The 52962-nt window shown below is 67.0% G+C and carries 47 protein-coding genes and 4 pseudogenes; 31 read left to right on the top strand and 20 right to left on the bottom strand.

The features are described from left to right. Window positions 1-73: 73 nt before the first annotated feature. Entirely contained in the window at window positions 74-349 is a 276-nt protein-coding gene (locus tag ACX9GQ_RS23330; RefSeq protein ID WP_459632008.1) for a hypothetical protein, read from the bottom strand. Between the two features lie 117 nt (window positions 350-466). Between ACX9GQ_RS23330 and ACX9GQ_RS23325 the strand changes: the two genes are divergently transcribed. Continuing rightward, window positions 467-1972, top strand: a complete 1506-nt coding sequence (locus tag ACX9GQ_RS23325) for a winged helix-turn-helix domain-containing protein (protein WP_459632007.1) — start codon at window positions 467-469, stop codon at window positions 1970-1972. Between the two features lie 366 nt (window positions 1973-2338). Here ACX9GQ_RS23325 and ACX9GQ_RS23320 read toward each other — a convergent pair whose 3' ends face one another. Further along, window positions 2339-3007, bottom strand: coding sequence for a DJ-1/PfpI family protein (locus tag ACX9GQ_RS23320; RefSeq protein ID WP_459632006.1), 669 nt, complete (start codon window positions 3005-3007; stop codon window positions 2339-2341). A gap of 633 nt (window positions 3008-3640) precedes the next feature. Between ACX9GQ_RS23320 and ACX9GQ_RS23315 the strand changes: the two are divergent. Together ACX9GQ_RS23315 and ACX9GQ_RS23310 are read left to right on the top strand one after the other, a co-directional pair. Further along, window positions 3641-4070, top strand: a pseudogene (locus ACX9GQ_RS23315) (integrase core domain-containing protein); the annotation flags it as partial. A 66-nt stretch (window positions 4071-4136) separates the two neighbouring features. Next, on the top strand, window positions 4137-5219 hold the full coding sequence (locus ACX9GQ_RS23310) for a calcium:cation antiporter (RefSeq protein WP_459632005.1): 1083 nt from the start codon (window positions 4137-4139) through the stop codon (window positions 5217-5219). Between the two features lie 148 nt (window positions 5220-5367). Here ACX9GQ_RS23310 and ACX9GQ_RS23305 read toward each other — a convergent pair whose 3' ends face one another. Then, complete coding sequence (locus ACX9GQ_RS23305; protein ID WP_459632004.1) at window positions 5368-6561, bottom strand: metal-dependent hydrolase family protein; 1194 nt, start codon at window positions 6559-6561, stop codon at window positions 5368-5370. Window positions 6562-7118: 557 nt separating this feature from the next. Between ACX9GQ_RS23305 and ACX9GQ_RS23300 the strand changes: the two are divergent. Then, window positions 7119-7232: pseudogene (locus ACX9GQ_RS23300) on the top strand (IS3 family transposase); the annotation flags it as partial. A gap of 124 nt (window positions 7233-7356) precedes the next feature. Here the strand turns inward: ACX9GQ_RS23300 and ACX9GQ_RS23295 are convergent. After that, window positions 7357-7818 carry a GntR family transcriptional regulator gene (locus ACX9GQ_RS23295; protein ID WP_459632003.1) on the bottom strand — a complete coding sequence of 154 codons (462 nt, stop codon included), beginning with the start codon at window positions 7816-7818 and terminating at the stop codon, window positions 7357-7359. A gap of 409 nt (window positions 7819-8227) precedes the next feature. Here ACX9GQ_RS23295 and ACX9GQ_RS23290 point away from each other — a divergent pair. After that, a pseudogene (locus tag ACX9GQ_RS23290) lies at window positions 8228-8395 on the top strand (recombinase family protein); the annotation flags it as partial. 65 nt (window positions 8396-8460) lie between these two features. Here the strand turns inward: ACX9GQ_RS23290 and ACX9GQ_RS23285 are convergent. Further along, entirely contained in the window at window positions 8461-9309 is an 849-nt protein-coding gene (locus ACX9GQ_RS23285; protein ID WP_459632002.1) for a DUF3108 domain-containing protein, read from the bottom strand. A gap of 602 nt (window positions 9310-9911) precedes the next feature. Here ACX9GQ_RS23285 and ACX9GQ_RS23280 point away from each other — a divergent pair. After that, window positions 9912-10214 carry a DUF1330 domain-containing protein gene (locus tag ACX9GQ_RS23280; RefSeq protein ID WP_459632001.1) on the top strand — a complete coding sequence of 101 codons (303 nt, stop codon included), beginning with the start codon at window positions 9912-9914 and terminating at the stop codon, window positions 10212-10214. Window positions 10215-10305: 91 nt separating this feature from the next. Here the strand turns inward: ACX9GQ_RS23280 and ACX9GQ_RS23275 are convergent, their stop codons facing one another. Then, window positions 10306-11349 (bottom strand): GlxA family transcriptional regulator, encoded by a 1044-nt coding sequence (locus ACX9GQ_RS23275; protein ID WP_459632000.1) that lies wholly within the window; start codon window positions 11347-11349, stop codon window positions 10306-10308. Between the two features lie 151 nt (window positions 11350-11500). On the opposite strand from ACX9GQ_RS23275, the gene ACX9GQ_RS23270 reads away from it, so the two are divergent. After that, complete coding sequence (locus tag ACX9GQ_RS23270; protein WP_459631999.1) at window positions 11501-12082, top strand: OsmC family protein; 582 nt, start codon at window positions 11501-11503, stop codon at window positions 12080-12082. 33 nt (window positions 12083-12115) lie between these two features. Then, a pseudogene (locus ACX9GQ_RS23265) lies at window positions 12116-12313 on the top strand (DUF1127 domain-containing protein); the annotation flags it as partial. Between the two features lie 156 nt (window positions 12314-12469). On the opposite strand, the gene ACX9GQ_RS23260 reads toward ACX9GQ_RS23265, so the two are convergent. Further along, window positions 12470-13870, bottom strand: a complete 1401-nt coding sequence (locus tag ACX9GQ_RS23260; protein ID WP_459631998.1) for an FAD-binding oxidoreductase — start codon at window positions 13868-13870, stop codon at window positions 12470-12472. A gap of 84 nt (window positions 13871-13954) precedes the next feature. On the opposite strand from ACX9GQ_RS23260, the gene ACX9GQ_RS23255 reads away from it, so the two are divergent. The 5 genes from ACX9GQ_RS23255 to ACX9GQ_RS23235 all read left to right on the top strand — a co-directional run bounded on the left by ACX9GQ_RS23255 (window position 13955) and on the right by ACX9GQ_RS23235 (window position 19383). After that, complete coding sequence (locus ACX9GQ_RS23255) at window positions 13955-14521, top strand: TetR/AcrR family transcriptional regulator (protein ID WP_459631997.1); 567 nt, start codon at window positions 13955-13957, stop codon at window positions 14519-14521. A gap of 465 nt (window positions 14522-14986) precedes the next feature. After that, window positions 14987-15952, top strand: a complete 966-nt coding sequence (locus tag ACX9GQ_RS23250; protein WP_459631996.1) for an ABC transporter substrate-binding protein — start codon at window positions 14987-14989, stop codon at window positions 15950-15952. 256 nt (window positions 15953-16208) lie between these two features. Further along, the gene (locus tag ACX9GQ_RS23245) at window positions 16209-17114 is read left to right on the top strand and encodes a phytanoyl-CoA dioxygenase family protein (protein WP_459631995.1); all 906 of its coding nucleotides are present in this window, start codon (window positions 16209-16211) and stop codon (window positions 17112-17114) included. A 313-nt stretch (window positions 17115-17427) separates the two neighbouring features. After that, entirely contained in the window at window positions 17428-17889 is a 462-nt protein-coding gene (locus ACX9GQ_RS23240) for a Ros/MucR family transcriptional regulator (RefSeq protein ID WP_459631994.1), read from the top strand. A 210-nt stretch (window positions 17890-18099) separates the two neighbouring features. Next, window positions 18100-19383, top strand: a complete 1284-nt coding sequence (locus ACX9GQ_RS23235) for a cystathionine gamma-synthase family protein (RefSeq protein ID WP_459631993.1) — start codon at window positions 18100-18102, stop codon at window positions 19381-19383. Between the two features lie 261 nt (window positions 19384-19644). On the opposite strand, the gene ACX9GQ_RS23230 is transcribed toward ACX9GQ_RS23235, so the two are convergent. Together ACX9GQ_RS23230 and ACX9GQ_RS23225 are read right to left on the bottom strand one after the other, a co-directional pair. Then, window positions 19645-21282 carry an amidohydrolase gene (locus tag ACX9GQ_RS23230; protein ID WP_459631992.1) on the bottom strand — a complete coding sequence of 546 codons (1638 nt, stop codon included), beginning with the start codon at window positions 21280-21282 and terminating at the stop codon, window positions 19645-19647. A 240-nt stretch (window positions 21283-21522) separates the two neighbouring features. Further along, window positions 21523-22209: a phosphoribosyltransferase gene (locus tag ACX9GQ_RS23225; protein ID WP_459631991.1), complete on the bottom strand. Its 687-nt coding sequence runs from the start codon at window positions 22207-22209 to the stop codon at window positions 21523-21525. Window positions 22210-22383: 174 nt separating this feature from the next. Here ACX9GQ_RS23225 and ftsH point away from each other — a divergent pair, with 174 nt between their 5' ends. Beyond that, window positions 22384-24249, top strand: coding sequence for an ATP-dependent zinc metalloprotease FtsH (gene ftsH / locus ACX9GQ_RS23220; protein ID WP_459631990.1), 1866 nt, complete (start codon window positions 22384-22386; stop codon window positions 24247-24249). Between the two features lie 83 nt (window positions 24250-24332). Here the strand turns inward: ftsH and ACX9GQ_RS23215 are convergent, their stop codons facing one another. Both ACX9GQ_RS23215 and ACX9GQ_RS23210 read right to left on the bottom strand, forming a co-directional pair. After that, a complete protein-coding gene (locus tag ACX9GQ_RS23215) occupies window positions 24333-25280 on the bottom strand; it encodes a ribose-phosphate diphosphokinase (protein WP_459631989.1) in 948 nt (315 codons plus the stop codon). A gap of 76 nt (window positions 25281-25356) precedes the next feature. Continuing rightward, window positions 25357-26283, bottom strand: a complete 927-nt coding sequence (locus tag ACX9GQ_RS23210) for a hypothetical protein (protein ID WP_459631988.1) — start codon at window positions 26281-26283, stop codon at window positions 25357-25359. A gap of 630 nt (window positions 26284-26913) precedes the next feature. Between ACX9GQ_RS23210 and ACX9GQ_RS23205 the strand changes: the two genes are divergently transcribed. Then, a complete protein-coding gene (locus ACX9GQ_RS23205; protein WP_459631987.1) occupies window positions 26914-27444 on the top strand; it encodes a nitroreductase family protein in 531 nt (176 codons plus the stop codon). 8 nt (window positions 27445-27452) lie between these two features. Here the strand turns inward: ACX9GQ_RS23205 and ACX9GQ_RS23200 are convergent, their stop codons facing one another. After that, window positions 27453-27995: a flavin reductase family protein gene (locus ACX9GQ_RS23200; RefSeq protein WP_459631986.1), complete on the bottom strand. Its 543-nt coding sequence runs from the start codon at window positions 27993-27995 to the stop codon at window positions 27453-27455. A gap of 89 nt (window positions 27996-28084) precedes the next feature. Continuing rightward, window positions 28085-30946 (bottom strand): AMP-binding protein, encoded by a 2862-nt coding sequence (locus tag ACX9GQ_RS23195; protein ID WP_459631985.1) that lies wholly within the window; start codon window positions 30944-30946, stop codon window positions 28085-28087. A gap of 264 nt (window positions 30947-31210) precedes the next feature. Between ACX9GQ_RS23195 and ACX9GQ_RS23190 the strand changes: the two genes are divergently transcribed. From ACX9GQ_RS23190 to ACX9GQ_RS23165, 6 genes are all read left to right on the top strand, one after another. Next, window positions 31211-31585 (top strand): DUF3775 domain-containing protein, encoded by a 375-nt coding sequence (locus ACX9GQ_RS23190; protein WP_459631984.1) that lies wholly within the window; start codon window positions 31211-31213, stop codon window positions 31583-31585. Between the two features lie 22 nt (window positions 31586-31607). Next, window positions 31608-32564 (top strand): DNA-binding protein, encoded by a 957-nt coding sequence (locus tag ACX9GQ_RS23185; RefSeq protein ID WP_459631983.1) that lies wholly within the window; start codon window positions 31608-31610, stop codon window positions 32562-32564. Window positions 32565-33173: 609 nt separating this feature from the next. Then, the gene (locus ACX9GQ_RS23180) at window positions 33174-34217 is read left to right on the top strand and encodes an ABC transporter substrate-binding protein (protein WP_459631982.1); all 1044 of its coding nucleotides are present in this window, start codon (window positions 33174-33176) and stop codon (window positions 34215-34217) included. Between the two features lie 433 nt (window positions 34218-34650). Then, on the top strand, window positions 34651-35220 hold the full coding sequence (locus ACX9GQ_RS23175; RefSeq protein WP_459631981.1) for a cold shock domain-containing protein: 570 nt from the start codon (window positions 34651-34653) through the stop codon (window positions 35218-35220). A gap of 437 nt (window positions 35221-35657) precedes the next feature. Then, on the top strand, window positions 35658-35897 hold the full coding sequence (locus ACX9GQ_RS23170; RefSeq protein ID WP_459631980.1) for a YdcH family protein: 240 nt from the start codon (window positions 35658-35660) through the stop codon (window positions 35895-35897). Between the two features lie 346 nt (window positions 35898-36243). Continuing rightward, window positions 36244-37011 carry a S1 family peptidase gene (locus tag ACX9GQ_RS23165; protein WP_459631979.1) on the top strand — a complete coding sequence of 256 codons (768 nt, stop codon included), beginning with the start codon at window positions 36244-36246 and terminating at the stop codon, window positions 37009-37011. A gap of 39 nt (window positions 37012-37050) precedes the next feature. On the opposite strand, the gene ACX9GQ_RS23160 is transcribed toward ACX9GQ_RS23165, so the two are convergent. Next, entirely contained in the window at window positions 37051-38040 is a 990-nt protein-coding gene (locus ACX9GQ_RS23160) for a DMT family transporter (protein WP_459631978.1), read from the bottom strand. Between the two features lie 125 nt (window positions 38041-38165). Here ACX9GQ_RS23160 and ACX9GQ_RS23155 point away from each other — a divergent pair, with 125 nt between their 5' ends. Next, window positions 38166-38666, top strand: a complete 501-nt coding sequence (locus tag ACX9GQ_RS23155) for an Lrp/AsnC family transcriptional regulator (RefSeq protein WP_459631977.1) — start codon at window positions 38166-38168, stop codon at window positions 38664-38666. 481 nt (window positions 38667-39147) lie between these two features. Continuing rightward, a complete protein-coding gene (locus tag ACX9GQ_RS23150; RefSeq protein ID WP_459631976.1) occupies window positions 39148-40689 on the top strand; it encodes a bifunctional aminoglycoside phosphotransferase/ATP-binding protein in 1542 nt (513 codons plus the stop codon). A 350-nt stretch (window positions 40690-41039) separates the two neighbouring features. Here the strand turns inward: ACX9GQ_RS23150 and ACX9GQ_RS23145 are convergent, their stop codons facing one another. Further along, on the bottom strand, window positions 41040-41387 hold the full coding sequence (locus ACX9GQ_RS23145; RefSeq protein ID WP_459632010.1) for a DUF1491 family protein: 348 nt from the start codon (window positions 41385-41387) through the stop codon (window positions 41040-41042). A 183-nt stretch (window positions 41388-41570) separates the two neighbouring features. On the opposite strand from ACX9GQ_RS23145, the gene ACX9GQ_RS23140 reads away from it, so the two are divergent. Then, entirely contained in the window at window positions 41571-42554 is a 984-nt protein-coding gene (locus ACX9GQ_RS23140) for a hypothetical protein (RefSeq protein ID WP_459631975.1), read from the top strand. Between the two features lie 95 nt (window positions 42555-42649). Here the strand turns inward: ACX9GQ_RS23140 and ACX9GQ_RS23135 are convergent, their stop codons facing one another. Further along, window positions 42650-42901, bottom strand: a complete 252-nt coding sequence (locus tag ACX9GQ_RS23135; protein ID WP_459631974.1) for a hypothetical protein — start codon at window positions 42899-42901, stop codon at window positions 42650-42652. 85 nt (window positions 42902-42986) lie between these two features. Next, window positions 42987-43685: a hypothetical protein gene (locus ACX9GQ_RS23130; RefSeq protein WP_459631973.1), complete on the bottom strand. Its 699-nt coding sequence runs from the start codon at window positions 43683-43685 to the stop codon at window positions 42987-42989. A 215-nt stretch (window positions 43686-43900) separates the two neighbouring features. On the opposite strand from ACX9GQ_RS23130, the gene ACX9GQ_RS23125 reads away from it, so the two are divergent. Beyond that, window positions 43901-44614, top strand: a complete 714-nt coding sequence (locus ACX9GQ_RS23125; protein WP_459631972.1) for a gamma-glutamylcyclotransferase — start codon at window positions 43901-43903, stop codon at window positions 44612-44614. A 150-nt stretch (window positions 44615-44764) separates the two neighbouring features. On the opposite strand, the gene ACX9GQ_RS23120 is transcribed toward ACX9GQ_RS23125, so the two are convergent. Then, window positions 44765-45181, bottom strand: coding sequence for a Ros/MucR family transcriptional regulator (locus tag ACX9GQ_RS23120; RefSeq protein ID WP_459631971.1), 417 nt, complete (start codon window positions 45179-45181; stop codon window positions 44765-44767). A gap of 373 nt (window positions 45182-45554) precedes the next feature. Between ACX9GQ_RS23120 and msrB the strand changes: the two genes are divergently transcribed. The 3 genes from msrB (at window position 45555) to ACX9GQ_RS23105 (ending at window position 48726) form a co-directional block, all read left to right on the top strand. Continuing rightward, a complete protein-coding gene (gene msrB, locus ACX9GQ_RS23115) occupies window positions 45555-45983 on the top strand; it encodes a peptide-methionine (R)-S-oxide reductase MsrB (protein WP_459631970.1) in 429 nt (142 codons plus the stop codon). 83 nt (window positions 45984-46066) lie between these two features. After that, window positions 46067-48181, top strand: coding sequence for a S9 family peptidase (locus ACX9GQ_RS23110; protein ID WP_459631969.1), 2115 nt, complete (start codon window positions 46067-46069; stop codon window positions 48179-48181). Window positions 48182-48285: 104 nt separating this feature from the next. Beyond that, window positions 48286-48726, top strand: a complete 441-nt coding sequence (locus ACX9GQ_RS23105) for a CBS domain-containing protein (RefSeq protein WP_459631968.1) — start codon at window positions 48286-48288, stop codon at window positions 48724-48726. Between the two features lie 28 nt (window positions 48727-48754). On the opposite strand, the gene ACX9GQ_RS23100 is transcribed toward ACX9GQ_RS23105, so the two are convergent. Further along, window positions 48755-49711 carry a hypothetical protein gene (locus ACX9GQ_RS23100; RefSeq protein WP_459631967.1) on the bottom strand — a complete coding sequence of 319 codons (957 nt, stop codon included), beginning with the start codon at window positions 49709-49711 and terminating at the stop codon, window positions 48755-48757. Between the two features lie 227 nt (window positions 49712-49938). Between ACX9GQ_RS23100 and ACX9GQ_RS23095 the strand changes: the two genes are divergently transcribed. The 3 genes from ACX9GQ_RS23095 to ACX9GQ_RS23085 all read left to right on the top strand — a co-directional run bounded on the left by ACX9GQ_RS23095 (window position 49939) and on the right by ACX9GQ_RS23085 (window position 52504). Further along, window positions 49939-50538, top strand: coding sequence for a superoxide dismutase (locus tag ACX9GQ_RS23095; protein WP_459631966.1), 600 nt, complete (start codon window positions 49939-49941; stop codon window positions 50536-50538). A 449-nt stretch (window positions 50539-50987) separates the two neighbouring features. Continuing rightward, window positions 50988-51908: a PepSY domain-containing protein gene (locus ACX9GQ_RS23090; protein ID WP_459631965.1), complete on the top strand. Its 921-nt coding sequence runs from the start codon at window positions 50988-50990 to the stop codon at window positions 51906-51908. Between the two features lie 92 nt (window positions 51909-52000). Then, window positions 52001-52504 carry a YcgN family cysteine cluster protein gene (locus ACX9GQ_RS23085; RefSeq protein ID WP_459632009.1) on the top strand — a complete coding sequence of 168 codons (504 nt, stop codon included), beginning with the start codon at window positions 52001-52003 and terminating at the stop codon, window positions 52502-52504. A gap of 15 nt (window positions 52505-52519) precedes the next feature. Here the strand turns inward: ACX9GQ_RS23085 and ACX9GQ_RS23080 are convergent. After that, the coding region (locus tag ACX9GQ_RS23080; RefSeq protein WP_459631964.1) for a peptidoglycan-binding domain-containing protein at window positions 52520-52962 on the bottom strand (443 nt) is incomplete at its 5' end.

Genomic DNA, 52962 nt, shown 5'->3' with positions numbered 1-52962 from the left:
ATGACAAGGCTCCTTTCCAGAAGCCTTGAATCAGCATCGCCACCGCGCCGCTAGACCTTATTGAGTACAGACCCTAGCGCGGGCCGCGTCGTGACGAGGTGGGTTTCGCGCTTGTGCTGTCGCCAAAAAGGATCGTCCCGAGCGTTCCGTCCCCGGGATCCTGGATGTCGATGATCCGTTGCGAGGGCATGTCACCAGTCGATGCGCTCGTTGAAACGGCTCCAATCAGAGCGGCTTGCTGATGGGGCTCATGCGTAGCTGCCAGTACCGTAGTGCCGGTGAGAATTGCCAAGGTCGTCAGGAAGGCCATCGGGTGGACACGAGGGGCAGCCTGATTGATGATGTTCATTGGGTATCTCCCTCCCTTTATCGACGATTGCAAGCATGGCGATCGGCCGCGTTCCGGTCGTGAAGAGGATCCGAAAAAGCAGGGAACTCATTTCCGAAGGCGTACACAGGGACGGCGATGAACGGGCGGCTAACTCCATTCGGCCCCTTTGTTTTCGACGCTGCCGGCCGGTCGCTTTTCCGCGAGGGAGTTGTGGTGCCTTTGGGTCAGCGGGCATTCCGCGTGCTCAGCGCTCTCGCCTCTGCACCAGGCCAGGTTCTTACCAAGGACGAACTTGTTCAGGCTGGCTGGGGAGACCTAGCCGTTGAGGAGAGCAACCTCACAGTCCAGATCGCTGCCCTCAGAAAGGCCCTTGGCCGTCAGCCCAATGGAGAGGAGTGGATCGCTACGGTCAACCGGGTCGGATATCGGCTGACGCTGCCCGCCACTGCCTTGACGCCTGCGCCTTCACCCGCGCCGGATGAAACGTTTCGTTGCGCTGTTCTCCCCTTTCGAAGTGACACAGGTGATCCAGAGCAGGTCCGGTTCTCGCACGCCCTCGCGGATGACTTGATCACTGACCTTTCGCGCCTGCCGGATCTGCGGGTCACGACCCGCGGATCATCGTTCCGCTACGACGCATCCTTGATCCCGACTCCCCAGGTCGCCCTGGAACTCGGCGTTCGATATGTCATTCAGGGCAGCGTCCAACGAAACGACAACCAACTTCGCGTGAACGTCCACGTCATCGACGCTCGCGATGACCGTCACGTGTGGGGGGCGCGCTTCGACGGAGCGATGTCGAACCTGTTCGTGCTCCAGGACCGGATCGCTGCGGATCTCGTGGAGGGACTCACGAGTGTGGTGCGGCCACAACTGCCGTCACGGTCGCGCTCTTCGGACCCGTACGCCAGCGACCTGTTCCTCAGAGGTCGCGCGCTCGTCTCGCAATGGTCCAGCGGGAACATCGCAGGTCGTCAACTTCTGGAGCAGTCGTTGCAGCACGACCCGCTATTCGCCAGGGCTCACGCGTGGCTGTCGCACAGTCACCATTTCTCGTGGTTGTTCGACTACGACAGCGAGGCAACAGATCGAGAGAAAGCCAATCTGCACGCGAGGCAGGCGTTGGTTTTGGACGCCAATGAACCCGATGCTTGCTGGAGCGTCGGAATTTCGTGTGCCTATTCCGGTGATCTGGATGGTGCACTGCGCCATCTTCATCGGGCCCTAGAACTGAATCCGAGCCATGCCGATGCTTGGGTCTTCATGGCGGACGTCTTGGCCCTCAATGGGGAGGCGCTTCAGGCGATCGAGTGCGTCAAGGCTGCGTTGGCGCTCAACCCTTTTCCACCCGCGCTGTATCACTGGCATCAAGGCTTCAATCAGTACAGCGCGCGCCGCTACGAGGAAGCGGAAGCGACCCTACGCGAGGCTGCCCAGCAGCGCGAAGGGCCCAAACGGATGTTGGCAGCAACACTAGCGAGGCTTGGTCGACTGGATGAGGCGCGAGCCTTTGCGCAGGAGTTCATGCGAACACATCCCGCGTTCCGCGTGAAGCAATGGGCTCAGCGTCATCCCTTCCGTCGCGAGAGTGACAAGCAGCACTTCGTGGATGGATACAGGATGGCCGGACTGCCCGATTGACGTCGCGGTTTCCACGTTACGTTGCTAGCGCGTGGCTAAGCTACTGGTTGTTGGCGTCGCTGTGGACGGAAGCGGGCGCCGGGTCGCTTACGTCTACGCCGATGCAGACCAACCTAACTGCTGTGAAACGCCCAAAGTGCACCTGTCGCTCCCCATGACCGAGTGCAACAACAGCCACTGCGAACTAGCCAGCGTTCGGAAGCCAGATGGCAACTCTACCCCTCGCGTTTAGGGCGACGGAGGGACGTCAGGATGCAAGCCACTCCCTCAGTTCAGCGACCGACCATACTGTCAGGTTGAGCGCGGAACCAAGGACCTGTCGCGCGAAACTCCGTCGTTCCAAAGAGCGTCGAAGGTGGCACTGCCTCAGCCACCGAGCCGTTGCTGAAGTGCTTCCCGGGACATCATGTTGCGAGCCCGGCTGCGGTCCACCACGGCGGGAGGCGCGCGATCCGGATGGCCAGTGGCGAAGGGTGGCGCGGGATCATACTCGATCGCAAGCTGGATGGTCTGCGCCGTCTCAGCGCCGGCAAGGTCCGCCGCGAGGTGGAGAGCGAAGTCGATCCCCGAGGCGACCCCGGCCGCGGTTGTGACTTTGCCGTCGCGTACAACCCGGGCAGGCTCGTGGCTGGCCCCTACTAGCGGGAGAAGGTCCACATAAGCCCAGTGGGTGGTGGCGCGCCGGCCGCGCAGAAGGCCCGCCGCACCGAGGATGAAGGCCCCTGTGCACACTGACGTGACGTGGCGCGCCCCCTCGGCCCGGCGTCGGATGAACGCGATGGTTTCTTCGTCCTCGATAGCCTCTGCGACACCCACTCCACCGCCCGGCACACAGAGCACGTCTAGCGGGGGGCAGGACGCGAAGGTGGTCGTCGGTACGAGAGCGAATCCGCAGTCGGTGGGCACCGGATCCATCGTTTTGGCCGCGATATGCGTCGTGGCGCCCGGCACCCGGTTCAACACCTGCAAGGGGCCGGTGAAGTCCAGTTGTGTCAGATTGGGGAAGATGGCGAAGCCGATCTGGAGAGTGCTCATTGCTGTACTCCTGACAGGAAGCGCTTCACAGGGGATTGGCTGGCCCGGTCTCGTGGCAGTATGCTGGAAGGCGATGGGCCAAAGGCAGCCAAGTAGACGCAGCTTCTTCGCGTGTTGAGGCCCCGTGCAGATCGACCTGCTACAGACCGCCCCGCAACGCGGTCTACTGCGGTCCGCCCGCGCCGGGACTTCCGGGATTCGGTACGGCAACCACTAGGGAAAACGTCACACGCATGACCACATCTTCCGGCGGGCCGTCGGCAGGGAAGAACTTCGTAGCACGAAGACTTCGGGCGCAGGTCAGAAGGCATATGCAATGCCAGCAGAGCAATCGTACATCGGGCCGCTGCAGGCCGCAAGGATCTGGTTTCTCACTCGCAAGATCTGAGGCGACGGTAGCAATAGCAGTACGACGCGGATGCCCGTCGAGCAGAACCGTCACGCGTGTCGCTTTCGATCGAGTGCTTCCACGCTGACACTACGGCGTGTCGATGGCCAATCATCCCAATAGTGCAAATGGTGGCTGGGCTGTCCACTCGCCCGAGTGTGGCATCAACCGTCACGCGTGACGGATTTTGCGTGAGGAACGCGCAGTCGCAACAACTCGTCATCGCAGAACCGGCAGCAGCTTGCGCGATGAGCACCGACCTGCGAACGCGTCTTGTGCTCGACGCCCTCGACATGGCGGTGACGACCCGCAAGCCCTCGGACGTGATCCACCACAGCGATCAGGGCTCGCCATACACCTCCGTCGCCTTCGGCAGCCGTTGTCGGGACGCCGGCGTCAGGCCTTCAACGCGTTCGGTGGGCGACGCCTACGACAATGCGATGTGTGAGAGCTTCTTCGCCACGCTGGAATGCGAGTTGCTTGACCGGCACCGCTTTCGCTCGCACGCGGAAAGCCCGGATGGCCGTCTTCCACTTCATCGAGGGCTTCTACAATCCAAGCCGAAGGCATTCAGCCATCGGCTACCTCTCGCCATCGAGTTCGAAAGGAGCAAACTTACCAACTAATCCCGAAAGCCGAAAACCGCCCATCAAACCGGCGCAACTTCATGGCTGACAATCCATCAGCCGGGGTCCACGTCTGACATATACCAGCCGACGAACTACGACGAAGGTGAACCGCGTGACAGTATCGAACCAAGCCATGCCAACCTGGGCATGGGTCGTCCCTGCCGGTGCAACCGCCGTCTTCGCCGTGTCCATGGTCGCCGCGGCGTCTGGCCTGTTGATGGCGCTGGCGGCGCTGGCGCTCATCGGTGGCGTATTCGCCGCCGTCCATCATGCGGAGGTGGTGGCACATCGCGTGGGCGAGCCCTTCGGCACGCTGGTGCTGGCCCTTGCTGTGACGGTGATCGAGGTCGCCCTCATCGTGTCGGTGATGGTGGCCGGCGGTGAGGACAAGGCCGAGCTAGCGCGCGATACGGTGTTCGCGGCCGTGATGATCATCTGCAACGGCCTCGTCGGCTTGTGCCTGCTCAGCGGCGGCGTGCGCCACTTCGAACAGGGTTTCCAATTGCAGGGCGCGCTCGCGGCGATGGCCGTCCTCGCTGCGCTGACGGTGTTGACGCTGGTGCTGCCGAACTACGTGACAAGTCTGCCGGGGCCGATCTTTTCGAACGCGCAGATCGGTTTTGCCGGCGTGGCGTCACTGGTCCTCTACGTCAGCTTCGTCTTCGTGCAGACCGTGCGCCACCGCGACTACTTCCTTCCCGACAACGTCGAGTCGGAGGACCATGCTCCACCGCCGGCGTGGACCATTGCCTTTGTTAGTCTCGGCCTTCTCGTCCTCTCCCTGATCTGCGTGGTCGGCCTCGCCAAGGTACTCACGCCGACCATCGAGGGAGCTGTCGCCTTTGTGGAGGCGCCGAAGGCAGTCGTCGGCATCGCCATCGCAGCGCTCGTCCTCATGCCAGAGGGGCTTTCGGCGCTGCGCGCCGCCCGCGCCAACAGGCTTCAGACGAGTATGAACCTCGCGTTGGGCTCGGCACTGGCTAGCATCGGCCTGACGATCCCGGCGGTCGCGCTTGTCTCACTGCTGCTCGGCAAACCCCTATCGCTCGGGCTCGGGCCAAAGGAGACGGTGCTGCTTGGCCTGACGTTGCTTCTCAGCGTGATCACGCTAGGCACCGGGCGCACGACGGTGCTGCAGGGGATCGTGCACCTCGTCGTGTTTGCGGCGTTCCTCTTCTTCGCCTTCGTGCCCTGAAGGCGGAGATGAGATAGACGCCTATTCCGTTGCTTGCCCGTCGCAGATCGGCGAAAGAGGCAGGCTTAGGAGCAGAGTGACCCAGCGCTCACCTTTCTCGCGGGCCATTAGTCGAGGTCAAGCTGACGACGTTGTCGTGCTTACCGCTTTAGGCGGAGATGTTCTTGACCAAGCGGCCGTCCTTTACGATCACCGCCAGGCTCGACTGCGGCCGCTCCAAGAGAGCAAGGTCGTCGAGCGGGTTGCCGTCCACGAGGAGAAGATCCGCCAGCGCCCCTTCGCGGATGACGCCGAGGTCTCCCGCATACGGGTTGCGGGGCCCCGACAAGGCGAGGAGCCTCGCATTATCGGCCGTCGCCATCCGCAGGATTTCCGCGGACTTGTACCAGCGTTTCATCTTCACCAGTTCCGCTCCTCGCCGGCTGGCCTTCCCTGCATCGAAGAGGACGTCGGTGCCCCACGCCGTCTTGACCCCGTGCTTCTTCGCGAGCGCGTAGGCGGCGTCGGTCCCGTCGAACATTTCGAGTTGCTTCAAGCGGTTTGCCGACCCCTCCGGGTACGCCGACGTGCCGCCGTCGATGAAGGGTTGCAGGCTCCACCACAGCTCCTTCTCGGCCAGGAGAGCGACAGTCGGCTCGTCCAGGAGTTGACCGTGCTCGATGCACAGCACGCCGGCTAGTACCGCCTGCCGGACCGCTCGTGGCGTGTAGGCGTGGACCGTAACATAGGTCCCCCAGTTCTCAGCCGCCTCGACGCCGGCCCTCAGTTCGGGAACCGTGTATTGCGTCACGTCGATCGGATCGAAGAAGGAGGCGACGCCGCCGCCCGCCATCATCTTGATCTGTGAAGCGCCCAGGGCCAGCTGCTCGCGGGCGCGCTGGCGCACGAGGTCCGGTGAATCGGCGATCGCGGCCCCGCCGACGCGTTCACTGATCGTATAGTCGCCGGGGCGCGCCGGCAGGTCGTTTGGAAGCCGGAAGTCCCCATGTCCTCCCGACTGGGAGATGAACGCGCCGGATGGCCAGATGCGCGGGCCCTCAACGAGTCCCTGATCGATTCCGCGCTTGAGGCCGAGCACGGGGCCTCCCAGGTCTCGCACGCTGGTGAAGCCCTGCATCAGGTCTTCCCGTGCGGATCTGACCGCGGCCACGTTGATGTAGCCGATGTCGGACGTGAGGATGGCGACCTGCGAAAGGCCCTCGAACATCAGGTGGGCGTGAGCGTCGATAAGGCCCGGCATCAGTGTGCGCCTACGCCCCGCGATCCGGATGACAGTCGCGTCGGTTGGAACCGATACCGGGCCTGCCGCGACAGCGCGGATCTTGTTGCCCAGCACCAGCACGCTGGACGGTGGGGTCAGGGTGTCGCTCCCGTCAAAAATGCGCACATCCTCAAAGAGGATACCCTGAAGCCCAGGCGTAGCAGCCGTTGCTTCGCCTCCACCTCCGAGCGCGAGGGCTCCCGCTGCGCTGGCGATCCCCGCCAGGAAGCCTCGCCTGCTCAGGTCCGTGTCGACTAACCGGGTGACAACCCCGAGTGCAGGACTACAGCACGCGCAGCCATTCGGTCGCACGAGGTGTTGGTACCTACTGCCGACCCTGACACGCATTGCAGATCTTCCTCGGCTTTAATTGGGACAAGCGGGCGAATGCGTTCCAGTTCCATTTTAACTTCACGTGTTCGCCATGCGCCGTCTAGAACGTTCTACCGGGGCTGCCACAGCGGGACCGCGATACTGGTTCGCGAGTGGCATGTGCTGAAAAATTCGAACTTTCCATCTTTCGACGATCCTGGAAACGGGAAGCAGGTCACGGTGCATGGCGGTTCGTGCTCTTCCACGCTCCTGCTGGGTCCGATCGCCGCCTCCGTGCTCACCGAGACCTACCGCTAGCTGCGGGCGACCTCGCCCCGGCCGACATCCTCGACTACATAGAGTCGTTCTACAATCGAACCCGCCGCCACAGCCATCTGGGCGGCGTCAGCCCCGAGGCGTTTGAAAGCGCCGCGGCCTGAGGCCGGGAATTGTCTGCCAATCCGGGTGCAGTCCCCCCTTCGTCGATGACAACATCGAGCTGAGAACGTCGGCGAACCACGCTTTCGCCGCGAGCTATGGACACGCTTCGAAGGCCCCCGACGCTCAGCCCTGATCGCCGAGGACAAGCTGTCCAGTCTTGGCGAGGACCAGCGTCGCCATCAGGCGGTCGCGCGCGGCGGTGACGTGGTCGAACACGGCTCGGCCGCATGCCTCCGCGTCGCCGGCGCGGAAGGCCTGTAAAATCGCCTCGTGCTCAGCGATGACGATGTCCTCCGTGCCGGGCCTGTAGCCGCCAAGCCCGACACCGCTCGTCCGCACGACCTGGGTGCGGCCCTCCAGCAACTGCTCTGCCTTGGGGTTGCCCGCCAGCGCGTAGAGCGTGGCATGGAACAGGAAGTTCGTCTCGCTCGCAGCGGCGGAGCGGGCGTGGATCTCGTCGACGAAGCGCGCGTGGATGGCGGCGAGCGTCGCGACGTCGTCCGGCCCGGCCTTCTCGATGGCGCGGCGGGCGAGCATGGATTCCACGCCGATGCGGATGTCGAAGCGGGCCTGGCCGGGGCGCAAGCCCCGGCGGGCTCGCCGCAGCAACGCAGGCGACTCGATCGCGTCGGGGATGGCAACGGTCTGTTGGAGCCGGCTGTCGTAGCGCCTCAGTTTGCTGGTGCTTGAGGAGAGTTCCGCCACATTCACTCAGCCAAGACCCTTCGAAGGCCGTAGTGCCTGCAGCAACGCCTGCAGGACGCTGCGTTGCTCGACCGCCTCCGCCGTGAACCGCCCGTGTCGGTAGGCGCCGTTTCGCTCGCCCCCTGGTGCCCCGTTGCCGGCCGCCCCGCCATGCAGGCGGCACCGGGCCCCGCCTTGGCTCACCGGCCGCTGACAAGGCATCGCGTCCCAGCCCGCGTACGGGCCCCGCGGGGGGCGCATCAGGGACTGCGGGGGTCATTTTTTGTGGGTCATCAGGCGCCTCCTGCCGATGGCGCTCGAAGGCGCTGATCAGGGCGATGTCTGCGCTCGATCGGCTGGCGACACAATTCACACGACGACCGCTGGCGGCGAGCTTGTGTTCCACATGTTTGGGACCAACGCCCAGTTCGAACGGCGGTTGATCCAAGGGCACACACATACTGGCCTGAAGGCCACAGCCGCGGCCGCACGTGTCGTCCTCGCGGCCGTCGTGTTCTTCGCGCGTCTGCTCTGGGTCCTGCGTCAGTCCGCCGACGCGCGCGTTGCCGTGCCGTCGGGGAAGGCCGTGGCGGTGATGACGACGGCGCCGAGCCGGGACGGGAACGCGATCCGCACCGGCAGGAAGCGGCGGTCGCGGGTGACGATGTCAACCTCGAACTCACGCGCCTCTGCCGGGCGTGCGCCGGCGTCGATCCGCTGGCCGGCGACGGGGATGTAGCGCAGGCGGCAGCGCTGCGCGCCCTCGATCGTTCGCGACGGCACCCGCCCGAGCCCCTGGATATCGAAGCGCGTGAGACCGGTGAAGACGGGCGCCCGGCCGACGCACAGCCTGTCGACATCCTGCAGGCTGTCGGCGGCCATGACCTGCGCGATAAGGTGAAGCGGGCTCAGCACGTCCCTGCGATGGCCCTCGGTGACGGGGCTGCGCCGGGCGTCCGGCTCCTCAGTGACGACGGTGCGCTCGACCGCCGCGTTGCCTCGGTCAAACCGCACGACATGGTCCCAGCGGCCGCGGCCCGAGGTCGCCAACGCCTCATAGCGCGGCGAGGAGGCCGGGCCGGCGAGCGAGGCGTTCGACTCGCCCTTGTCGAAGAGGCCCGCCCACAACGTCCGGAGGGTCGCGCGGGCGGCGCCCGACCGCACGGCGCTGGCCGTGGCCGAAAAGGACCCGCCGAGCATGCCGCCTACCTTGCCCTCGATGCGGTAGTGCACCGTCCCGTCGGCCTCGTCGACCGTCAGCGTGCCCGAACCGATCGGCAGGCCGGCGAGGGTTGCGGAGTAGGCAACGGCCCCGGGCTGCGCCCCGGCGGCGCCAGCGGACAGGATCGCGCCCAAGGCGCAGGCGATGCACAGCGTGCGGTGCGATATCATGTGACGCCACCCTCCGTCCGCGCCGGATGCATCGACGCAACCCGCTAAGTGATGCGCTCCCGTAGGCGGGCAAGACGCGGCGGGCCTAGCAGCGATCACAACCTCCGGAGCGGCTGTTCCGGCGACGGCCGGAGGCTAGCTCGCCAACTGGCGTCGCGATGCGAGCACGGCCTCGACGCGGTTTCGCACCCGGAGCGCCTGATGTCGCTCCACAAGCACGCGGCTTTGAGCCCCCAAATACCTCCGAGGTGAACCGCCCGTCCCGATACGGCGCGCTGAGCCCCGGTGCTGCCCGCTCCACCGTGCCGGCGGCATCTCGCCTTGCCTTGCGTCGCCAGCCGGTGACAGGGCGTCCTCGCTTGGATGCGGGCGCCGCATTGGGGCACAACGGATGCTCAGTTCGCTGGTGTCGCGCCTCATCGGGACCTCTCCTGCCGACGATGCTCATGTGCGCAGTGATGAGCGGCTTCGCGAGCATGAGCATCGTTGGTTTGAGAGAGCATCTTCGTTGTAGTGGCCGCGAGGCGCACCAGCCAGGGTCCGCCTATGCTATTCTGCCCCATGAGGTGAGCGGGTCCGAACCTGCGCAACGGAGAGATGCCATGGCCAAGGGTTACTGGGTCGCCTTCGCCGACGTCACCGATCCGGAGGGCTACAAGGAGTACATCGCTGCGAACGCTGAGGCGTTCCGGAAGTACGGTGGCCGATTTATCGTGCGCGGCGGCCCCGCGGAGGCGCCGGAAGGCCAACCACGCTCGCGGGCTGTCGTGATCGAGTTTCCCGACCACGCCACCGCACTCGCCTGCTACCGGTCGCCGGAATATGCGCGCGCCATGGCGCTGCGGCAGGGTCGATCCATCATGGATCTGGCCATCGTCGAGGGCTATGCCGGACCGCAGCCGTGAGCACGGGGTGAGCCGTCTCGCCCCGTTCTCGACGTCTCTGCCGGTCCGCCGGACCCGGCAATTAACTCACCCCATCGCGCTGTTCTATCCGTCATCTCTTCAGGTTCGGCCGGGTCTCGGCGGCCGTACTAATCGGGCTGAACATACGCCGGTACTGTCCGGGCAGCAGCCCGGTGGATCGACGGAAAAGGCGGCGGAAGAACGCGGCGTTCTCATAACCCACGGCTGCTGCGATATCGTCCAGCGGCATCTCGCCCTGCTCAAGAAGCCGTTTGGCCTCCTCGATCCTGAGGTTTTGGACATAAGCCATCAAGGTCGTGCCGGTGGCCGCCTTGAACCGACGCTTCAGAGACCGTTCGGGAACGCCTATAGCCTTGACCACGCCCCCAACAGGGTTCTCCTCCCGCAGGTTTACCGACAGCCATTCCTCGGCCTTCCGAACGGCTGAATCAGCATGGGGTTGGCTCCGCACGAGGCTCGTGTAAGGCAGTTGCCCCTCGGCGTGCCACTTGAGCAGGTATACCTTGGCAATCCGCAGCGCCTCGCCCGGAGAGCAGTGCCTGGCGATGATGTGGATGGCGAGATCGTGCCATGACGTGGTCCCGCCCGCAGTGACAATGCGGCCGGCCGGATCGGAGAAGACGAGGTTCGACTCGGGGCGGAACGACACCTTGGGGAAGCTGCGCCGGAAGAGGTCCTGGTAACCCCAGTGCGATGTCGCCTCCCGGCCATCAATCAGCCCGGTGGTCGCCAGCATCACCGATCCCGAGCAGGCGGAGTAGATGATGCTCCCTGCGCGGAACCGGCGCGTGATCCATTCCCTCAGGTCCTCGTACCGGCCACTCATGTCGTCGTCGGGAGCCAGCCAGAGTTCCGGCAGGATAACGATGTCCGCCGGAGGATCCTCGGCGATGCTGACGTCGGGGCTCACGGGGATGCCGTTGCCGCACCGGAATGGCGTCGCATCGATCGAAACCACCCGGGGCCTGATGAGCTGCCGCCGCTCGGGCGACCCCACGAGTTCGTTCCAGATCGACCCCGTGGCAGCCAGCACATCCAGCATGCCGTAGAGGGCCGAGCCTGCCGTCTCCGGCACGGCAACGAGTAGTGCCTCCAGCGGCTCCACACGGTCCATCGCGGCACTCCTTTTCTGGCAGAAATGGATCCTTTCTGACGAAACAGATCCTCATTCTGTGTCCGCAGCATCGCTAGTGTCGAGCCATCATCCGCAGCTCTGCGGAGATGAACTGAAGTCGTGGACCTCACACCAGCAAATGGAGACGACCGTGCAGAACGCAACCAACCAGGAACAGCCGACCATCTTGATCAACGGCCTCGACGTCGGGAAGGCAATGGACACGATTGCCACCCTGAAGGCCAATCCGTCTCTTGCCCAGTTCCAGTTCCGGGCGAAGAACACATGGATCAACGGCGGGGAGAACCGCTCCACGATCCGTGATTTCTACGGAGCGGGGCGGGAGGACGACAGCCGGACGACCGACTTCGTTTTCACGAACGGGGAGCCGCCGATCCTTCTCGGCGCCAACGAGGGCGCCAACCCGGTGGAGTTCCTGCTCCACGCCCTCGCCGGTTGCGTGACGACCACGTTCGTCATCCACGCCATGGCGCAGGGTATCACTATCACCTCGCTCTCGACCGAACTGGAGGGTGATATCGACCTTCAGGGTCTCCTCGCACTGAAGGACGATGTCCCCGCGGGATACGAGCAGATCCGCATCCGGATGCACGTCACCGCGGACTGCCCGGACGAAAAGCTGGAAGCCGTCCTCGCCATGGCCCGCAAGCACTCGCCGGTCTGCAACACCGTGTGCCGCCCGGTGCCTGTGATGATCGAGCGGGCGGTCTGAAACGCGGCGGCGGCTTCATCGGAGGCCGCCAGCATGGAGAGCACGATGACGACCCTTCCGATGCACGTGCCGCGCTCGCGCCCGCTGATCGGGTCCAGCCCTGCCCGTCGAGTCCGCCGGATCATTCACGCAATCATGCGGCGGCTTCTCGCCTGGCAGGCTCGCCGGGAAGCCTATGCCCGACTGCAGGACTGGAGCGAGAAGGAACGGAGGGACATCGGCCTCTCGCGATCTGATCTTGAGTTCGCGATCTGGCGGGGAAACGCCGCCCCCGCAGGCTGCCGGACGACTGATGTTCAACAGGCGGCAGGTGCGTCTGTTCGATGCGCCTGCCGCACTTTTTTTGCGCTGAATCTTTTTGCGTCGGGGACAGGCTCACGTTGGGCCCTAGAAGAAGATCTTGCCCGGGTTCATCATCCCGGACGGATCCAGCGCGCGCTTCAGAGCGGTCATCACGGACACGCCGTTGTCTCCGTGCTCTTCCGCCAGGAACTGGCGCTTGCCCTGGCCAATGCCGTGCTCGCCGGTACTGGTCCCGCCCATGCCGATGGCACGCAGGGCCAGACGGTCGACGAACGCCTTCGCCCTGTCGATCTCGTCGGCGTCGTCCATCATGACGAGGATCGAGGCATGGAAGTTGCCGTCGCCTACGTGCCCGACGATCGGCGCGATGAGTCTGCTCATCGCGATGTCCCGCTGGGTCTCCTCGACGCACTCCGCCAGCCGGGAAATCGGCACGCAGGCGTCGGTAACGATGACCTGCGCTCCCGGTCGGTAGGACTTCAGGGCCCAGAAGACGTCGTGGCGTGCATGCCAGAGGCGGGATCGAGCCTCGGCATCGGCCGACCACTCGAACGCCTGGGCCCCCGCCTCCAGCGCCACGGCGCGGAAGCGGTCGGCCTGCTCCGCCACCGACGCCGGCATGCCGTGGAACTCGACGAACAGCGTCGGTTCCTCGACCCAGTCCAACCGCGAATGGGCGTTGCAGACTTTCACCTGCATCGCGTCGAGGAGTTCCACCCGCGCGAAGGAGACGCCCGACTGGATCCCCGCGATGGCCGCGTCGCAGCAGTCGCGAACTGTCTGGAAGCGGCAGGTTGCGGCCGCGATCGCCTCGGGGATCGCGTGCAACCGCAGGGTCAGCTCAGTGATGATGCCAAGTGTGCCTTCCGCGCCGACGAACAGCCGCGTGAGGTCGTAACCCGCAGAGGACTTCCGGGCGCGGCTCGCAGTCCGCAACAGTTTGCCATCGGGGAGGACGACGACGAGGGACAATACGTTGTCGCGCATCGTGCCGTAGCGGACGGCGGTGGTGCCGGACGCCCGCGTTGACGCCATGCCCCCCAGCGATGCGTCGGCGCCCGGGTCGACCGGGAACATCAGGCCCATGTCGCGAAGGCGAGCGTTCAGGGCCTTCCTGGTGATCCCAGGCCCCACGACGCAATCGAAGTCCTCCGGATTGACGGTGAGGATCGCATTCATCTCCCGCGTGTCGATGCAGATGCCGCCAAAGGGTGCATTGACGTGGCCTTCGAACGACGTGCCGGCCCCAAATGGGATGACTGGGACGTCGTGTCGGGCGCAGATCCTGACAATGGCTTGAACGTGCTCCGTAGAGGCGGGAAAAACCACGGCGTCCGGCGGCTGGTTGGCGACCCATGTGGTGGTGTGGGCGTGCTGGTCGCGCAGCGCCTGCGACGTCGCGATCCTGTCGCCGAACAGCTGCGTCAACTCGGCGATGGCGGCCCCGACGGCAAGGACGGGTCTATCGGCGACGCTGGCGCTCATGGCTTCCTCCCGGCTTGAGTTCCACCAACTTCCTTGCGGAGCCCGACCGTGTAAATTCACTAGCGGGTCTACTTCGGGGGAAGCATGCCGAGGGACAGGAACCAGACACGCCGGACCATCCTCGACCGCAGCTACGAGCTCTTCTATCGGCAGGGCATCAACCGCGTGGGTGTCGACGAGATCGCCGCGGGAGCCGGCGTGACCAAGCGGACGCTGTACAACCACTTCCCGAGCAAGGACGACCTGCTGGCCGCGGCGCTTGAACACCAGCACATCCTGGCGCTGGATCGGTTCACGCGCTGGGGGGATCGCCTCGCCGGAACCCCGGGCGACATCGTCGAGCAGATCTTCGCCGCGTTGGCCCAATGGGCCACAAGGCCGAGGTGGGCGGGGGCGGGATTTACCCGCGTCGCCATGGAACTGGCCGACCTCAAGGGCCATCCGGCCCGCAGCGTCGCGCAGCGCCACAAGGCATCGCTAGAGGCGTGGCTCGCGGGCCGCCTCGCGCGCGAAAACGTCGCTGCCCCAACCGATCGGGCGCGCGAGATCGTGGTCCTCTTGGAGGGAGCCACTGCGCTGATCGTCATCCACGGAGAGACCGACTATGCCCTAGCGGCGGGCAAGGCAGCACGACGACTCGTGGAAGGGTAGCAGCGCAACCGCCCGGTTCAGTTGGCAGCCAGCAAGCCCCTCTCACTTGGCACGATACTCCGTTTACGGACGCTACGTGCTCGAACGCGAGGCCTGAGCCGGTCACCAAAACACTGACAGTGGGTGGACGTTCAGGAAATCCGGCCATGACGTATAGGCCAAGGTACTCGTAGATCCGGATTAGGGTGTCTTGGCTGCAACGCTCCATGCCGCCATCTGGGCACAGCTTTCCCTCCGGTCCCGCATCTAATCGCCGCGTACGCGGTAGCAGGGGAACGCTAGCACCAGGCGCAGTTGATGCACCACCTGGTGCGGATCAGCCATGGCGAGGCTGGGCCTTCTTCAGGGAGGCCTTCACGAGAGGTCGCGCCGGTTGACGGCCTGACAGGCTCTGCCCGTGCTTCTTGCCGGCGGCAGAGCAAGGAACTTACACTTGATGAGGCACTCCGTGTGAGGATCGCGCACGTGGACCGACGGGTTTTCCTTGCTGCTTTGGCAGTCGGAGGTTGCACCCATTCCTCTGCATATGCTGAAGAAACAAAGGTCTTGGGATGGCTCACCTACTTCGGTTCGGGCGAAGAGGACCTCATCCCGGACACGATGACAGCCTTAGGGCGCTTCGGCTGGCGAAGAGGCACTTCCTTGGTGCTCAATCGAAGCGTTCCATTGAAGTTGTCGGAAGTCGACGCTGCGGCCACTGAATTGGTAGGCGCCCGACCCGCCTTGATCGTGGTCAACGGCGAGGGAGCAGCGGTTGCCGTCCGTGCCCGGTCAGATTCCCAGCCTATCCTTTTCTACAACGGCTTCGATCCCGTTCGCGCTGGTGTCATCCAGTCGCTCGCCAAGCCGGGAGGGCAGACGACGGGTTTGATCGCTTATCCTCCCTCGCTTGGCGCCAAGTGGCTGCAGGTCCTGCAGACACTGATCCCCAGTTTGAAGCGGGTCGCTGTTGTGTTCGAACCAACGGTACCAGCGGCCTTGCATCTGCTGGGCGCTATAAAGTCGTACAGCTCCTCCTCCGCCATCGAGGTCGCCAATTGGCCGGCCGGTTTGTTCGGCTCGCTTGATGCGGCTGCGGCGGCCTTGGCCGAACCCTATCCTCAGGCCATCATCGTCGTGCCGGACCCGATCACCATCAGGGTCCGGCGCGCCGTCACGCAGTTCGCCCTGCAACGTAAGATCCCGACGATGTTCTGGTATTCCGACGCCGTGCGGACGAACGCCCTCATCTCCTACGGCCCCGACCGATCCGAACTTCCCACGCAGTTGGCCGTCCGGATCAACCGCCTCCTGCGCGGCGATGCCCCTTCATCGATCCCGGCGGAGGAACCATCGCGCTACGAGATGGCGATCAATCGCCTGATCGCCACCCAGATGGAGATCGATCTCCCACCACTTCTGTCAGCGCAAGCGGACGTGATCGTGGACTAAAGGTTTCCACATGCCTCTGCTTCGCCTGGCAGGTCCTCACACGCCAGCAGCTTCATGTCTTGAAGACGACGCAGTGTACGAACGATCGACGAAGAAAGGATCGGTGCCCGCTGAAGCGTGGCGAGCCCTCGCGCTGCCAGCAGCGGCTCGCACGGCAATGGGCGTCCAGTTCCAGTCCTTCGCCTCGGTGTCGGGGCCGTTGGGCCAGCCGATCTGACTTAGATATTCTGCCAGCATGATAGGAGAGGAGACGGCGATGAAACTCAGCGAAGCACAAGTGGCGGCATACGAGCGAGACGGGTTTCTTGTTGTTGAAAACGTACTGCCTCCCTCAGAACTTGCGGAATTGCGGCAAGTTACAGATCAGCTCTTGGAACGATCTCGTTCGGTGTCGGAGCATAATGACGTCTATGACTTGGAACCGGACCATTCAGAGTTGACGCCACGTGTGAGGCGGATCAAGACACCGCACCTTCAGCATAAAATTTTCGACACGATCATGCGACATGAGAATATTCTTTCAATACTAAGTCAGCTGATCGGTCCAGCGATCCGATTTGATACTTCCAAGTTGAACATGAAGGCCCCTGGGGGTGGTGCCGCAGTCGAGTGGCATCAAGATTGGGCCTTTTACCCGCACACCAATAGCGACTTATGTGCGGTAGGCGTGATGATGGACGACTGTGAATTGGAGAACGGGCCGCTCCTCTGCATTCCCGGCAGTCACAAAGGACCAGTTTACGACCATCATAGTGACGGAGCGTTCTGTGGAGCCATTGATCCTACGGTTAGTGAAATTGATTTTAGTAAAGCAATTCCATGCACAGGAAAAGCGGGAAGCATATCGATACATCATGTTCTAACAATCCATGGATCGGCAGTTAACACATCAAGCAAACCCCGCAGACTTTTGCTTTATCAATACGCAGCTGCTGACGCTTGGCCGCTCGTAGGTAGCGCTCAGCCCAAAGATTGGTCTGCGTGGCGCAGAAGCGTTGTGTATGGCGCGATCGATCCAGTCGTTCCGCGTATGGAGAACGTGCCCGTACGCTTGCCGCTCCCGCCGCCAAAATTCACGGGGTCAATCTATGAAACGCAGAAGGAGCTGAAGAATAGTTTTTTCCGCACCGCCAACCAACCCAACGCAGCAACAGCATCTTAGCACGTTCGGCGCGGTGCGTACTTACTGTCTTACTGAAGACTATCTGCAGATCTGGGCCGAAGAAATTCGGCGATGAGTATTTCAGATCTGTTCGACAGTGTTGGCTCATCGAGCTAAAGAGAGCGGCCGCACGCGGCCGCTTTCCTAGGCTTCCGACGGAGGATGGGGTCCCGCGTCGTCGAGATGAACCAGTCCAGGTGCCTACTTCCAGGCGGCCTGATACGATGCAGTCTGATTAGGAACAATGGCTCTAATCCTCTCGCCATTGAAGCAATTCATTGTGAGAGAGCACTTGATTACGAGGAGAATCATGATGCCCGAGACTGACACGCATACTGACTTAGTCACCCTCGCCTCAGACCTTGTCGCGGCCTATGTGAGCAACAACGCCGTTGCGCTGGCGGAACTCCCGGCTCTCATAGCGGAGGTCCACAAGGCTCTGGTGGCCTCGTCGACGGGGGCACTAGAGAAGCCCGTCGAGACGCAGGCGCCGGCCGTGTCGATCAAGAAGTCGGTGCAGCCTGACTTTATTGTCTGCTTGGAGGACGGCCAGAAGTTCAAGTCGCTGAAGCGCCACTTGCGGACGAAGTACGACATGTCGCCGGAGGCGTATCGCGCCAAATGGGGCTTGCCGGCCGAATACCCGATGGTGGCGCCGAACTACGCAGCCACGCGGTCGGAACTCGCTAAGAGCATGGGTCTTGGCCAGCAGCGCCGCAAAGGGCTGAACGCACCTACTCCGGTCAAGAAAAGCCGCAACGGCAAGGCGGCGTAAAGCCGGACCTCTGCTAGGCCTTCGCGAGGGCCGGGGTCCCCGAGGGACAGCCGGCCATCGTGTCTGCCGCATTCAGAGATCAACTAGCGGTTCCTGTGGCAAACCGAGTGATTCAGAGATCACCGCGCCGAGGCTACGTGTCGATCGCAAGGAACGCTCCATCGGTCTCGCCACCTGACGCCCGCACGCCCACGCAACCGGAGGAACACCATGACCCGGGACAGCTACTACAAGGACCGGATTGCCAATCGCAGGCTGCATCCCGAGACCCTAATGATGGGGTACGGCTACTCACCCGCCATGTCGGAGGGCTCGCTGAAGCCTCCGGTCTTCCTGACGTCCACGTTCGTCTTCGAGAGCGCCCAGCAGGGGAAGGACTTCTTCGATCTCACTTCGGGTCGCCGCCGGCCCCGCGAGGGCGAGAAGTCAGGGTTGGTGTATTCGCGCTTCAACCACCCAAACCTGGAGATCCTCGAGGACCGCCTCGCCATCTGGGATGAGGCCGAGCGCTGTGCGGTTTTCGCCAGCGGCATGGCGGCGATCGCCACCACCTGCTTCGCATTCCTGCGTCCGGGCGACACGGTCGTGCACTCACGCCCGCTCTATGGCGGCACCGAGACGCTCCTGAAGAACCAGATGGCTGCCCTCGGCGTAACCGCGTTCGGCTTCACCGACGGCATCGACATCGCCCAGATGCGCACGGTCGCCAATGCGGCGGCTTCCAAGGGGCGCGTGGCGATGATCCTCGTCGAGACGCCGGCCAACCCCACCAACGGCCTCGTCGACCTTGCCGCCTGCAGGACCATCGCAGACGAGATCGGTCAGGCGCAGGGGCACCGTCCTCCGGTGGTCGTGGACAACACGCTTCTTGGTCCCAAATTCCAGCAGCCGCTGAAGCACGGTGCGGATCTCAGCCTTTTGTCCCTGACGAAGTACGTGGGTGGTCACAGCGATCTCGTCGGAGGCTCCATCTCCGGCTCGGACGCCCTCGTCCGGCAGGTGAAAGGGTGGCGCTCCTCGCTCGGCACACAACTCGATCCCAACTCATGCTGGATGCTCATGCGGTCGCTCGAGACGCTCGACATCCGCATGAGCCGCGCCAACGAGAACGCCCGGGCGGTCGCGGACTATCTCGCATCGCATCCTATGGTGGCGCGCCTTCACTACCTGGGCCACCTGTCTATGGCCGACCCGCGCAAGGTGGTCTTCGACCGGCAATGCACGGCTCCCGGCTCGACCTTCGCGTTCGACGTGAAGGGCGGCGAGAAGGAAGCCTTCGCGCTCCTGGACCACCTGCAGATCATGAAGCTCGCCGTCAGTCTCGGCGGCACGGAGACGCTGGTCTCACATCCGGCGGCAATGACACATTCGGGCGTCGCGCGGGAACTGCGCGAAGAGATCGGACTCACTGATGCCTTGATCCGCATTTCCGTCGGCATCGAGAACGTCGACGACCTGATCGCCGACCTCGCCCAGGCGTTCGCGGCGGTTTAGGTGCCGCTAAGACGTTGCCCGGCATTACCGGCACGAGGGCGGCCCCGGCGAGGTCGACGCTCGCATGAGGGATGGGTGGTGCGGCTCTCTTCCTTGATGGAAACCTAGGCCAAAGAGAAATCGCCGGGGTGGTCCTTGTGCTGGTCGGTATGGCTCTCAATGTCATGCCGCTGCAGAGGAGCATGAAAGACACGCTCGGCCCGGGATGCGCGGCGGGTACTGCTTCGCATCGACTCGTTATTGGCCCGGACGCTGCCAGCCTTACGATTGTTCGTAGACAACACGCCCACCGAGAATTGCGAGATCGCAGCGTGTATCCTTGAGGATCTCGGCAGGATCGGCCGTAAGCAGGTTCCGCGAGAAAACGGCGACATCGGCGAGGAAGCCGGGAGCAAGACGCCCCTTCACGCTCTCCCGCTTCTGCGCGAATGCGCCATGTTCGGTATAGGCTTGCAAGGCATCCTCAATCGAGACGCGCTGGCTTTCGTCCATCACCGTCCCCTTCCAGGTTTTGCGCGTGAGCATCGCGTGGAAGTTTGGGAACGGGTTCGGGTCGCAAACCGGTGCGTCGCTGCCCGTCGCAGGCTTCAGACCGAGATCGAACCAGGTCCGGAGCGGGTAGCTCGGTAGCGCCCGTTCAGGTCCCAAAACTTTCACGTAAGCATCGCCGAAATCATGGATAAAGACCTGCTGAGGGCAGGGATAAATGCCAGCTTTGACCATGCGCTCGTGCTGGGCCGCGGTCGAAAAACCGCAATGCTCGATGCGGTGGCGCCGATCCGGGTCAGGAAAGGCCTTCAGCGCCAGTTCATAGGCCGTGATGAGCTGCTCGATCGCGGCATCGCCAATGGCATGGCAGGCCAGCTGATAGCCCTTCTTGTGCGCATCGAGCACCATGCGGTTCAGCTCGGCATCCTCCCACATCCTGACGCCTGTGGTCCGGTCGTCGCCAAGGTAGGGCAAGGACATCCAAGCGGTGCGTCCGCCGGCTGAACCATCGAGGAAGAGCTTAACAGCCCCGATCATCAGCATGTCGTCGCCGGTGCCAGTGATCAGGCCAGCATCGTAACATTGAGGAACGATCGAGCGGCCGTCATCGCCGAGCAGGGTCAGCCAGGTCCGGACGGGCAGGCGGCCCTCACGCTTTGCACGATGATAGGCCGCGATCTCACCGAAGCCGCCCTTCTGGCCGACGGCAGCATCCATGCAGCTGGTGATGCCGAGCGAGAGCAAATAGTGGCCGCCACGCTCGATCCCGGCGATGAGGTCCTCTTCGCTCGGGGCGGGAATTGCCGCCTGCACCGGCGCAAGGGCGTTCTCGGCCAGCAGCCCCGTCAGGCGGCCGCCCTGCTTCTCAATCAGGCCGCCCTGCGGCGTCGGCGAATGCTCGTCAATGCCAGCGAGCCGAAGCGCCTCGGAGTTACAGATCGCGATATGGCCGCACGTACGGACCAACATCACCGGATTGTGGGGAGCGGCGCGGTCGAGTTCCTCACGACGGGGGTGGCGGCCTGTGTCAAGCTTGGTCTGGTCATAGCCTCGCGAGAGGATCCACTCGCCCGGTTGCAAAGTGGCAGCGCGAGCCGAGATGCCATGTAACAGTGCTTCCAGTGTAGGCGCGGCCTCTGGCTTGGAATCCACCCACAGCATGCTCATGCCAAGCGAGATGAGGTGCAGATGCGAATCGTTGAGGCCAGGCGTCGCCAGTCGCCCGTTGAGATCGATGATGCGGGTCTCAGGGCCGACGAGCGGAGCAATCTCGGCGTCGCCGCCAGCCGTCAATACCTTATCCTGAAAGATCGCGAGGGCCTCCACGACCCCTTCGTCGCGCCCGCACCAGATTGGCCCGTTGCGCAACACGATATCAGCATGAACCGCCATAGCTTTCCCCAATTCCATCTGTACCGGCCTTGGTCTATCGCGACCTTGGCGGTTCAGAGTCTGCCTCGCCCCCACTGCTGCCGCTCGTTGCCGGCGACCCGAATGACCATCCGCCCCGCGAGAACGCTGGATATTGGTCACGCGTAATAGACCTATGTCTTCTCGGGCGTGAGGCATAGGCTTGCCGTATGGAACCGCGTTGGATCGGCTGAATCTGATCGAATTCCACACCGCCGGTGGAAGTTCGTCACTTTGACGCTACGGCATCTCCGGCCTTACGCGCCGCGCCTGGGCGGCGAGTTCGTCGAGGCACGACAGCACCTCGGAATCCTCGGTTTGGTCGAAGCGGGCATACGACCCACCGACCCCCCTGAATGATAGCGGTGTATCCAGGACAATGACTTCGTCAGCCTCTTCGCGCAGAGCCTCGATCATCTCCGCAGGAGCAACGGGTACGGCCACGATTATTCGGCACGGCTTCTGGCGATGCAGGGCCCTGAGAGCGGCGAGCATCGTCGCTCCCGTCGCGAGGCCGTCGTCGACGACGATCACAACGCGGTTACTGGGCGAAAGCCCCGGCCGGTGCGCCCGGTAGAGCGACGAGCGCTCTTCCATGATCTTCTTCTGCCGCTGGGAAAGTTGGTCTAATTGGCTGGGAAGAAGACCGAACGCAGCGACGAGCTTCTGGTTCCAGAAGACGGTCGGATCGCACCCATCGGCCACGGCCCCGAGCGCAAGCTCCGGCTGACCGGGTGCACCGATCTTCCGCACCATTAGGACATCAAGAGGCGCTCCGAGAACCTTGGCAATCTCTGCTGCAACGGGAACACCTCCCCGCGGCAGGCCATAGATGATGGGATTGTCCTTCTTGAAGTCAGACAATGCCCTGCCCAGCCGTCGCCCAGCGTCTCTTCGGTCGGCGAACATGTCGATCACCTCACGCATGCAATCTACAGGAGAGTGATCCCGGCGTGATTGAGATACGTCACGAAATCATCTGCCGGTTGAGCCGCGTTGATCGTGTGCCCTGCATGGCAGGAGCCAGCCTTGGTCGGCTTGAGCCGGGTCAACCCCTGCGCGATGCGCCGCCGCTAGTCTCTTGGCATGCAGGGGGGGGCCATGGAAAAGCAGCACAAGCTCGATCTGGGTTTTATCCTGCTCATGCTGGTTGGCGGGCTCCTGCTTCAGCAGATCTGGGCCACGTGGCGCGATGTCCAGACAGTGCCCTACAGCCAGTTCCTGACGCTGGTGCGCGAGCAGAAGTTCACCCAGGTCACGGTCGCGTCGGAGTACCTGCAGGGCACGCTCAAGGAGCCGGCGGCCGACGGTCCGAAGACCGTCTTGGCCTTTCGCGTGCCCGCCGATCTCTCGCGAGAGCTCGATGCGGCTGGCGTCGCCTATTCCGGCGTGGCGGAGAGCAACTGGCTGTCGACGCTTCTCGGATGGATAATCCCCGCCCTGCTGTTCTTCTGGCTGTGGCGGACGGCGCTCGGGCGTATGTCGGGCGGAATGGGTGGTCTTATGTCCATCGGCCAGAGCAAGGCGAAGGTCTTCGTGGAGAAGGGGATCAAGGTCGGCTTCGCCGATGTCGCCGGCGTCGACGAGGCCAAGGACGAACTCAAGGAGGTTGTTGCCTTCCTCAAGGATCCCAGGACCTTTGGAAGACTCGGCGCACACGTACCGAAAGGCATTCTGCTGGTGGGTCCGCCCGGGACGGGTAAGACCCTGCTCGCCCGTGCCGTAGCCGGCGAGGCCGGGGTGCCGTTCTTCTCGATCAGCGGTTCGGAGTTCGTCGAGCTGTTCGTGGGCGTAGGCGCGGCCCGGGTCCGCGACCTTTTCGAACAGGCCCGGCGCCATGCGCCGTGCATCATCTTCATCGACGAACTCGATGCGCTAGGACGCGCCCGGGCGCTGGTCGGGATCGCCGGCGCAAACGACGAGAAGGAGCAAACCCTCAACCAGCTCCTTAGCGAGCTCGACGGCTTCGATCCGAGTTCCGGGGTCGTGCTGCTGGCCGCCACGAACCGACCGGAGATCCTGGACCCTGCGCTCCTGCGCGCCGGTCGCTTCGATCGCCAGATCGTCGTGGACCGGCCGGACCGCAAGGGGCGCGAGGACATCCTGGCAGTCCATCTGCGCAAGGTGACACTTGCGCCGGACATCGACCGCAGCGCCATCGCGGGGCTCACGCCCGGCTTCACGGGCGCGGATCTCGCCAATCTCGTGAACGAGGCCGCGATGGCAGCCACCCGACGTGGCGCGGATGCTGTTGCAGCGGCGGACTTCGTGGCGGCGGTCGAACGGATCATCGCAGGACCGGAGAAGCGTAACCGGATTATCAACGCACAGGAACGGCGCGTGGTCGCCCACCACGAGATCGGGCATGCCATCGTTGCCCTCAGCCTCCCAGGGACGGATGCCCTCAAGAAGGTGACGATCCTGCCACGAAGCATCGGCGCCCTCGGTTTCACGATGCAGATGCCGACGGAGGACCGTTACCTCATGCTGCGTTCAGAGCTGGTTACAAAGATGGCCGTGCTGCTCGGTGGGCGCGCCGCAGAGCGAATTGTCATCGGTGATGTATCCACAGGCGCGGCCGACGATCTCCAACGAGCTACGATGATCGCGAGGGCCATGGTCACCCAGTACGGCATGGATGAGGACCTCGGGGAGGCGGTCTACGAACACCCCCCTGCCTTCCTCCCGCCTGGGGGGCAGGCGGATGCGTTGCCGTCGCCAATCAGCGAGGCCTCCGCCGCAGTCCGGGATCGCGCTGTTTCGCGTCTCATCGCTGAGGCCGAGGCCAGGGCCCTCGCGATCCTGCAGGCTCGCCTTCCGATCCTGCTGGAATGGGCCGGAAGACTTCTTGAACGCGAGACCCTTGACGAAGGGGATCTCGCCCTTCTGCGGGCCGAACTGGAGCCTGGCCGCACCAATGGCACGCCCTCCGCGGGATCAGTCGCTCCGGGAGGTCCCGTCCCCTAGGACGACCTCATCAGCAGAGCCAGCGACCGGGCACGTTGCGACCGACCGTCGTGTGGCACCTTGTTGCCACGATAGTCCTGGTGCTACCTCAGCGTGGCCGCCAGCAACGGAGCGACGGAGACAATCCGGAGCCGCGGCCCTGCACGCGACACCACCGCCTGATCGACAGGGACCGTGTCCGTGACGACGATCTCATCGACGGCGTCCGACGATATCAGCTCGTGTGCACCGCCCGTGAAAAGGCCATGGGTCGCCATGCAGACGACGCGGCGGGCACCCCGACGTCGGCATTCAAGCGCGGTGCGATGCATCGACCCGCCGGTACTCACGAGATCGTCGAGAACGATGGCGCAACGACCCGCTACCTCGCCCGCGAACAGATCGCCCGTGACCTGCCCGCCGCTGCGGAACTTCTCCATGAAGGCCTTGCCGACCGAAAGACCGGTCCGGCGCTCCAGTTCCAGCCGAAGGGCCTCCACCCGCTTCATCCCGCCCGAATCCGGGGAGACGACCGCGAGGGGCTCGTCCACGCCCAAGGCCACGACATGATCGGCCCAGAAGGCTGCCATCGACAGGTCGTGCGCGCGGATCCGGAACGCGTTCTCGAAGGCGGCGGGATTGTGCACGTCCACCGTGACGATCTCGTCGCATCCCACCGCCTCGATCAACTGGGCCACGTAACGGATCGTGACGGGATCGAACGCCTTCGTACGCCTGTCCTTCCGCGCATAACAGAGGTAAGGCGCGATGACCCGAACCCGCGCGGCGCCGTGGTCCCTCAGGCAACCGATCAGGAACAGAAGGCGGCACAGCATGTCGTTGACGCTGCGCCCCCCGTGGGCGAAGAGCCCCGCGACCACGGCGACATCGTCACCCGCCACGTCGACCAGCGGGCGGATCTTGTCCTCGCCGTCCTCAAAGCTTCGTTCCTCGAGTTCGGCCAAGGTAACGCCGGCGTGCGAAGCCGTGGCCTGCGCCAGTTCCCGCGGCCCCAGGCTGACGACGAGGGTGCATCGTCTCGGCGATGGCATCGGCGGCCTCCTCGGACCAAGGGCAGGGACAGATCTAAAAACAACTCTGATTGGCACGCAGCAACGGTACACTGCGCTACCTCATGGCGGACCTCTCTCCGGACAGGAGCATGGCGGCCCTTCCGGCGATCTCGAGATAGCCGCGCGCCTGTGCGTGCCAGGTGCCGTGCCTGCCTCGCGACGGCTCGAGGAAGTGCCGCAGTGCAAGGCTTGCCCGCAGCATGGCGCGAAAGCACCGGTAGAAGGTCAGCAGCAGCGGGCCCTGACCATGACCGGCGAGATCGAGCGCGCGCTCCAGCAAGATCCGCCCGGCCCACGGAGCGCCCAGGCGTTCGCATTCCAGAGCGAGGAAGGAGAACTCATCGAGAGGATCGACGATCCTCAGGTCCCGCCTGAACTCGAGGCAGTCGATGATGACGGGCGTGTGATCCAGCCAGATGTGTTCCGGACGAAGGTCGCCATGTCCCTCCACGAGCGGGGCACGACGCGCGCGGCGCAAGAGGGGACCCTCCCTCGACACGCAACCCAGCAGCGCTCCCGAGATCCGCAGGATCAGGGACCGAGAGAGCTTCAGCCTCGGATCGAGCAGGATCCCGCGCGCCGACAGGATCTGCACCCGCAGCGAGTCTGCATAGGCATCTGGCGCCAACGGAACGGTATCGACGCGCCGATAGAACAGCGCGAGAACGTCGGCCACGGCCTCGATCTGAGAGCGCCTGACAACGCCCCGGGCCAACGCCTGATCGAGAAACCCTTCGTTGGCCAGGCGTCGCATGACGACCAGCCAGTCGACCACCTCGCCGTCCGATCCGCCGAGGCGCAGCGTTCCGTCGGCCTGCCGGCAAAGGGCGGTCACTCCAAGATAGACATCTTGCGCCAGCCGACGGTTGAGGCGGAGTTCCTCCGCCGCGTTCGCACGGCGCAAGGACACGGTCGTCAGGTCCAGCAAGGGATCCCGGACCGGCTTCTTGAGCTTGTAGACGAGGTTCTCGGTCAGGAACACAAAGGACGTCCGCGTCTCGCGAACGACGACCTGTCCTCCACCGGGAGCCCCCGATGCCTGTGCCAGGAACGACACCTTGTCGTCGGTGGAGCAATCCTCCGCCGGTGACCCTCCAGACTTCCCGTCAACGCCGCTACGCCGTTCCGGTCGTCTCACGTCGAGTTCACCCCTGGGCGTCTGCCAAACGAAGGACTGCTGGAGGGCATTCACATTGACAAGAAAGACCCTGCAAGAGACATGAGCAAGCAGGCCTTTCGGCGGCCGGCGGCATCCTATGCCACGCTGGGCCGACACGCCTCTGGGGCGCCTTGACTAACGGCCGACGTCCTCGCGTGTCCGCTTTTCTCAGCGTCTGCAGGAGGACTGAACTCGTTGAGCGTCATCAATGCTATCGCAAGACGACGTCTTAAAGTCACGGGCATCTGAGCACCGCACCTGCGTCGATCAAGACGAAACTATCAACGCATGCGATCGACTACATCGGAATTTGGTTGAATTCAACACCAAGGGGCCGACATGAGTACATTAAAAAAGTTTGTACTCGGCATGATGGGACAACTACGCGCAAAGCCAGCACTTGGAGGTGCAGCTCCATCGATTGCTTTGCCCGAGCCGGAAAAGCATGGCGGAATGCCGTTGCTCGACGCCCTCGCTCAGCGGCATTCCGCTCGGGACTTCGCCCGGACAGAGCTTCCGCTTCAGGTCGTGTCCGGCCTGCTGTGGTCCGCCTTCGGCGTGAACCGGCCAGACGGGCATCGGACTGCGCCGACCGCCCTCAATTGCCAGGAGATCGAAATCTATGTCGCCTTGTCGTCAGGAGCGTACCTGTATGATGCTGAAGCGAACGCTCTGAGGCTCGCCTCAGCAAGCGACATTCGCCGTGTGACCGGATACCAGGACTTTGTCGACGAAGCGCCGCTGGACCTCGTTTTCGTCGCCGATACCTCCCGGATGACGATGGTGCCAGTGCGACAGCGTGAAAGCTTCGCTTCGGTTGCCGCTGGAGCGGTCGCGCAGAACGTCTATCTCTTTGCGGCGAGTTCTGGTCTCTCAACCGTCATCCGAGCCTGGATTGACCGCGAGGCCATTGCGGATGCGCTGGGACTTAGCCACGACCACCACGTGCTATTGTCCCAAACAGTCGGGTATCCGAAGAAGTAAGGATACACTTACACGCCCTGCGGGAGCTTGGCTGCCATCATCTTCCTTCGATCCAGCTTTCGCCCATCGACGATGAACGTGCCGTCCCCGACCGCGTGAAGGGTGCGCTTCTCCTTCCTCGACGAGTCGAGGTAGGCGGCGAGCGGCTTCAGCACGACGATGTTATGCTTATCGACCATGTCGACGACCATGCACTCGATGTTGGCGAGGCACTCCGCGATCAGTGGCGCTTTGACCCGCCTTGCTGGAATGGCCGTGAGCCGGAACTTTGCGAACTTGTCCGTATCGGCACCGGAGCACGTCCCGATCCCCACCACGCGATCCAGAAGATCAACGGTAGGAATGGCGATGACGCACTCCCCGGTCTTCCGCAACGCCGCGTACGAGTAGTTCCACGCGCCTGTGGTGATGGCGAACACCGGTGTGAAATCGAGGACCATCGTCCACGAGATGGTCATCACGTTGTTTTTGAGCCCGTCGAAGGTCGTGACCAGGACCACAGGGCCGGGCTCCAGGAGGGTGAAGGTCCGGCTAAGCTCGAACTGCTGCAAGCGTGGATCTCCGGTGGCCTGCAGATGAGCATAACGCAGCGCGAGCTCGGACAAAGCACCGTTAGGTCGTCCCCCCTGCCCTGCGTCCGTTACGTCTTGGAGGCGGCATTCGGCTTGACCAGTTCCGCCAGATCAGGCTCTCCGCAGCGGGTGAGGATGACCTGGCGGACGCGATCCCGGAGTTGCAGCACCGCCCGGAAGTCCTGCCCCTCCGGCCTGACCGGCTCGCCGATGTCCACGCTAAGGGAGGCTCGCCGTGGAAACCACTGGCCGTCGCGGAGCATTGTCCGCGTTCCCCCGATCACGCCGGGGAAGACGGGAAGATCGGCCGCGGCTGCGACCGTGAACGCCCCCATGTAGAACGCGGACAGGCCCGCCCGTCTCGTAAAGGTCCCTTCGGGAAAGAAGACGAGGATCCTGCCGGCGCGTGCGACGTCCGTCAGTGCCTGCGCGTCGGAGAGGCTGCCGGACACGTCATATCGTTCGACGAACGGGATTCCGAGCCGTCGAAGGACGGCCCCTGCCAAGATCCGGTCGGACAATTCTCTTTTAGCCACGATGGCGGGTTCGCCCGGGAGGATGGCAGCCAGCAGGAGGGCGTCGACATAGCTTGAGTGGTTGAACACGATCATCGCGTCGCGGCGCGGGACGCGGTCGAGGCCCGTCGTCGAAAGGGGCGCTCCCATGGCCGAGATCGCGGCGCGGCAGATTCCCCTCAGCGCGGACCAGCGCCAGGCCACGCGGGGAAGCATAAGAACAGCCGCGGCCCCCAGCAGGAACCCTGCCGAAACAACAAGCCACCACCACCCGGCATAGAGGAGCTCGGCGAGGGAGCGGAGGAGCCGCCTGGCTTGCGGCGCGGCACCCGACAGCACGAGACGGGCGACCTGCCATCGCAGAGGTCGTTCGGCCGCATCGAGGCTTCTCGTCTCGTAGAGCTGTCTCGCGGCGCTGCGGCGGATCTTTCCGCTCGACGTCTTCGGAACGGTCCGCGGCGGCACAAGCACCACTTCGTCGGGCGGCGTGCCCGCGATGTCCGTGGCAACCTCCTGTGCCGAGGCAACCAGCCTCGCCCGAGGCTCAGGCTCTGTCTCGCGGGTCTCGACCAGGATCACGACCCGCTCGGTTCCGGATGTTTGCTCCGTCGTGCCGAACACAGCGACGCCCCCCTTGCGAACTCCCGGAATTTCGGCCACGGCCTCCTCAATCTCCTGGGGATAGAGATGTCGTCCCGCACGGATGATGATGTCCTTGATGCGGCCGGTGATGAAGACATCGCCGCCAGCCATGTAGGCCCGATCTGCGCTGTCCAGCCAGCCGTCGCGGATCAGTTCCCTGGTTTTCGTCTCGTTGCGGAAATAGCCGCGCGTCGCTGATGGGCCCCGGAATTCGAGCCGCCCTTCCTGCCGCTCGCCCACCTCGAACCCGGCCTCGTTCACGACCCGGATTTCGTGACCCGGCAGTGGCTGACCGCAGGCGACGATCTCCAGCGGCCTTGGGTCGTCCGGCCGAGCCGGATCCGCGGTCCCGAGAGTGCTGAGCCGCGAACGATCGACTCGATCGATGAGGGGTGGACGGCCCAGTGGAGGAAAGGCGAGCCCCACGGAGCTCTCCGCAAGGCCATAGACCGGCGCCATCGCATGGGGCGGAAAGCCATGGCGGCCGAACCGCTCGATGAACCGGCGCAGCGTATGGACGCTGATGGGCTCGGCTCCGTTGGCGACCATCCGCAGCGAGCTGAGGTCGACACCCTCGATGTCGGCTTCCGCGATCTTGTTCAGGCACAGCTCGAAACCGAAGTTGGGCGAAGCCGAGAACGTGGCTCGGAAGCGATGGATGGCCCACAGCCAACTCGCCGGCCGCACGAGGAAGCTCAACGGCGACATCGCATAGAGCGGCGCGGCGAAGTGAAGACAACCCAGCCAGGCGCCGATCAGGCCCATGTCATGATAGAGCGGCAGCCAGCTGACGAAGACGTCGGTCGAGCGCGCGTCCATGACCGCGCCCATCGCCCGGATGTTGGCCAGAAGGTTCGCATGAGTGAGAACAACACCTTTCGGATCACCCGTGCTGCCTGAGGTGTACTGGATCAGCGCGATCGCGTCCGGATCCCTCGTCGGCGGCAACTCCACGGCCAGATCGGAAGCCTCCAGGTCCGCGACGGTTTCGACGGCTCTCAGGCTCTCGACCTGCGCGCGGATCAGCCTCGCGAGGTGCCGACCCTCCGGCATCGTGATCAGCACGGTCGCCCCGGCATTCCGCAGGATGACGGTCTGGCGACGCAGGTGGTCCTCGATCTGGGACAGTCGCAGCGGAGGATAGATCGGCACGGGGATTGCGCCCGCATACAGGATGCCGAAAAAAGCGATGAAGAAATCGACGCTTGTCGGGAGCATCAAGGCAACACGGTCTCCAACCGCGACCTCCCGCGCGACGAGGCTGCTGGCCACGGCGCGGGCCCTGCCCGCGAGCTCGGCGTAGCTGAGTTTTCCCGTGACGGTCGTCTCGTCCTGCAGCACGGTCAGATGAAGACGGTCCGGGTGCTGCGATGCATGCCACTCGAGCACATCCACAAGTGTCCTGGCGTCGCTCGCGGCGGGCACCGTGGGTAGCGCGACTGGCGGCCGCACCTCCAATACCTGCCGGCGCGCCGGACCGGCCTGCTCCAGCGCCAGCATGAGATCGCGGACGGTCTCGGCCGCCCCGATGGTCTGCCCCGGCAACCTCACGCCGAAGGCGCGCTCGATGCGCAGGATCAGTTCGGTGCGACCGAGGCTGTCGATGCCGAGGTCGCGCTCGATCCGGCTCGACGGGCGAACGTCGACGAGCCGCAGGCGCTGGGGGTGGATCTCGCGGACGAGTTCGGCGACGAGAGCAAGGACGTCGTCGTCACGACGGTTCCGGTCGGCGGCGCCGGTGGAGGTGTCGTTGCGTTGGCTCCGGTCCGACATGGCAAGAAGCTGGGTGACGAGAGCCGGCCGCGTCTGGCCTGGACTTGACGCAATGGCAGGCTAAGCACGTGCCGCCGGCCACCGCAACGCAAGACGACGCGGCGACAGCGCCGGCACGACGCGTAGCCCTGCTCGCGGTCGGCGATTGAGGCACGTCATTGGCCGCGGCTATGGCGGGATTATGATTGCGCGCTGTCGCGGGGCGCAGGCAGGGAGGCACCGATGGTGAACGGGGTTGAACTGGCGATCTCGCCCGAGAAGGTCATGCTCATCGCGCAGCTGGCGAAGCGGTTCGATGCGAAGGACGAGGTGACCGAATCCGACATCGGCTCGAATCCAAGCGACGACAATCAGGCCGCCGTGCTCGAAGATCACCGCGATGACCCGGCCTTGCACGAGATGCGGGTGATCATCGGCGGATTGAATGAGGACGAGCAGATCGACCTCGTCGCCCTGACGTGGCTCGGCCGCGGCGACCATGGCCCGCGGGACTGGCCGGGGTTGCGGTCCGATGCCGCCCACGCCCACAACGAACGGACGGTGCGCTACCTGTGCGGCACGCCGCTCCTCGGCGACTTTCTCGAACAGGGGCTCGAAGCGCTCGGGCGACATCCCGGGACCGACGCGTTGCCGTCGTGAAGCCGGCGGGAGGGGCGGCGCGGTGACCGAGGCCGAGGACTCTTCGTATGCTTCAGTGCCGCAACTTCGTCGGAATCTGAACGCGTCCGTGGCTGATCGCCTGCGGGAAGCGGCGGACCTGCTGGCCGCGCAGGCTGCGGAACCGTTCCGGGCTGCCGCCTATCGGCGGGCGGCCGACACCATTGCTTCGCTCGACAGCGATATCGGCGAGCTTGTTGCGTCAGGCGGCTATGATGCGATCGACGCCATTCCGGGTATCGGACCCGCGATCGCCGCGGCGGTGATGCAGCTCGTCCGGACCGGGCGATGGACGTATCTAGATCAGCTTCGGGGCCAAAGCGACCCTGAGGTGGTGTTTCGGACGCTGCCGGGGGTCGGGCCCATGCTAGCCCGGCAACTGCACCTGACGCTCGGCGCAGAGACCCTGGCCGATCTCGAGGCCGCGGTCCATTCTGGAAGGATCGATTCCGTGTCCGGGCTCGGGCCGCGCCGGATCGCTCTTCTGCGTGCGGCCGTGACTGACGCGCTGTCCCGCATCCGGCCGCGCACGAAGAGGCTGGCCGCAGAGCCCCCCGTTGGTCTTCTTCTGGACGTAGACCGAGAATACGAAAGGCAGGCCCGCACAGACTTGCTGCCGAAGATCGCACCGAAACGTTTCAACCCCTCGGGCGAGGCATGGCTGCCAGTCTTGCACACGCATCGTGACGGATGGTCCGTCACCGCCCTCTACTCGAACAGTGCTCGCGCCCATGAACTGCATCGCGAGCACGACTGGGTCGTCATCTACTTCCATTCCGACCATGAGCCGGAAGGCCAGCGCACCGTGGTGACCGAGACGCGCGGTGCGCTCGCGGGGCGGCGGGTCATCCGCGGCCGCGAGGATGAGTGCCTGCTCGCTTATGCTCGGGACCCGCCCAAGCGCGCGGCGACGTCGTCCGCTGCGGATCTCGACAATGGGCCGGAGGGTGGAGCTCACTAGGCCGGGCGGGAAAGACCTGGGAGCATCCTGCCTGTCGGCGGCGGCTACCTGGCGCGGCGAGAGGGTCTGGGCCGAGGCGCGGCCTGGAGTCACGACAAGCTTGCTCGCCCTGATAGATCGTGGTCGGCGGGAGGGAGAGAGGATGAGACGACTTCTGGCCATGGCCCTTGGCGCTGGTGCGCTGGCCCTGTTTGCCATGGCAACACATTTCGCCCTCACGACCGCGGCCACCGGCGTCGGGTCAGAGGCCGACTTGGCGCGGGCAACCTGCACGGGCTGTCACCGCTGATGAGGCTCTTGTGCGTTTCGACCGCGGCGGACGAGTTGCAGCTGATGCGACCCACGCGTCAGCACCAACAGGCTCCAAACCTCGGCACCTGATCGCCTGCGTTACGTCATCCTGTTCAGGACGTGCGCTATCGCACATCGGAATGCTCCGGTCGGGAGCATCGTCCCGCCCCTCGCGCGTTCCCCACGGTCTAGTCGAGCCAGTCGGTCGTCGCAGGTGGTTCCCCCAGGAAGCCCGACGGCAGGCGCCCTGAGACAGTTGGAGCAGGCGCACTCACTTGCACCCACGCAGCCCGGACATCACCCGGAGCCCGTCGAGCCATGGCATCGAGATCGTCAAGCCCCTCGCTCGTCCACGCCGAATTCTGGTCTGGCCCTCAGGGCCCGACGCGCCGTGGCGTCGTGCTGGCGGCGCTCGCCACCGTGGCTGGTGTCCGCCCGACCGTCGCGCAGACACCGGCGCCGCCGATGATCGGCTACCTCGCCCCGGAATCACCGCAGCGTTTCGCGAGCCGCCTGCGCGCGTTCCATGACGGGCTGGCAGAGGTCGGGTTCGTCGAGGGCCAGAGCGTGCTCCTGGAGTATCGCTGGGCGGAAGGTCGGTATGACCGGTTGCAGCGGCTGGCGCGAGAGTTGTCGGACCGCAACGTGGCCGTGCTGGTGGCGACTGGCGGCGCGCAATCCGCGCTCGCGGCCAAGGCTGCGTCGGAGGGCCGAAGCGTCGTGTTCGAGATGGGCGGCGATCCAGTCAAGGTCGGCGTCGTCGACAGTCTTCCCAAGCCAGGCGCCAACATCACTGGCGTGTCGAGCCTCAGTGTCGAGGTATCGGCCAAGCGGCTCGAGTTCATACGAGACGTATTTCCCCGTGCCGCGCAGCTGGCCGTCGCCGTGAACCCAACAAGCCCGACTGCACGGTCGCAGATCGAGAGCCTGCAGATGGCTGCCGCCGGCCTCAACGTGGACCTCGCGGTCATGGAGGTCCGGTCGGAGGATGACCTCGGAACGCTATTCGCCGCGACCGCTGCTTCGGCGGGACGGGGGCTCGTGTTCACGTCTGACCCCTATTTCGCCTTCCGAAGCGAAATGTTGGCGGCCCTCGCTATGCGCCACCGGGTGGCCGCGATCACACAGTCACGCGACTTTCCCCTCGCAGGCGGGCTCATGAGCTACGGTGGGGACTTCATGCAGTCGCACAAGCGCGCCGGCGTATATGCCGGCCGAATCCTCCGCGGCGAGAAGCCCTTCGACCTGCCGGTCCAACAAGTGACCAAGGTGGAAATGGTCATTAACCTCGAAACGGCTCGCATGCTGGGGCTGGACCTCGCGGGATTTTTGTTGAGCCGGGCCGACGAGGTGATCGGGTAGCGTTTTGAGCGGACAGCGTCGGAGGACGAGCTTGCGAGTAAGCCTCAGTCGGTTAATTGAACCGGCTGCGTCGTGCGGCACGACGAGTACAGCCGGTCGCAGAAGGACACGCGAACTGCCTCAGGCCGAAGGAGCCCCTGCCTCCCCGTGAGTGTCGCGGTCACCGCAGCGCGCTGAGCCATACGCACGCAAGCGAGCGGGACCGCCGCGCCTCACCCCGTCTGACCCACGTCACCTTGATGCGTCTCAATGCCGTCAAGACGTGCGGCTGCCTAGCTGTCCTCCTGCGTTAGGGGTCTAGTCCCTCCCTCGCAGTCGGCGACGTGGGTGTCGAGCTACACTCCAGGAGTAATTCGGTCGTCGGGCGATACCTTCGTCGTGCCACTGTGCCCGGCTCTCATCGAGCAAGCGACGGTGGCGAAAGGATGAAGCCATGGAGACACCGGTCCAGATCGACTTCCAGGGCATCGGTCCATCCGAGGCCCTGCGTCAGTCCCTCCTCGCCCAGATGGCGGAATTGGAGGACAAGTTCGGCCGGATCACCGCCGGGCGGGTGGTCGTGAAGGGTCCAGGCGCGCGCCATCGCAAGGGGGGCCCGTTCGAGGTGAACGTCTGGCTGACGCTGCCGGGTGGGCGTGAGGTGGCAGTGGTCCGTACGCCCCGGCTCGACGAACGCCACGGCGATCCGGTCTTCGCCATCAACGATGCCTTCCGCCGCGCAAGGCGGCAGCTGCAGGATCGCGTTCGCCGCATGCGGAACGAGGTGAAGTCGCATGTGGAGGTGCCGATTGGAACCGTCATCCGCCTCCCGGCAAAAGGGGATTTCGGTTTCCTCGCCGCAGCCGACGGGCACGAGGTCTACTTCCACCGCAACAGCGTCCTCAACGGCCGGTTCGACCGCCTGAAGGTGGGCGAGCTGGTGGCCTTCGTCGAGGAGATGGGCGACAAGGGGCCGCAGGCGAGCACGGTACGCAGTCTCCCGCGCAAGTCGGCTGGCGCCTGAATCGGCCAGGCGATTGCCGTCCAGACCGGACAGTCTCACAAGATAGGCCGCGGCGGATCCGACAGGGCGCAATCGCCTGTGCGATTCAGCAGGTTCCTGTCTTCTGGCGTCGGTGGTTCCTTTGTTCCGCGAATGTCAACAACGGAGCTCACGATGTCACCTTCAACAAGAACTGAGTACCTGCTCGGCGTGCTTGCTTTTCTGATTGCTGAACTTCAGCGCGACCGTCCGGACGTTGCAGACGAACTCGCGAGCACGCTGAAACGGTGGCGTCTCAAGGCCGGTGGATCCGGCTAAAACTGCGGGACGGTTGAGTGTTCTGTCCCCGGGGCTCGATCCGTCCATGAGGCATCTATTGATGCCCATCAATGCCCCGATGGTCGTGCCGGTGAGATATGTTTCAAGTTCACCTGCGCCTGATTGAGGAGCCGCACTTCATGACCCATGTCCCCCACGGCCTGCACGAGGAGTTTCCCACGGCGGCCGCGAAGATCTCGAGCCTCAAGATCGGTGACGCTCACTTTGCGCGACTTGCTGATCAGTACGAGACGCTGAATCGGGAGATCCATCGGATCGAAACCGACGTCGAGCCGGCGAGCGATGAGACCCTCGAGAACCTGAAAAAGAAAAGGCTTCGCCTGAAGGACGAAATCGCCGCCATGATCCGCGCCGCGTAAGGCGTCAGCGACAGAGTAGCGTGGCGGTCCCTGATCGGGTGACGCCACGCTTGTGTCGTGCTGAAGAGCCCTCACTGCTGGAGAGCGGGGCGCCACGGACGCTCCGGCCTTCGAGGCCGTGGACGGCGGGGAGGAACCGCCCGGGCATCGTGCGACGCCCCGCGGAGTTCGCCGGCTTAACCGCCCGAACTCCTGGGGCGGAACGCTTCGTACCCCGCGATTGATCCGAGAGTTCCACATTGATCGCGCGGGGCGCAGATCAAGATATCAGTAGGCTGCGACTGAGACGTGCCGTGTGCTAAGCCGTTCGAGACACACATCGAACAGCAGCCAAGAGCACGCGGCGATGAAGCGGACAAACTGTTCCACACCGTGGCGGTGGCTTGCCCCCACCCTCGTTTTTTGGATCGTCAGCAGCCTCTGGCCGGCCGTCGCCATTGTGCAGGGGCGCGACGACGCGGCGCTGTCGCGCCACGCCGTGATGGTTCTCACCGACCGCGGCGGGTTCTGCACCGGCATCGTGTTGGCGCGGACGGTGGTGATGACGGCGGCGCATTGCGTCACCGGCGCCAGCGCCTACCGCGTGCACTACAAGGACGCCGCCGGCCAGCCGGTGATGCTGGAGCCGCGCGCCGTCGCCGTGCACCCGGGCTACGACGCCGGCGCCGTGAAGGGCCGGCGGCGCTCCATCGACCTCGCGATGATCCGCCTCGCCGAGCCGCTGCCGGCGCCGTTCGCCGCCGTCGGCCTGTCTTCCGCCGGCCGGCCGGGCTCGGGCGAGAGGCTCACGGTCGGCGGCTACGGCCTCGGCGCGGAGGGCCAGCCGACGACGGGCGGGCGCTTCCGCAGCACCGAACTCGGCGTCATCGAGCCCTTCGGGCCGAGCAGCATTCTCGTCTGGCTCACCGATCCCGCCACCGGCCGCGAACGGGCCGGCTCCGGCGCCTGCCAGGGCGACAGCGGCGGGCCGGTGTTCGCCACCGACGGCGTCGTCGCCGTCACAGTGTGGGCCGAAGGCGTCGGCAAGGCGCGCTGCGGCGCCCTCACCCAGGGCCTCCTCGTCGCCCCGCAGCGGGCGTGGATCGAGAGGGTCCTGAGCGACTGGGGTCGTTGAGCGAAGCAAGACTGCATGAGACTGCCCACGCCATGGCTTCTAATGGCTCCGCGTTTTTGCCGGTCCGCCGCGGACCTTCCGGGCGGGCGCCAGGATGAGCGCGAGGCCGCCGAGGATCAGCAGCACGCCGGCGACGAAGAGGCCGCCCAGCCGGTCGCCGAACATCGCCGCGGCCGCGCCGATGCCGATGATCGGGTGCAGGTATTGCACGCTGGTCGCCACCACTGCCGGCACGGCGCGCAGGAGGTGCAGCCACAGGTACAGCCCCGCGGCCGTGACGAAGACGCCGAGGTAGGACGCGACCGCCAGCCCCTCGGGCGTGAGGTGGATCGGCATGCGGGATGCCTCCCACGCAGCGAACGGCAGCAGGGCGAGGAGGCCGAAGAGCGTGCTCCACGCGGCGACGGCGGGCGTGCCGTACTCCCGCGTCAGCTCCACGCTCCACACGTAGTAGAAGGCGATGGCCACGGACGAGACGAGCATCCATGCCACGCCGGCAAGCGTGGTCGCGGCCGTCCCCTCCCCGCCTCCCGAGCCCGACGCCACGACGGCGATGCCGGCGAAGGCCGCCGCGAGCCCGGCGACCTGCCGGCGCGACACCCGCTGGCGCAGCCGCAGCGCGGCGAAGACGACGACGAACACCGGGATCGTGGCCGACAGGATCGCGCCGACCGAGCCCGAGGTTCCCTCGATCCCGAGCGTCTGGGCCACCTGCCCCACGCTGATGCCGATCACGCCCAGCAGCGCCACCTGCGGCAGCGCCCGAAGGCGCAGCCGCTGGCGCAGGGCCAGCAGGAACAGCGGCGGCAGCGCGGTGGCGAAACGCAGCGCCGTCAGCGCCATCGGCGGCAGGCTCTCCAGCCCCAGCTTGGTGAGCGGGATCGACAGGCCCCAGATGATCGCCAGCACCCCGATGGCGGCCATGTCGCGCAGCGAGGGCAGCGCCCCCGCGCCGGCCGCCCCCGTGTCCGTGGCCCCCGTGTCCCAGGCTCCAGTGTCCCTGGCCCCCGCGTCCGCCCGTGTCGTCATGCCCGCCCTCCGCGCGGCCGAACCTTAGCGCGGACAGGCCTGCGCCGGATTTCTTTCTTGGCGTGCGTAACGCGGCGAAGCGAGGCAATCTCGATCTTCACAAGAAATCTGAAACCGAAAAAGCGATGGCTGACGTTCGTAACCAAAAGCCGGCCGGGGAGCCCACGCCGCTCGACACGATCGACCGGCGCATCCTCTCGATCCTGCAGGCGGACAGCCTGATCTCGAACCAGGCGCTGGCCGACGCCATCGGCCTGTCGCCACCGGCCTGCCTCAAGCGGGTGCGCCGCCTGCGCGCCGCCGGCGTGATCGAGCGCACCGTGTCCCTGCTCTCGCCGGAGGCCGCGGGCTGCCCCCTGCTCACCATCGTGCGCGTGAAGCTCGACCGGCCGACCGGGGAGCACATGGCCTCCTTCGAGGCGCACGTCGCCGCCCTTCCCAACGTCGTCTCGTGCATGACCGTGGCCGGCGACATCGACTACGTCCTCGTCGTGCGCAGCCGCGACGTCGCCCACTACGAGGACTTCGCCCGCCGCATGCTCGCCACCGCCCCCGGCATCCGCGCCTACACCAGCGAGATCGTCCTGGCCGTCAACAAGCTCACCACGGAGCTCCCGCTGCCGTAGGCAGGGTGGTTCGTCGTCGGCAAGCTGAACCGCGTTGCTCCGCTGCCAATCCAGGCAATGTGCACACGTCGATCCTTGACTGCGCATGCGGGGCGCCTCTGCAGAGCCCACCGAACCCGGCCGCGGCGCCGGCGGTTATCGGCTGGGCCGGCTGGTGCTGACGCGCGTCAACGACCGGGCCTCGCGCTTGTGCCAGCATGCCGGCGGGCGGGCCGGCCGGGACAGGAGAACGAGATGGAGACGCTGGGGCCTCACGCCGTCGTCGCGCCGGACGCCCCGTCGTCCCCGGCCGAAGGACGTGGCATCCTCCCGGTGCGCCACACGTCCGGCCCACGGCCGGCGTCAGGCCGCACACGAGACGAGCCGGCCCCGCCCCTGCCCTGCCCGCCCGCGCGACCACCGGCTTTGGGCACGCCGCCCGGAAACCGCCGCCCAGGAACCCGTCTCCCATGACTGCTGACGCCCATGACCGCTCACGCCCATGACCGCTGACGCCCATCTCGTCGAGGACCAGTCGGCCGTGTTCGCCTTCCTGGCGGAGCCCGCGACGCATGGCGTGCCGGTGACGCGAATCGACACGCATGGCGCGATGGTCGTGCTGGCCGGCCCGGTGGCCTACAAGGCCAAGCGCGCGGTGCGCTTCCCGTTCATGGACTACTCGACGCTGGCGAAGCGACGCGCCGCCTGCGAGGCGGAGGTGGCCGTCAACGCGGCGCATGCGCCGGGGCTCTACCGCGGCGTCGTGGCGGTGACGCGGGAGCCGGGCGGCGCGCTGGCGCTCGGCGGCGCCGGCGAGCCCGTGGAATGGGCCGTGGTCATGCGTCGCTTCGACGAGTCCATGACGCTCGACCGCGTGGCGGAGCGCGGCGGGCTGACGCCCGAGGTCGTGTCGGCCCTCGCGTCGGCCGTCGCCGCCGCCCACGAGGCCGCGCCGGTGCGCGAGGCCGGCCCGTTCCTCGACGCCCTTGGCCGCTGGCTGCAGCAGAACCGCGCGGCGCTGGCCGAGAGCCCGGAGCTGTTCGACCCCGCCGCCGCAAAGGCGCTCGGCGACGCCAGCGACAGCGCGCTGGAGCGGCTCGCCCCGCTGATCCTCGCCCGCGGCCGGGCCGGCCGGGTGCGGCGCTGCCACGGCGACCTGCACCTGCGCAATCTCGTGCTCATCGACGGCGTGCCGACGCCGTTCGACGCCATCGAGTTCGACGAGACGGTCGCCACCGGCGACGTGCTCTACGACCTCGCCTTCCTGCTCATGGACCTCGTCGAGCGCGGCCACGCGGCCGAGGCGAACGTCGTCCTGAACCGCTATCTCTGGTTGAGCGACGCCTGCGACCTGGACGGTCTCGCAGCCCTTCCTCTCTACCTCAGCGTGCGGGCGGTGATCCGCGCCAAGGTGCTCGCGGCGGGCCTCGCCTCGCTGCCGGAGGCGGCGCGTCTGGCCGCCGCCGGGGAGGCACGGCGGTACTTTTCGGCGGCGCGGGCCTTCCTCGCGCCGGCCCCGGCACGGATGGTCGCCGTCGGCGGCCTGTCGGGCACCGGCAAGAGCACGCTCGCCGCCGCGCTGGCACCGGGCCTCGGCTGTCCGCCGGGAGCCATCCACCTGCGCACCGACATCGAGCGCAAGCGCCTCTTCGGCGTGCCGCACACGCAGCGCCTCGGCGCCGACGCCTACACCGCGGAGGCTTCCGCCGCCGTCTACGCCGTGCTGCGCGACAAGGCCGCCCGCGCGCTGGCCGCCGGCTTCGCCGTGGTGGCCGACGCCGTCCACGCGCGCGGCGAGGAGCGCGAGGCCATCGCCCGCGTCGCCGCCGCCGCGGGGGTGCCGTTCCAGGGCCTGTGGCTGGAGGCGCCGGCCCCGGTGCTGCTCGCCCGCGTCGAGTCCCGGACCGGCGACGCGTCGGACGCGGACGCCGCCGTCGTCCGCGCCCAGGCGGACTACCTCACCGGCCCCGCCGACTGGCCGCGCCTGCCCGCCGGCGGCGAGGCCGGCAGCGTGCTGGCGGCAGCGAGGGCGCTGCTTGGGTGAGGGGCCACGCCGGCCCCCTCATCCCCCTCCGCTGCGGTCCGGGACCGTCGTCCGCTTGCGGTGAGAAGGAAACGGCCCCGCCGCCGCCCGATATTGACGCCGCCGGCGTCACGCCCTCCCTTCGCCCCACCTTCGACTGCGGTCGGACACGAAACACGGGCTCCGCTGCCCTTCGCCCCGCTTGCGGGGAGAAGGTGCCCGCGCACGCGCCGGGCTTGCCCGGCTCGTGCTTCGAAGAATGCGGGAGCGGGCAACAGCCCGCGCACGCGCCGGGCTTGCCCGGCTCGTGCTTCGAATAATGCGGGAGCGGGCAACAGCCCGCGCCCGCAGCGGGCGGATGAGGGGCCGGCTCAGCCCTCCGCGAGTTCCAGCCGGGCCTCGCCGCGGCGGTCCTCCACCTCGACGATCCACAGGTCGCTGTCGAAGCGCACCTCGCGCGCCAGCCGCTCCTCGGCGGTGGCCGGGTCGATCGTCTCGGCGTCGTGCAGGCGCACGAAGCGGCGGGCGGGGTCGTCCTCGGCGGCGAGGCTCTGCGGCGCGGGGCCGTAGAGCGCGCAGTGCCCGTCGAGCCGGTCCACCTTCACGAAGATCGCCCCCGCTTCCGCCGCGCCCCGGCGCCGCAGCACGGCATAGGCGCCGTCGACGGCGCAGCGGCGCAGGTAGGCGGACACGAACACGTCCGAACGCAGGCGGCCCATCGCGGCGGCGGTCCCCGACGCCGGCCCGGTCGCCGGCGCGGCCACTCTCCCCCCTCCGCCCGGCGGTGTCGAGCCCCGCAGGGCATGGCGGCGGGGACGGGCCGTTGTGCGATCCCGCACCGACCGGCGCCCCTTCCGCGCTAGGCTTCAGGCTGCCGTCCTCCGTCGTCCCGGATTCCCGCCATGAGGCGCCTGCTGCGTGTCCTCGCCGCCTTCGTCGGCGGTTGTATCGCGAGCTACGTGCTCGTGCTGGTTTGCGCCTTCGCCTTCTGGTCCGTCGTCCCCACGCCGGATCCGACGAAGATGGTCGCCGCGACCGTCTTCCTCATCGTCGGCCCGGCGCTGGCGCTCGTGGGCGGCGTCTGGTGCGCGGCCTGGGCGGCGCGCGGCCGGGCGCCGTGGCCTGTGACCGCCTTCGTGCGCGGGCGGGAGCGGCAGCGGGCGGCGATGGCGGCGGCGGCCGCCGTTCCTGTGCCGGCCGCCAGCGCCGGGGAGCGCGCCATCGGCTGGCTGTTCATCCTGCTGGGCGGCGGGGGCATGGCGCTGGGCGCCGCCGGCATCGCGATCTTCTGGGGCGATGGCGATCCCCGGTTGAAGATCCCGGTGCTGTACCTGCTTCCGGTGTTCCTCCTTGCGGCAGTCGGCTGGCTCGGGCCGGCCTTCCTGGGCGGCATCGGGCTGCTGCGCGGGCGCGTCTGGGGCCGGCCGGTGGTCACGGTCTCGGCCATCCTCCTGCTGCTCCTGGTGCCGGTGGGCACGGTCGCGGGCGTCGCCGCGCTCCTCGTCCTGCACGGCCATCGCCTGCGGCGGCGCGATCCGCCCGGTCGGGAGGCCGTCATGGCCCGCCTTCACGGCGCGCCGGCCGCCGGCCCCGCCACCTGCGAGCACCTCGCGCCGGTGGAGCTGGCCACCGCGGCGTCGGGCATCCGGGTGACGCGTCTCGGCGAACGCCGTGCGCAGGCCCATTGCACAGCCTACCCGCCGTCCCTGCGGCGGCTGCTTCCCGACGACGGCCCTGTCGTCATCGAGGAATGGTTCGCCCCGGAGCGCTCGCCGGACGATCCGCCGCGCCTCGGCCTGCGCTGCACGGCCTGCGGGTCGATGCTCGTCTTCGACGCCCCGGAGGCACAGGCGCGGCCGGCGAAGGCGGGACCGTGGGGCCGCTGAGGGCAGCGGAAGCTCGGCAGGATGCGACCGCATGTCGCAGGGTCGAAAGGGAAGAGAACGGGCGGAAGGGCGCCTGCGAAGGCTGCGCCGGGGCCTCAGCGCAGCGCGAGGTCGTGCACCGTGCGCAGCAGAACCTCGATCCGCGCCCTCAGGGTGGCGATCTCGGCCTTCAGGGCCTCGCAGTCCTCGGCGGGCGCGGGAGCGCTTTCGGAGATCAGTTCCTGCGGCTTTTTACCGACGATCGGGCCCAGAAGGCTGGCCCACTGGCTGGACAGCGTGCGGTCGTCGAGGCTTGCCAGCTTCTGAGCCAGCCGCAAGGCCCGTTCCCGATGTTCGTGTCCGCCCATGGATCGAAATCGTACCCAGAAGCCGGGACTTTGCCATCCGGTGATTTTGGGATGGCGGCGCGGCGCCGCCGTCCCGGCGCCCCCGTCAGGGGCCGAGGATGTTCACCGCGCGCGCGGCGACGAGGGCCACGGTGAGCAGCGAGGCCGTCGACTGCGCCATCATCAGCAGCTTGGCGCGCTGCGACAGCGGCAGCGTGTCGGTCGGCGAGAACGCCGTCGCGTTGGTGAAGGACAGGAACAGGTAGTCGACGAAGCCGGGCAGCCAGGTGTTCTGCGGCGCCCCGGGCATGGACATCTGCGGGAACAGGAAGTCGTGGCCCTCGCGGTTCGGCATGCCGTGCATCGCCGGGCCGCCATGGTCGATGTTCCAGTACCAGAGCGTGAAGATCAGGACGTTCGTGACCCAGATGTTGAGCGCGTCGAGCAGCAGAAGGCGCCCCGGGGCGCTGCTGCCGAGCACGAGCTGCTCGACGAGGCTGATCAGCGCCCCGAAATTGCTGAGCGTGATCAGCGCCGTGAGCGTGATGGCGAGCGTCCGCATGCGCCGGCGGCGGCGCTCCATGAGGCCGGCCTTGGCCGGGTCGCGCTCGCGGGCCGTGCGCTGCGAGCGCAGCGTGTCGAACGACAGCAGCGCGAGCAGCGACAGTTCCAGCGTCGGCGCCAGCCACCAGGGTCCCCAGGTCAGCGGATTGATGACCTTCAGCTGCAGCGCGATGATGATCAGCACCGCCCCCCGGGCCAGCCAGAAGTCGGTCGCACGCTCGTGGAAGACGTGATGGCTCATCGCCGCGTGTCCGTTCCGCCCGCCGCCGGCGGGCTTCCGCCAGACCATGCCGCCCACCCCGCGCCGGTGGCAAGCCATGCCCAAGCTCGAGCCCGGATGCCGTCCGGTCCGGCCCTTCGGCGGCCCGCCCGCTTGCATCGCCGCCAGCGGCCGCATGCAGCGCAGGCCGGCGCGGGGGATGGGCCGGCGGTCCGCCCTCTGTCACAGTGACTCCCATGACCGCCCCGCGTTCCGTCCGCCGCCCCATCGTCGTCGGCCCGCCCGTGCGCCTCGAGCTGCGCCCGGGCTTCGTCCACTACACGGACGCCGAGTACGCCGCGATGACGCAACGCCTGCTGGCCGAGCGGAGCGGGCAGGACCTGTGGCTCTTCGCCTACGGCTCGCTGATCTGGCGTCCCGAGATCGAGCACGTGGAGGAGCGGATCGCCACGGTGCGCGGCTGGCACCGGTCCTTCGGCCTGCGCATCGAGCAGCACCGCGCCACGCCCGAGCGCCCCGGCCTGATGATGGGGCTCGACCGCGGCGGCCAGTGCCGCGGCCTGCTGCTGCGGCTGCCGCCGGACCATCCGGCCCGGCACCTGGAGCGCGTGCTGCGGCGCGAGCTGCCGTTCCGCCCCGCCCACAGCCCGTCGACCTATGCGGTCCGCTGGGTCCGCGCGGTCGCCGGCGGCGAGGCGATCCCCGCCATCGCCTTCGTGCTCAACCCCCGCGGGGGCCATTATGTCGGTCGCCTGCCGGTCGAGGAGGTCGCGCGCACGCTGGCCTTCGCCTGCGGCAATGGCGGCTCCTGCGCCGGCTACCTGCACAACACCGTCGTGCACCTCGCCCGCTTCGGCATCCGCGACCGCGGCCTCGACAGGCTCCACCGCCTCGTGTCCCGCGAGCGCGAGGCCGCCGGCCTGCCCCTGCCCGACGACCTCGCCCCCTGAGGCCCGACCGGCCGCCCGCCCTCGGCCCGCTGCCCACGCTCCGCCCATCCCCGTCCTCGGGACAAGGCTTCGCGACGCTGGATGACGGCCCCAACGAAAAGGGGCGCCGGCATGGCCGACGCCCCTGCAATCCCGGGTTGTGCGGGACGATTACTTGCGCTTGCGGCGCTGCTGGCCGAGGCCCATCTGCTTGGCGAGCGCCGAGCGCGCCTGGGCATAGTTCGGCGCGACCATCGGATAGTCGGCCGGCAGGCCCCACTTCTCGCGGTATTCCTCGGGGGACATGTTGTACTGCGTGCGCAGGTGGCGCTTCAGCGACTTGAACTTCTTCCCATCCTCGAGGCAGACGATGTAATCGGGCGTGATCGACTTCTTCACCGACACGGCCGGCTTCGGAGCCTCGGCCGGCAACTCCACCGTGCCGGAGGACACGCGAAGCAACGCATTGTGAACCTCGCCGATCAGGGTCGTCAGCTCGCTCGCGGACACGGAGTTGTTGCTCACATATGCGGAAACGATGTCGGCGGCGAGTTCGATATAGTTCGGGGAGGAGTTCGTGTCGGCCATGGCGTTCGGGTCCTTCAGCGGTTACCGCGCATCGAATCGGACTGCGGTTTTGTTACCGAATTTCTCACGTTGATGGAGGCAGGTCTGTCGAAGCCGACGATCCCGGGGCAAACCCGTCGATTTTGATTTGCGGGAAGGGGGACACGAAGCAGATCCGACGCGCGATCAACTTGAATTCGGGTCTATGGCACTTCCGAAGTTGTTGCAATAGAAAAGTTCCTTGAAACCTCTCTTTTTTCTAACCGTCCACCGTCGTTGCTCGCGACATGCTGCAGAGCGAATGAAGAGGCGGGACGATGGTCGCAGTCCCCGCGCCTTGCGGCGCACGGCCGGCGGCGCCATATGACGGCCTCCATCTTCTGTGGAGACGACCATGTCGAACCGGGACGACGGCCCGAAAGTCGTGAAGACCGACGCCGAGTGGCGCGCGATGCTGACGCCCGAGCAGTACAGGGTGACCCGGCAGCACGGCACCGAGCGCGCCTTCACCGGCCCGCACTGGGACGAGAAAGAGCCGGGCCTCTACCGCTGCGTGTGCTGCTCGACGCCGCTCTTCGACGCCGGCACCAAGTTCGATTCCGGCACCGGCTGGCCGAGCTTCTTCGCGCCGGTCGACGCGACCGCGGTGGCCGCGCACGACGACCGCTCGTGGTTCATGCGCCGCACCGAGATCCGCTGCGCGACCTGCGACGCTCATCTCGGCCACGTCTTCAACGACGGCCCCGCGCCAACGGGGCTGCGCTACTGCATGAACGGCAATGCCCTGTCGTTCGAGCCCCGGCGCGGCGACAAGGGCGACTGAGGACGCCCTCCCCGCCGCCGGCTCCACGAAACCGGCGGCGGCCACTCCCGCCGCCTTCCCTGCCTCCACCCGGACGACCCGCCATGACCGACGACACGCCCGCGCCGCCGCCCGCTCCCCGTGCGGAAGCGCGGCCACACACCTCCACCGTGCACGGGCGTGCGATCACCGACGACTTCGCCTGGATCAAGGCCGCGAACTGGCAGGAGGTGCTGAAGGACCCGGCCGTGCTGCCGGCCGACATCCGGGCCTACCTGGAGGCCGAGAACGCCTACGCGGCGCACCTCATGGCGCCGCTCGCCGGGCTCGAGGCGACGCTCGTCGCCGAGATGCGCGGGCGCATCAAGGAGGACGACTCCACCGTGCCCCAGCGCGACGGAGCCTATGCCTACGGCATCCGCTACCGCACCGGCGGCCAGCACCCGCTGGTCTACCGCCGCCCGTCCGGGGCCTCGGGCGAGGCCGACGACCTCGTCCTGCTGGACGGCGACGCGCTGGCGCAGGGCCACGCCTTCTTCGAGATCGGCGACCACCGCCACACCGACGACCACCGGCTGCTGGCCTGGAGCTTCGACGATGCCGGCTCCGAGTACTACACGATCCGCGTGCGCGACACGGCGACGCTGCAGGACCTGCCCGATCTCATCGAGGACACCGACGGCGAGTTCGTGTGGGACAAGGCGGGCCGCTCCTTCCTCTACGTCGAGATGGACGACAACCACCGCCCCCGCGTCGTGCGCCGCCACGTTCTGGGCACGCCGGTCGAGGACGACGCCCTCGTCTACGAGGAGGGCGACGACGGCTGGTTCGTGAACATCTCGCAGAGTTCGTCCGGCGACTTCGCCTTCATCTCCATCAGCGACCACGAGACCACCGAGGTCCACGTGATGGACCGGGCCGACCTGTCGCGCCCGCCGCGCCTGCTGGCGGCCCGCGAGGACGGCGTGCGCTACGAGGCCGAGCACTGGGACGGCGGCTTCGTCCTGCTCACCAACGCCGGCGGCGCCGAGGACTTCAAGATCGCCGTCGCGCCGCTCGACGCCTCGGGCCGCGGCGCGTGGCGGGACCTCGTGCCGCACCGGCCGGGCACCATCGTGCTGAGCCTCATCGCCTTCCGCGACTGGCTGGTCCGCCTCGAGCGCGAGAACGCCCTGCCCCGCCTCGTCGTGCGCTCGCGCGCCACCGGCGAGGAGCACTCCGTCGCCTTCGCCGAGGAGGCCTACGCGCTGCGCGGCATCGAGGGCTACGAGCACGCCACCGACACGCTGCGCTTCGCCTATTCCTCCATGACCACCCCGGCGGAGACCTTCGACTACGACATGCGCACGCGCGAGCGGCGGCTCCTGAAGCGGCAGGAGGTGCCGTCGGGCCACGATCCGGCCCGCTACGTGGCGCGCCGGCTGATCGCCGTCTCGCACGACGGCGCCGAGGTGCCCGTCTCCGTGCTGCACCGGCGCGACATGCCGCTCGACGGCACGGCGCCCTGCCTTCTCTACGCGTACGGCGCGTACGGCCACGCGCTCTCGGCCGGCTTCGACCTGCGAACGCTGTCGCTCGTCGATCGCGGCTTCGTCTACGCCGTCGCCCATGTCCGCGGCGGCACGGAGAAGGGCTGGGCCTGGTACACCAGCGGCAAGCGCGAGAAGAAGCCCAACACCTTCAAGGACTTCATCGCGGCCGGCGAGATGCTGGCGGAAAAGGGCTACACCGCCCGCGGCCGCATCGCGGCCCAGGGCCGCAGCGCCGGCGGCATGCTGATGGGCGCCATCGCCAACTTGGCGCCGGACCTGTTCTGCGCCGTGCTGGCGGAGGTGCCCTTCGTCGACGTGCTGCAGACGATGCTGGACGGCGACCTGCCGCTGACGCCGCCGGAATGGCCCGAATGGGGCAATCCCGGCGCCAGCGAGGCCGATTTCGAGACGATCCGCGCCTATTCGCCGGTCGACTGCGTCAGCGCGCAGGCCTATCCCGCCATCCTCGCCATCGGCGGCCTCACCGACCCGCGCGTCACCTACTGGGAGCCGGCCAAATGGATAGCCACGCTGCGGGCGCGCGCCACCGGCGGCGGCCCCTTCGTGCTGCGCATCGACATGGACTCCGGCCACGGCGGCGCCTCCGGCCGCTTCGACCGGCTGAAGGAGGTGGCGCAGTCCTACGCCTTCGCCATCGCCGCGGCAGAGGGCCGGCTCACGGCCTGATGATCGGTTCGACCGGGGCACCTTGAACCCGGCGGAGAGCGCGCAATATCCGTCGCTGGCCCGTGGATTCTGCACCGTGTGACGGGCCGGCGGAGGGGAAGGCCATGACTGTCGGAGCCGTGCTCAAGACCAAGGACCACAACCAGGGGATCGTTTCGGTCGACGCGTCGACCACCGTCCTCGAGATCGCCGACGTGATCTCGTCGCGCCGGATCGGCTCGGTCCTGGTGCTCGACGCGTCGGGCGGCGTGGCCGGCATCGTCAGCGAGCGCGACGTGGTGAAGGCCCTCGCCACGAAGGGCGCGGCCGTGACGACCATGCGCGCCGACGACCTCATGACCCGCGACGTGGTGACGGCGACGCCCGAGACGAGCGTCGACGAAGCCATGGAGATGATGGACGAGGGCTATTTCCGCCATCTGCCGGTCCTCGAGGACGGCAGGCTCGTCGGCATCGTCAGCATCCGCGACCTGGTGAAGTACCGCATCCAGCTGCACGTGCGCGACGTGAACAGCCTGACGGACTACATCACCCGCGCCGCCTGACGCGTTCGCGCGGCCTCACCCGGCGGGCTCAGGCTGCGCCGGGCGGCCCGGGCGGAGCCAGCGGAATGCCGCCTTCGCCGCGCTCGACGAAGACGCGCAGTTCCTCCATCGAGTGGAAGCGGAAGCGCCCGACCGGCGTTTCCGCCTCGATGGTCCCGTCCGAATACATGAAGTAGGTGTTGTCGCCCGACCTATAGGTCGCGGCCAGCACGCGCTCGCTGCGCGCCGGCGGGGCCTCGGCGGCGGGCTCGGCGGGCGCCGCGTCTCCGGCCGCGGCGAGGAGCGCGTCCTCCCCCGCCTCCTCGACCCGCGCCTCGCGGGCCGTCTCCTCCAGGAACGAGTCGAAGGACCGGTCGTCGGCCTCCTCGGAAACGGTGGTATCCGGCGCGGCGGTGCGGGCCGGCGGCGTCGCCTCGAACTCGGCCAGCGTCTCGGGCGCCAGCAGCCCGTCATCTTCCGAATCGACCTCGGCACGGCGTGCGGAGGCCGCCGGCTCGACCGGCTCCGGCGCGGAGACCGGCTCCGGCCCGGACTTGTCCGAGGGTTCCTCTGTCGCGGGCGTCTCGTCGGCAAGCGCCTCGCGCTCCTCCTCCATCCGCCTGCGGCTGCGCTGCAGGAGCTGGGCGGCGAGGCCACCGGCGACCGCGGCGCCCGCCGCGGTGGCGGCGCTGGCGGCGATGGCGCCCGGCGGCGCAGGGGTCGGGGGCGGAACGGGCTCGGGCGACGGCGCGGTCTCGACCGCAGCCGGGGCCGCGGGTGGCGTGGCCGGGCGCAGCGCGCCGTCCTCGATCAGCACGCGGATGCGGCGAAGCTCGGACAGCATCCGCGTCAGGCCCAGCAGCAGCAGGCCGGCCGTGGTGGTGGAGACGCCCGTCAGCGCGAACATGGTGCCGCTCTCGCTGCGGATGTTGTCGGCCCCCCACAGGGCCAGCGCACCGCCGCCGATCACCAGCAAGGCGGCGACCGCGTTGAGAAAGAAGAGCATGGTCCCTCTGCACCGGCCCCGAAACGAGTCACAACCTATAGGCGGGGTCGGCCCCTGCCAACCGGGGGCACGCGGGTGTCACCGGCGAGACTACGTCTTTCTACCGACGGAACGGTTGAAGGGGACCGGCCGGGGGCCTACCTTGCGCAGCGACGCGCGGCCGGTCGCCGCGCCGTTCCCGCTCGCCAGCGACCGCTGGACAAGAAGACGCGAACCAGGAGCCTGCGATGACCTTCTCCCTTCCCGATCTGCCCTACGCCCACGACGCGCTCCAGCCGTTCATGTCGCGGGAGACGCTCGAGTACCACCACGACAAGCACCACCTCGCCTACGTGAACAACGGCAACAACCTGCTGAAGGGCACGGAGTGGGAGGGCAAGTCGCTCGAGGAGATCGTGAAGGGCTCGTTCGGCAAGAACGCCGGCCTCTTCAACAACGCGGGCCAGCACTACAACCACCTCCACTTCTGGAAGTGGATGAAGCCGAACGGCGGCGGCAAGATCCCGGGCGCGCTGGAGAAGGCGCTGGTCGACGGCTTCGGCTCGGTCGAGAAGGCCAAGGAGGACTTCATCGCCGCCGGCACCACCCAGTTCGGCTCGGGCTGGGGCTGGCTCGCCGTGAAGGACGGCAAGGTCGTGACGATGAAGACGCCGAACGGCGAGAGCCCGCTGGTGCACGGCGCCACGCCGATCCTCGGCGTCGACGTGTGGGAGCACTCCTACTACATCGACTACCGCAACCGGCGCCCCGACTACCTGAAGGCGTTCGTCGACAGCCTCGTGAACTGGGAGTACGTGGCCGAGCTCTACGCCGCCGCCACGAAGTGACGCCTGCCTGAGAACCGGGCGGCGCCGGCCGAGGCCGCGCCGCCCGTTTCCTTTTGCGCGATCGGCCAGGGCACAGCGGCCGGGCTCCCGGCTCCTAGTCCGAAGGATGCGGGCTGCGGCCCTTGCCCCTCATCCGCCCGCGGCGCGGGCACCTTCTCCCCGCGAGCGGGGCGACGGGACCGGCGTGGCACCGGCCTGCGCCCGCCCCCGACCGTGTCCCGCGAGGCCGCGACGGCGCCGCCGAGCCCTTCTCCCCGCCGCGTGGGGAGAAGGTGGCGCGCAGCGCCGGATGAGGGGTGGCTCCCGCCGGGCCCGGTCCCGAAGCCTTGCATTGCGTTTCTTGCATAGCCCTGCGGTGAGCCGCGCGGCTGACGCAGCATTACGCGCAATTCATTTGGCGCGGCGCCGGAACTCGTCCCTCTTCAAGGGGCCGTTCGGGGGAGCGCAACATGAAGCCCGTCCTTCTTCGCCTGCACCGCTGGATCTCGCTGACCTTCGCGCTGCCGCTGGCGGTGGTGATCGTGACCGGGCTCATCCTGTCGTTCGAGCCGATCGTGCAGGCCGGCTGGGTGCGGCCGGGGACGGTGACCCTGCCGGCCATCGAGGCGCTGCTCGCCAAGGCGGATCCCGGCGGCACGGCCGGCGGCATCGCCATCAGGCCCTGGGAGGGCACCGTCACCATCGGCGGCGGACCCGGCCAGCCGGGGCGGACCTTCGATCTCGCGACCGGCGAGCCGGCCACGACGGGCATCCTGACGACGCTCTTCAACCAGTCGCGCGGGCTGCACGAGCGGCTTATCGGCGACCTCGGCTGGCTCGTCACCGCCTCGACGATCGCCATGCTGGTGCTGATGGCCATCGGCGTCCTCATGGGCCTGCCCCGCCTGCGCAACAGCCTGTCCGGCTGGCACAAGGGCACGGCGTGGATCCTGCTGCCGCTGCTGGTGCTGAGCCCGCTCACCGGCCTCGCACTGGCCTTCGGCATCACGCTGCAACCGCCGCGCGAGCCGCTGCCGCCCGGCCGCGCCACCCTTCTGCAGGCCGTTCGGACGGTGGCCGCCGACGGCGACCTCTCCGCGCTGAGCTCGATCCGCCGCCGCGGCCCGGTGATGATGGCGCGGGTGTGGAAGGGGCAGGAGCTCGTCGCCTACGCCGTGACGCCGCAGGGCCTCTCGCCCCTCGGCCGCAACTGGCCGCGGCTGCTGCACGAGGGCAACGGCTTCGGCGTGTGGACCGGGCTCGCCAACGTGATCACCTCGGTCGGGCTGGTGCTGCTGCTCGTCACCGGCGTCTGGATCTGGACCCGCCGGACGCTGCGGCGGCGCACGACGCCCGCCCGCCCGCGCGTCGCCAGGGCGGAGGCGGCCTGAACCAGGGGTCCGTCCCTCCCGCCCCTTCCCCGGGCGGCCGGGATGCTCTAAGGCGGCGGCCGGAGGCTCCGATGGCCGCACGCAAGACCGACATGCCGCCCCCGTCCGCGTCGCCGGAGACGCCGGCGGACCCCTTCTGGCGGACGACCCCGCTCGAGGCAATGACCCCGCAGCAGTGGGAGAGCCTGTGCGACGGCTGCGGCCGCTGCTGCCTCGTCAAGCTGGAGGACGAGGAGACGGGCGCCATCCACGCCACCGACGTCGCCTGCCGTCTGTTCGATGCCGGCACCTGCCGCTGCTGGGACTACGAGAACCGCACCACCGTCGTGCCGGACTGCGTGGGGCTGACGCCCGAGGCCGTGCGCACGCTGCGCTGGCTGCCGCCGACCTGCGGCTACCGTCTCGTGGCCGAGGGCAAGGACCTTCCGGCCTGGCATCCGCTCGTCTCGGGCCGCCCGGAGAGCGTCGCGGAGGCCGGAGTCTCCGTGCGCGGGCGCGTCCACGCAGGCGAGGACGACGTCACGCTCGACGAACTGGTATCGCGGATCCGGCGCTGGCCGCTGGCCTGGCCGAAGCGGGCGAAGCGCCCCCGGTAAAGGCTGCCGCCCGGCCTACTCGATGGCGATGCCCGAGGCCGACGCGAGCTCGCGCGCCGTGCGGCCGGCCGGCTGCCCGGTCACCGGCAGCTTGCGGTCGCGCTCGAAGCGCTCGATGGCCTGCCGGGTGCCGGCGCCCATCAGGCCGTCCGGCTTGATGGGGCCATAGCTCAGCTTGTTCAGGGCGCGCTGCGCCGCGAGCACGCTGCGGTCGGGCTCGGCCGCCGGGGCGGCGCCGCCCTTCAGCATGTCGGCGATGGGATCGCGCTGGACGGTCGGGATGGGGGCCGGCGGCACGGGCGGGGCGGACGCCGCCGTCACGGAGGCCGGCTGGGTCGAGGCCGTGGCGGGCACGTTCGACGACTGCCGCTGGATGCGCGGCGGCAGCGGCACGGCCGCCGTGCGCTCGTCGGACGCGGCGGTCTGGGCCGCGGGCGCGGCGGTCGTCGCGGGGGCCG

The sequence above is a fragment of the Alsobacter sp. R-9 genome, assembly GCF_054612375.1.
The sequence above is the reverse complement of the archived record's forward strand: the minus strand, read 5'-3'. Positions and strand labels throughout refer to the sequence as shown.

Coding starts and splice junctions, on each gene's coding strand:
- ACX9GQ_RS23330 (WP_459632008.1), bottom strand. CDS start 349: ATGAACATCATCAATCAGGCTGCCCCTCGTGTCCACCCGATGGCCTTC.
- ACX9GQ_RS23325 (WP_459632007.1), top strand. CDS start 467: ATGAACGGGCGGCTAACTCCATTCGGCCCCTTTGTTTTCGACGCTGCC.
- ACX9GQ_RS23320 (WP_459632006.1), bottom strand. CDS start 3,007: ATGAGCACTCTCCAGATCGGCTTCGCCATCTTCCCCAATCTGACACAA.
- ACX9GQ_RS23285 (WP_459632002.1), bottom strand. CDS start 9,309: ATGATATCGCACCGCACGCTGTGCATCGCCTGCGCCTTGGGCGCGATC.
- ACX9GQ_RS23280 (WP_459632001.1), top strand. CDS start 9,912: ATGGCCAAGGGTTACTGGGTCGCCTTCGCCGACGTCACCGATCCGGAG.
- ACX9GQ_RS23275 (WP_459632000.1), bottom strand. CDS start 11,349: ATGGACCGTGTGGAGCCGCTGGAGGCACTACTCGTTGCCGTGCCGGAG.
- ACX9GQ_RS23260 (WP_459631998.1), bottom strand. CDS start 13,870: ATGAGCGCCAGCGTCGCCGATAGACCCGTCCTTGCCGTCGGGGCCGCC.
- ACX9GQ_RS23255 (WP_459631997.1), top strand. CDS start 13,955: ATGCCGAGGGACAGGAACCAGACACGCCGGACCATCCTCGACCGCAGC.
- ACX9GQ_RS23245 (WP_459631995.1), top strand. CDS start 16,209: ATGAAACTCAGCGAAGCACAAGTGGCGGCATACGAGCGAGACGGGTTT.
- ACX9GQ_RS23240 (WP_459631994.1), top strand. CDS start 17,428: ATGCCCGAGACTGACACGCATACTGACTTAGTCACCCTCGCCTCAGAC.
- ACX9GQ_RS23235 (WP_459631993.1), top strand. CDS start 18,100: ATGACCCGGGACAGCTACTACAAGGACCGGATTGCCAATCGCAGGCTG.
- ACX9GQ_RS23230 (WP_459631992.1), bottom strand. CDS start 21,282: ATGGAATTGGGGAAAGCTATGGCGGTTCATGCTGATATCGTGTTGCGC.
- ACX9GQ_RS23225 (WP_459631991.1), bottom strand. CDS start 22,209: ATGCGTGAGGTGATCGACATGTTCGCCGACCGAAGAGACGCTGGGCGA.
- ftsH (WP_459631990.1), top strand. CDS start 22,384: ATGGAAAAGCAGCACAAGCTCGATCTGGGTTTTATCCTGCTCATGCTG.
- ACX9GQ_RS23215 (WP_459631989.1), bottom strand. CDS start 25,280: ATGCCATCGCCGAGACGATGCACCCTCGTCGTCAGCCTGGGGCCGCGG.
- ACX9GQ_RS23205 (WP_459631987.1), top strand. CDS start 26,914: ATGCCGTTGCTCGACGCCCTCGCTCAGCGGCATTCCGCTCGGGACTTC.
- ACX9GQ_RS23195 (WP_459631985.1), bottom strand. CDS start 30,946: ATGTCGGACCGGAGCCAACGCAACGACACCTCCACCGGCGCCGCCGAC.
- ACX9GQ_RS23190 (WP_459631984.1), top strand. CDS start 31,211: ATGCTCATCGCGCAGCTGGCGAAGCGGTTCGATGCGAAGGACGAGGTG.
- ACX9GQ_RS23180 (WP_459631982.1), top strand. CDS start 33,174: ATGGCATCGAGATCGTCAAGCCCCTCGCTCGTCCACGCCGAATTCTGG.
- ACX9GQ_RS23175 (WP_459631981.1), top strand. CDS start 34,651: ATGGAGACACCGGTCCAGATCGACTTCCAGGGCATCGGTCCATCCGAG.
- ACX9GQ_RS23170 (WP_459631980.1), top strand. CDS start 35,658: ATGACCCATGTCCCCCACGGCCTGCACGAGGAGTTTCCCACGGCGGCC.
- ACX9GQ_RS23165 (WP_459631979.1), top strand. CDS start 36,244: ATGAAGCGGACAAACTGTTCCACACCGTGGCGGTGGCTTGCCCCCACC.
- ACX9GQ_RS23160 (WP_459631978.1), bottom strand. CDS start 38,040: ATGACGACACGGGCGGACGCGGGGGCCAGGGACACTGGAGCCTGGGAC.
- ACX9GQ_RS23155 (WP_459631977.1), top strand. CDS start 38,166: ATGGCTGACGTTCGTAACCAAAAGCCGGCCGGGGAGCCCACGCCGCTC.
- ACX9GQ_RS23150 (WP_459631976.1), top strand. CDS start 39,148: ATGACCGCTGACGCCCATCTCGTCGAGGACCAGTCGGCCGTGTTCGCC.
- ACX9GQ_RS23145 (WP_459632010.1), bottom strand. CDS start 41,387: ATGGGCCGCCTGCGTTCGGACGTGTTCGTGTCCGCCTACCTGCGCCGC.
- ACX9GQ_RS23140 (WP_459631975.1), top strand. CDS start 41,571: ATGAGGCGCCTGCTGCGTGTCCTCGCCGCCTTCGTCGGCGGTTGTATC.
- ACX9GQ_RS23135 (WP_459631974.1), bottom strand. CDS start 42,901: ATGGGCGGACACGAACATCGGGAACGGGCCTTGCGGCTGGCTCAGAAG.
- ACX9GQ_RS23130 (WP_459631973.1), bottom strand. CDS start 43,685: ATGAGCCATCACGTCTTCCACGAGCGTGCGACCGACTTCTGGCTGGCC.
- ACX9GQ_RS23125 (WP_459631972.1), top strand. CDS start 43,901: ATGACCGCCCCGCGTTCCGTCCGCCGCCCCATCGTCGTCGGCCCGCCC.
- ACX9GQ_RS23120 (WP_459631971.1), bottom strand. CDS start 45,181: ATGGCCGACACGAACTCCTCCCCGAACTATATCGAACTCGCCGCCGAC.
- msrB (WP_459631970.1), top strand. CDS start 45,555: ATGTCGAACCGGGACGACGGCCCGAAAGTCGTGAAGACCGACGCCGAG.
- ACX9GQ_RS23110 (WP_459631969.1), top strand. CDS start 46,067: ATGACCGACGACACGCCCGCGCCGCCGCCCGCTCCCCGTGCGGAAGCG.
- ACX9GQ_RS23105 (WP_459631968.1), top strand. CDS start 48,286: ATGACTGTCGGAGCCGTGCTCAAGACCAAGGACCACAACCAGGGGATC.
- ACX9GQ_RS23100 (WP_459631967.1), bottom strand. CDS start 49,711: ATGCTCTTCTTTCTCAACGCGGTCGCCGCCTTGCTGGTGATCGGCGGC.
- ACX9GQ_RS23095 (WP_459631966.1), top strand. CDS start 49,939: ATGACCTTCTCCCTTCCCGATCTGCCCTACGCCCACGACGCGCTCCAG.
- ACX9GQ_RS23090 (WP_459631965.1), top strand. CDS start 50,988: ATGAAGCCCGTCCTTCTTCGCCTGCACCGCTGGATCTCGCTGACCTTC.
- ACX9GQ_RS23085 (WP_459632009.1), top strand. CDS start 52,001: ATGCCGCCCCCGTCCGCGTCGCCGGAGACGCCGGCGGACCCCTTCTGG.